The organism is Actinoplanes sp. ATCC 53533, assembly GCF_003947245.1.
Window position 1 is genome coordinate 55,126 of the sequence record NZ_QHHV01000083.1, and the last position, 57,671, is coordinate 112,796.

A 57,671-nucleotide genomic window follows, 5' to 3' on the forward strand; every position below is an offset into this window, starting at 1 on the left:
TGGTAGGTGAAGCCGGCGCAGCGGTATTCGTAGTGGCTGTCCGACGGGAAGCAGGCGCAGGCGCCCGCCCGTGCCTTGGGCAGGAAGAGCCCGAGCATCCGGTCGCTGACCGAGTGCAACGCTTGGCGCATATGACGCTCCTTCGCTTGCCGTGTCCGGGGTGATCCCCGGCGGGCCAGACGCTATGCGGGGGCGCCATAGCGGCCCCACAGCGTCGCCATAGCCGAGGTCCGGCGCGTTGACGCGTCGTGCCGCGCCGGGCACGCTGGCCGCACGACGTCACCCGGCGCCGTGGCGAAGGAGCGTTCGCGTGTCGCATCTGGAGCTGTTCAGCCGTTGCCTCATCGGCCTGGTGTTCGTCATCTCGGCCGTGGAGAAGGCCGGCGGCCGGGCCCGGTTCCGGGAGTTCCGGAGCTCGCTGAGCGGTATGCGGGTGCTGCCGGCCGGGCTGGTCGGCCCGGTCGCCGGCCTCGTCGTGGCGGGCGAGGTCACCGTGCCGCTGCTGCTGCTCGCGCCCTGGCCGTCGGAGGCCGCGCCGTTCGCCGGCTTCACGGTGGCGACGCTGCTGCTCGGCGGCTTCACCACCGCCATCGCGGCGGTCCTGCGCCGCGGCACGCCGGCCGCCTGCCGCTGTTTCGGCGGCGCGGACGCTCCGTTCGGCCGCCGGCACGTGGCACGCAACCTGGCGCTGGCCGCCGTCGCCGCCGCCGGTGCGATCGCGACGGTCGCCGATCAGCCGGTGACCTGGCGAGCCGTCGTCGCCGTGCCGGCCGCCGTGCTGTGCGCCGTCATCGTCGCCCGGCTCGATGATCTCGTCGCGCTCTTCACCCCGGCACCGGCGGCGCGACGCTGACCCGGGCGGCTGCTCACACGCCGGCCAGATACCTGTCGTTGAGCCGGGCGAGCGCCGCATCCCGCACCTCCTGCGGATCGGTGCGCAGCCCTTCCTCCAGGGCGTACTCGCGGAGCAGGTCGTGCAACGCGTACCGGCCACCGCGACGGGCTTCGAGCAGGTGGACGGCGGCGAGGGCCTCCAGGGCACCGGCCGCCGCCGCCGGGTCGGCGTCCAGTAGCGGCGCGGCCGACTCGGCGGTGACGTCGCCGGGCACCAGGCCGAGGAGCCGGAAGAGGCGGCGCTGCGGGGCCGGCAGCAGCCGGTAGGACGTGGCGAATGCCGTGCGCACCGAGGCCGCCGGGTCGTCGTCGGCATCGAGTGCGGCCAGTGCTCCGCGCGCGGCGAGCGCCGGAGCGTAGCCGGCGAGATCCGCCCCCGGCTGGTCGGCGCACTTCGCCAGCGCGATGCGCAGCGCCAGCGGCAGGCAACCGCATGACTCGGCGAGCGCCGACAGCGTCGCGTCGTCGGTCCACCGTGGCGATGCCGACCGGAGCAACGCCACCGCCGCCTCCCGCGAGAGCGGTGGCACCGTCAACCGGGCGGCGTGGTTGAGCGCGACGAGCCCGGTGAGCCGGTCCCGGCTGGTCACCAGCGTGGCGCAGGCGCCGCCCGCCGGCAGCAGCGGCCGCACCTGCTCGGCCGTGCGGGCATTGTCCAGGATCAGCAGGACGCGGCGCCCGGCCAGGAGCGCCCGGTACGCCGCGATCGCGTCGTCGAGGCCGGCCGGGATCAGGGCGGCCGCCATTCCCAGCAGCCGCAGGCAGAACGTCAACGCGGGAAGGGCCGCCGTCGGCGGGCCGGCCGACCAGCCGCGCAGGTCCACATAGAGCTGTCCGTCCGGGAACCGGGCGGCTACCCGGTGCGCCCAGTGCACGGCCAGGGCGGTCTTGCCGGCGCCTGCCATCCCGGCGAGCACGAGCACGGGCCCGACCGTGGCCGGGCGGTTGGCGAGCGCGCCGTCCATCCGGCTGAGCAGGTCGTGCCGGCCGACGAGGTCGGGCACGTCGGCGGGGAGCGTCCGGGGCCCGGCGATGACGGGTGCCGGCGTCGCAGCCGGCTTCGGCCGGGTCGCCACCGCGCCGTTCCCGGTGCCGGGCCGGGCGCGCAGCCCCGGGTCGTCGACGAGGATCCGCTGGTGCAGCCGCTGCAGCTCCGGCCCCGGATCCACGCCCAGGTCGTCGACGAGCCTCAGCCGGAACCGACGGAACACCGCGAGCGCCTCCGAGGAGCGGCCCGTGCGATACAGCGCCCGCATGAGCTGTGCCTGCAGCCGCTCGCGCAGCGGATGGACCTCGCTCAGCCGCAGCAGGTCGGCGACCAGATCCGCGGCCTCGCCGCCGCGCAGCAGCGCCTCGACCCGATCCTCGGTGACCGTCAGGCGCAGCTCCTGCAGCCGGATCGCGGCCGGGCGCAGCGGCGCGGGCAGGTCGGTACCGGCGACGAGGTCACCCCGCCAGAGCCCGAGCGCCCGGCCCAGCCGCGCGGCGGCCACCGCCGGCTCGCCGGCGGCCAGCGCGAGCTGGCCGTCCACGGCCAGCCGCTCGAACTCCTCGGCGTCCAGCTCGCCGGGCTCGACGTGCAACAGATACCCATCCGGTACGGTGGACAGCCGCGCGGTGGCCCGCGGATCGTGGAGCCGCCGGCGCAGCTGGGTGACGTAGGCGTGCAGGTTGGCGCGTGCCGAGCGGGGCGGAGCGTCCTCCCACAAGTGCTCGATGAGCAGCGATGTGGACAGTGGCGTGTTCGCGTTGAGCAGGAGCGCACCGAGCAGCACGCGATGCTTGCGGGGCCGGGGCGTGAACGTTCCGTTCTCCGCCAGGACGTTCAGCGCTCCGAGAATTCGCCACCGCACTTGGCCTCCCCGTGCCAGACCGGATGCGTGAAACCTGCCTTACGGACGGTCATTGTCACCGAGCTGGTCAACCGGCTCGCGCCGTCGGGAGTTTGAGTGACGTCCTTGAATGCCTGGAAGCGCTCCCGTACCATGCCGGACACGGGTTGTTAACGTTCACTTTTTGGTCGGCCGGCCGCGGCCAGGACGTTCCGGGAGGTCCGATGTCGTCTCTACCTGTCAGCCGGCGTCGCCTGCTTCAGGCCGCTGGTGCCGGCGCGTTGGCCTCGGCCGGTGCCGGCTTGTTCGCCGCGCGCCCGGCCGCGGCGGCGGTCATCCCCCCGGTGCGCCCGGACATCGGCGTCTCGGCATATCCGTTCACCCTCGGCCAGGTGCGGCTCACCGCCGGCAGATTCCTGGACAACCAGAACCGGACGCTCGCGTACCTGCGATTCGTCGACGTCGACCGGTTGCTCTACAACTTCCGCGCCAACCACCGGCTGTCGACCAACGGGGCCGCGGCGACCGGCGGATGGGACGCGCCGTCGTTCCCCTTCCGCACCCACATGCAGGGACACTTCCTGACCGCCTGGGCGCAGGCATATGCCGTGCTCGGCGACACCACGTGCCGGGACAAGGCGAACTACATGGTGGCCGAGCTGGCCAAGTGCCAGGCCAACAACGGTGCCGCCGGGTTCGGCGCCGGATATCTCTCCGGCTTCGGGGAATCCGACTTCACCGCGCTGGAGGCGCGCACCCTGACGAACGGCAACGTGCCCTACTACTGCATCCACAAGACCCTGGCCGGGCTGCTGGACGCGTGGCGCTACATCGGCAACGACCAGGCGCGCACCGTGCTGCTGGCGCTGGCCGGGTGGGTCGACACGCGCACGGCGCGGCTGACCTCCAGCCAGATGCAGGCGATGCTGGGCACCGAGTTCGGCGGCATGAACGAGGTGCTGGCCGACATCTACCAGCAGACCGGTGACCAGCGCTGGCTGACCGCCGCGCAGCGGTTCGACCACGCCGCGGTGTTCAACCCGCTGGCGTCCAACTCCGACCAGCTCAACGGCCTGCACGCGAACACCCAGGTGCCGAAGTGGATCGGCGCCGCCCGGGAGTACAAGGCGACCGGCACGACCCGCTATCGCGACATCGCGACCAACGCGTGGGCCATCGCGACCGGAGCACACACGTACGCCATCGGCGGCAACAGCCAGGCGGAGCACTTCCGCGCGCCGAACGCCATCGCCGGCTACCTCAGCAACGACACCTGCGAGCACTGCAACTCCTACAACATGCTCAAACTCACCCGGGAGCTGTGGCTGCTCGACCCGAGCCGGGCGGCCTATTTCGACTTCTACGAGAAGGCCCTGCTCAACCACCTCATCGGGGCGCAGAACCCGGCGGACGGCCACGGCCACGTCACCTACTTCACCCCGCTGAACCCCGGCGGCCGGCGCGGCGTCGGGCCGGCCTGGGGCGGCGGCACCTGGAGCACCGACTACAACAGCTTCTGGTGCTGCCAGGGCACCGGCGTGGAGACCAGCACCAAGCTGATGGACTCCGTCTACTTCTACAACGCCACCACGCTGACCGTGAACCTGTTCGTGCCGTCGGTGCTGAACTGGTCGCAGCGCGGCATCACAGTCACCCAGACCACGACGTACCCGGTCAGCGACACCACCACGCTGACCCTGTCCGGCACGATGAGCGGGTCGTGGAGCATCCGGGTCCGGATCCCCGGCTGGACGCAGAACCCGGTCATCAGCGTCAACGGCACCGTCCAGAACGTCACCAGCACGCCGGGCAGCTACGCCACCATCACCCGGGCCTGGGCGGCCGGGGACACCGTCGTGGTGAAGCTGCCGATGCGGGTCGTCATGCAGGCCGCGAACGACAACGCGAACGTGCAGGCGATCACCTACGGCCCGGCGGTGTTGTGCGGCAACTACGGCAACACCAGCCTGTCCGCGCTGCCCGCGCTGACGGTGTCGTCGATCGCCCGCACCGGCACCGGCAGCCTCGCCTTCACCGCCACGGCCAACGGTGCCACGGTGAACATCGGCCCGTTCCACGACGCGCAGGGCTTCAACTACACCGTCTACTGGAACGCGAGCGGCACCGTCACCGAAACGTACAAGCTCGTCAACGTCGCCTCCGGCATGGTCCTGGGTATCAAGGACATGTCCACCGCCGACGGCGGGCTGGCGTTGCAGTGGGGCGACACCGGCACGGCCGACCACAACTGGGTCATGGTCACCGACGGCGATGCCGTCAGGTTCCGCAACGCCAACAGCGGCAAGGTGCTCGGCGTCGAGAACATGTCCACCGCGGACGGTGCCCGCGTCCTGCAGTGGGCCGACAACGGCACCGCGGACCACCGCTGGGTTCTGGTCGCCAACGGCGACGGCACCTACCGGCTGCGCAACGCCAACAGCGGCAAGGTCCTCGGCATCCAGAACAACTCCACCGCGCAGGGCGCCCAGGCCGTCCAGGATGCCGACAACGGCGGCGCCGACAACAAGTGGCGGCTCGTCAAGAACAGCTGAGGTGCCGTCTCAGCGGCGGGGGCGGACGGAGCCGCGCACCACCAGGTGCGTGCCGAGGATGACGTGCGGAGGGCTGCCGCCGCGCGTCTCGTGCTCCAGCGCGAGCCGCACGGCCGTGCGCCCGACCTCCTCGTGCGGCAGGTGCACGGTGGTCAGGTTGAGGTCGAGCGAGGGTGGCAGGTCGTCGAAGCCGACCATCGACACGTCGTCGGGCACCCGCAGACCCCGCTCGGCCAGCGCCCGGTAGGCGCCGCCGGCGATGAGGTCGTTGCCGCAGAAGACGGCGGTGAAGTCCGGCGGGCCGGCGGCCAGCCGCTCCGTCATCATCCGGTGGCCCTCGTGCCACTCCAGCCTGCCGTCGACCTCCAGCGCCGGATCGTGCCGCATCCGGTACGCGGTCAGCGCCTGCCGGTAACCGGCCAGCCGGCCCTCGGCGGTGGTGTAGCCGGGGCGACTGCCCAGGAACAGGATCCGCTCGTGCCCGGCGGACAGCAGATGGCTGGTGGCCGCGAACGCGCCACCGGTGTGGTCGTACTCCACCACGACCGCGGGCACGTCCGGGCCGAGCGGCGGGCGCCCGCACAGCACCAGCCGGGAGCCGATCGCGGCCAGGGACCGCGCGTACCGGCTCATCCGCTCCCGGTACTTGTCGTCGGCCACCACGTTGCCGACCAGGATGACCGCCTCGGCGTGCTGCTCCCGCATGAACTTCACCATGGCGAACTCGCGCTCGGGATCGCCGCCGGTGGTCCCGATCAGGCACAGCCGGCCCTCGGCGGCGGCCTGGGCCTCGACGCCCTGTGCCACGTGGGCGTAGTGCGGCGAGATCACCGAGTTGAGCACGATGGCGACGCTCTTGTTCGGCGTCCCGGCCAGCGCTCGGGCGTGGGCGTTGGCCACGTAGTCCAGGTCCTTGACCGCGCGCAGCACGCGGGCGCGGGTGGCCGGCGCGGCCGGGTAACTGCCGGTCAGGATCCGGGAGACCGTCGCCACGGACACGCCGGCCTGGGCGGCCACCTCACGGATCGTGGACCGCCGGCCCCCGGCGGCTTCGCTCGGTCGCCGAACCATCGCACACCCTCGTAACGTTTCCGGAAACGGTTACAGAATCCTCGGCTCCGCCCTGTGCGGTGTCAAGCCGGCGGCCAGTGGACCGGCGCACCGGCCACCGGATAGCGCGCGTAGGCCGGCTCGGCGCCGAGCACCACCTCGACCCGCTCCCCGTCCGGGAATCTCACGCCGACCGTGTCCCCGTCGACCGTCGCCATGACCGACTCCCGCAGCGCGCCGGGAACGACGCGATCGCCGGTGAGCGCGATCAGCGAGACATAGACGGCGCTTCCGCCGGGATGCCCGGGCGCTGTCAGGTACGGCGTAGCGGAGCACACGCCGTACGCGTTGGCATCGACCGCGCCGGCCACCGCGGCGGCACCGAAGCCGTGCAGGGTGACCACGACGCTGGCCAGCCCGTCCGGCCGGCTCGCCCGGGCCCAGCCGGGTCCGATGTGCACGGCCGGTGGACGGTCGCCGGCCAGCGCGTACCCGCCCTCGCGCACCCCGTGGCCCGGCGGCGCGGTCACCCGGTGCACGCGCACCTCCCACGGCCCGCGCACCACCGACGCCGTCTCCACCCGCACCGGGCCGCCGGGCAGTTCGTCCTCGTACGCCGAGGCCGCGAACCGGTCGTACGCGGCGATCGGCTCGATGCGGCGGCGGCGCGAGATCGTGCCGTCCGGCGCCACCACGGCGAGGTGGCCGTCGACCGCCCGCACCCGTGCTTCCTCGCCGGATTCCGGGGCGGCGTGGGAGGCGTACCCGAAGCGGGTGTAGTGCGGGTCCTCCAGCCCGTCGGCGGCGAGGTGCCGGGCCCGGTCGCTGCCGTGGTTGACCACCCGCACGATCCCGTCGTGCCGGGTGGCGTGCAGCAGCCAGCCGGGGCCGGGCATGGCGACGACCCGGTCGCCCTCGTCGATCGGCGCGGTGGCCTCCCGCACCGTCCACGTGGGATGGTCGGCGGGCAGCAGCAGGCCGAGGAACGCCTTGCTGGCCCAGTACGGCGAGGCCGGCCCGGAGTAGGGCTGGGTGCACGGCAGGAACCGCTCGTACCAGCCGAGGCCGAGCAACCCGCGCTCGTCCGGCACGCCGCGCTCGGCGAAGTGCCGCAGGACGCCGCTGGCTATCCGGCGGGTGCGGCCGGCCGGCAGCGGGCTGGCGTCCATCAGCTCCCCGAGCCACAGCGGGGCGACGCCGGCGAACCGGTAGCACAGCGACCGGCCCTGGTGCACCGGCGCGCCGTCCCGGGCGAACATGTGCTGGTACTGGGTCAGGAAGGCGCGCAGCCGTTCCCGGTAGCGGTCGGCCCGGTCGCGGTCGCCGGACATCCGGGCCCACATCATCGGGTACAGGTGCATCGCCCAGCCGGCGTAGTAGTCGAAGCACCGCCCGTCGCCGTCGGTGTACCAGCCGTCGCCGACGTACCACTGCTCGATCCGCTCCAGCCCGCCGGCGATCCCGGCCGGGTCGTGCGGTGCGCCGACGTTGGCCAGGAACTGCTGGATCACCACCGGGAACAGCACCCAGTTGCTCTGCCACGTCCGCTTGCCGGTGAAGCCGGCCAGCCAGCCCACGACCCGCTCCCGCACCCGGGGGTCGAGCCGGTCGAACAGCCACGGGCGGGTCTCGTGCAGCGCCAGCGCGATCGAGGCCGCCTCCACGATCTGCTGGGAGCAGTCGGCCGGCGCCGGCCACGCGTACCGGTGGCCGGGATCGGTGCCGTGGGCGAGCCCGTCGGCGTACCGCTCGATGAGGGCCGCGGGCACGTCGCCGCCGGCGCCGGCGATGCGGAACGCGGCGAGCAGGAAGGTGCGGGCGTACCCCTCCAGGCCGTCGCTCTCCAGGCCGGCGCCGCCGGGCCGGCCGGGCAGGCGGACCTGGGCGAAGCCGGGCGCGGCGAAGGGCACCACCGCGTCCAGCAGGTGGTCGGCGGCGGACTCCCAATGCGCCCGGGTCCATCCGGTGTGGGGCGAGAGCCACGCGTCGAGCGGGGGCCCGGAAGTTAAAACGTTTGTCATCGATGAATCCGAGCATAGGGCCCGGCCCTGGGCCGATCAACACGAAGGCCCTGATCGCCATGATCAGGGCCTTCGGTGCCGGGCGGCCGGTCAGTCCGCGATCGTGATGCTGAAGGTGTCGATGTTGGCGTTGTCGCTCTGCTCGGCGCCCCGGCTGCTGAGCTCCACCAGCGTCGTGCCGGTGCCGAGCGGGCCGGCCGCCGTCTCGGCGGGCGCCGTGAGGATCCACTCGAAGGTGCGCTCGTGGCCCTCGGCGAGCTGACCACCCTCGAGGCCGCAGCTGACGCCGCTGCCGCCCGGCGGGACGGGCAGCTCGTCGCCGAGCCCGACGCAGACGGCGCTCGGCTCGATGCCCGGCCATCCGTCGACGCCGGCCGGAACCGCGACCGCGGTCCCCAGCCCGCGGTGCGCGGCGTCGCCGTTGTTGCGGACGGTGACCCGCACGGGGCCCGCGAAGGTGCCGTCCGGCTGGCGGGTGAGCGTCACGTCCGAGGCGGTCACGGCGAGGGCGCCGACCGTGTCCTGCACGTACGGCTGCGGCGTGCGCAACGAGCCGGAGGTGGCACGGAACAGCGCCGGGAACTCGGCGGTGACGTCACCGACCTGCACGCTGCCGGGCAGCGGCGCGATCCGCGCGAACGACTGGGGCGCGGCCGGCGACCGGAAGTGGACCCTGACGACCGCGGTAGCGCCCGGGGCGATGGCGTCGTCGAGGCCACAGCCGTAGCTCAGGCGAGCGTCGGCCCCGACGTCGATGCCGCAGCCCGAGGTGCCCTCGATGGTCTCCAGGGTGTCGGCGATCGGCTCGGTGATGGTGACGCCGCCGCTGAAGGGCTCGCTGCCCGTGTTGCGGACGGTGATGCGGACGACGCCGGCGTGGCCGGCCTCGGCGGGCTCCAGGATCAGCCTGGTGACCTGGACCGTCACGGCGTCGGCGGGAGCGGCGTGGGCCGCGACGCCGCCGCCGAGCAGGACGGAGCTTGCCGCGAGCGCGATGGCGCCCGCGCGCAGGAGGATGCGCATGGTGGTTTTCTCCCCGTGGATTGACTCCCGTGCGATTACCCGGACGACCCTAGCGAAGATCGGATGCCGCCACTGTCCCGAAGTCCACAAGGGGCGGTGGCGGGGGCCCGGCCGCTACCTCTCGAAGGCGCCGAGGTCCGGTGCCGACCCGGTGTAGGGCAGGCCGACGTTGGTGCCCTTGTCGACCAGGGTGCTGGTCGCGGCGGGGCGCAGGTGGGGCAGCGCGGGCAGGCTGCCGTCGGCCTGGCGCGCGGCGTCCCAGCCGGCCGTCGACACGCTCTGGAACTGGGCGTCGTTCAGGGTCAGGCCCAGGTTCCAGGAGTTGTTCGAGGCGGTCGTGCCGGTCAGGTTCGAGGTCGCGGTGCCGGTGTAGGCGACGTTGTTGCGCAGGTTGCCCCGGCCGACGGCGGCACCGGCGGAGTCGATGCCGAGCATGTTGAAGTTGGGGTGGTTGCCGTAGCCGGTGTTGTTGAAGTAGTCGTTGGCCACCGGGTGGTGGTTGGAGTAGAAGCCCGCGGCCCGGTTTCCGAAGGCGACCGAGAGGCGGACCGTGTGCTTCACCGCGCCGGCGTCGTAGTCGCCGCCGAAGCCGCCCACCTTGTAGCCGTTGCCGTTGCCGGAGGCCGTCGTCGTGCCCGGCACGTATCCGTTGCGCCAGGCCCACGAGCTCTCGATGGTCACGGGGGAGTAGGTGGAGATGAGGTCGAAGCCATCATCGGCGTTCCACCACGCGCGGCAACCCCGGAACACGTTCGCGGGCCGCCCGGCCGCCGTGTAGTGCGCACCGAAACCGTCGGCGTTCTCACCGGGTCCGTCCGAACTGCGCAGGTCGTAGTTGTCGTGCGAGTCCGTGTTGAGGACCAGGTTGCCGCCCCCGCCGTTGATGAACAGGCCGGTGCCCATGTGGTGGTGGGTGTTGAGCTGCTCGAAGGTGTTGTTGCTGCCGGAGATCCAGAGGCCCCAGGACTCGGCGTTCAGGCTGTTGTTCTGCGGCACGCCCCGGACCTCGAGGCCCTTGAGGTGCAGGTAGCTGCCGGTGACGTCGAATCCCTTGATCCGGCAGTTGTCGGTCATCCGGGCGAAGTCGAAGACCGGCTTCTCACCCGGGTATGCCCAGTAGCGGATCGGGCTGCCGGAGGCACCGCTCTTGTTCAGGGTGATCGCGTCGACCCGGCCCGTCTGGCTCGGGCAGGCGGTGGTCGCGCGGGTGTAGGCGTAGGTGCCGCCCCGGAAATAGACGGTGTCACCGGCCTGGGCCACGGCCTGCGCGCGGGCGATCGATGCCCAGGGGGCGGCCTGGGTGCCCGCCGCGCTGTCGCTGCCGGTCGGCGCGACGTAATAGACCGCCGCCGCGGCGGCCGGATCAGCGACGATCGCGACGGGGGCGACCGTGACGGCCGCGATCAGCAGCGCGCGCCTGACTGTCGTGGCGGTTCCCATCACAGGAATCCGTCCATGGCCGCCGTGGGCCGCCGCGTGCTGTCGTCCCAGGCCGAGCTGTTGTAATTGTTGAACGACGGGTAGCCCTCGGGCTCCCAGAAGAAGGTGCCCAGCCCGCCGAAGCCCTTGATCCCGGTGATGAACGCCCGCAGCGAGTCGCGGACCTGGGTGGGCTTGCCCACCGGGCCGCCGTACTCCACCTGCATGATCGGCTTGCCGTAGCTGCTCTGGATGGTCTGCATGTTGGCCAGCACGGTGGGCACGTTGCCGCCCTGGGCGTACGAGGACAGCCCGGTGATGTCCCACTTCCCGCCGTTGTCCCGGTAGGCGTTGAGGAAGTTCTGGACGCTGGCGAGGTTCTGCGGCTGGGCCACGTGCACCAGCACCGGGGTGTTCGGGAAGACCTGCTTGGACATCTCGTACGCGGCGCTCAGCAGCCCGGCCATCTGGGCCGGCCGGCTGATGCTGCCGGTCGGCTTGCAGATGCCCGAGTTGGTCTCGTTGCCGATCTTCACCCAGGCCGGCGTCACTCCGTAGTACTTGATGACGTTGCAGGAGTGGTAGACGTAGTCGTACATGGCCTGGCGCATCTGGCTGTAGGACATGCCGGCCCAGGCGGCCGGCGGGTTCTGCACGCCGACCGAGTTCCAGGTGTCGCCGAAGTGGAAGCCGATGAGGACCTGCATGCCGGCGTTCTTGGCGCGCTGCGCCAGCTGGGCGGTCTCCTCGATGCTGCAGTGGCCGTTGGCCGGGTCGCTGGACGGGTTGACCCAGGTGCGCAGGCTGACCGCGGTGATGCCGTACGCCTTGAGGATCGTGAACAGATCCTGCCGCACCCCGGCGCTGTTGTTCCAGTAGAAGCCGCGCGCCTCCAGCTGGGGCAGCCAGCTGACATCCGCGCCCTTGACGAAGGCCGCGGCCTGCGCCGGGCTCGCGGTGGCGCCGAGGCCCAGGGCGAGGGCGCCGGCGCTGGTCGCCGTGCCGAGCAGCAGACTGCGTCGGCGCAGCTGAACGGGTCTGGTCGGGACGCTGTCGGTCATCGTGGCTCCTCCGGTCCGAAGGCGGAATGACATCGATCATCATCAATTTATCCGCCCGGACACGAGCCGTCAATAAAACGTTTACATTCACGACATGATTCTTGGGCCCGGTGACCCCGGTGCCTGATGGGATCCGAGCCATGTAACCGTTTACACGGGTCCGGTCAACCCTTCATGCCCGAGGTGGCGACGCTGCGCACGAAATACCGCTGGGCGAACAGGAAGATCAGCATGACCGGCACGACGTAGAGGGCCGCCGCCGCGGCCTGCACGGTCGGGATGTAGTCCCCGTGCGGATTGCGGTAGGACTGGGTGATGGCCACCGAGAGCGTGGTGTGGTCGATGTCCAGCAGCAGCGCAGGCGCGAGGTAGTCGCCCCACATCCAGGTGAACGAGAGCAGCAGCGAGGTGAGCAGCACCGGCACCGACAGCGGCAGGAAGACGCGCAGGAAGATGCGCCCGTACCCGCAGCCGTCGATGATGGCGGCGTCCTCCAGGTCCTTGGGTATCGCGGCGAAGAACTGCCGGAACAGGAACACCAGGTAGGGCGAGGCGGCCAGGCCCCACAGCACCCAGGGCCAGTAGGTGTTCACCAGGCCCAGCCGGGAGTAGAGCACGTAGGTCGGGATCAGGGTGAGGATGCTGGGCAGCATCATCGTGGACAGCAGAATCACGAACAGGGGACGCTTGCCGGGCCCCTTCAGCCGGGCGAAGCCGAAGCCGACCGCGGCGCTGGAGAAGGTGACCAGCACGGCGTAGGTGGCGGACAGGAACAGCGAGTTCCCGGTGTACGCCAGAAAGTTGATCTGGGTGACCGCCTCGGTGAAGTTGCTCCACCGCGGCGCCTCGGGCAGGAAGGTGATCGGGATCGCGACCCACTCGGACTGCGTCTTGAGCGCGGCGAGCACCAGCCAGAGCAACGGTTCGGCGAAGAGCACGGCCAGCAGCATGAGCAGCACGTAGGTGCGGCCCGCGGCCGCCCGGTCAGTCGCTTTCACGATCCACCTCGTAGTAGACCCAGAACCGGCTGGAGCGCTGCATCAGCAGGGTGATGACCAGGATGATCACGAAGAACACCCACAGCATCGCCGATCCGTAGCCGAACCGCTGGTTGGCGAAGTACTCCTGGTACACCTGCACCATGTACAGGTGGGTGCTGGGCGGCACGTTGCCCACCGCGCCGATGCTGTTGGTCTCCGCCAGCAGCAGCGGCTGCACCAGCACCTGCAACGACATGATCACGCCGGTGACCGCCTGGAAGAGGATCACCGGCGAGCTCGAAGGTCGACACCCCCTCGACGACTAGGAGCACCTCATGCGCTCGGCCGCGCAGGCGCCGTCCGTCCCGCTCGCCGTCCGTCAGCGCCTGTGGCCGGCGCCGTCGCGGGAGCCGCGGCTGGGCAATGACGAGGACCAGCGGCCGGGACTGTCGCTCACCAGCCGGTTCCTGCGCCGGGACGGGCAGCCCTGGATCCCGGTCTCCGGGGAGCTGCACTACAGCCGGGTGCCCCGGGACCGGTGGGAGGAGCGGCTGCGGCTCATGCGCTCGGGCGGCATCACCGTGGTCTCCAGCTACGTGCCCTGGATCCACCACGTCGCCCACCGGGGCGCGCCGATCTTCGACGGCAACCGCGACCTCGCCGCGTTCGTGGACCTGTGCCGCGCCACCGGCCTGGAGGTCGTGCTCCGCATCGGGCCCTGGGTCCACGCCGAGATCCGCAACGGCGGCTTCCCCGACTGGGTGCAGCGGGCGCCGGTCGCCCACCGCAGCGACGATCCCGGCTATCTGGCGCTCGTCCGCGAATGGTTCGGTCAGCTCGGCGTGGCGGTGGCCGGGCGGTGCACGCCGGCCACCGTGCTGGCGATTCAGCTGGAGAACGAGCTCTACGACCAGCCGGATCACCTGGTCACCCTCAAGCGCCTGGCCCGTGCCGCGGGGCTGTCCGCGGCACTGTGGACGGCCACGGCCTGGGGCGGCGCCAAGCTTCCGGCGGCGGAGGTCATGCCGCTGTACGGCGGCTACGGCGACGGCTTCTGGACCGACGCAGGCGCGTCCTGGGACCCGTCCTTCCGGCAGCACTTCTTCTTCTCACACCGCTGGGACGATCCCGGCATCGGCGCGGACCTGCGCACCGGCGACATCGGCCCGGCGCGCGAGCCGCGGACATATCCGCCCGCCACGTGCGAGCTGGGCGGTGGCATGGCCACCGCGTATCACCGCCGGCCGCTGCCGTCGGCCCTCGACATCGCGGCCGTCGCCCACTGCAAGATCGGCAACGGCTCGGTCTGGCAGGGCTACTACATGTACGCCGGTGGCACGAACCCGCCCAGCGAGCACGGCACCCAGGAATCCCACGCCACCGGCTATCCGAACGACATGCCACCGCTCGGCTATGACTTCCACGCTCCCATCGGCGAAGCCGGCACCCTCGCGGCGAGCCACGCCGAGCTGCGGCGTCAGCATGCGTTCCTCGCCGCGTTCGGCCCGCAACTGGCCCAGGCGCCCAGCAGCCTGCCGGAGGTGCTGCCGGAGAATGTGGACGACACCACCACGCTGCGGTGGGCGCTGCGCGGCGGGTTCCTCTTCCTGGCCTGGCACCAGCCGTATGTCGCGCTGCCGACCTACCGGGGCGCCCGGTTCCAGGTGACTAGGGAAGCAGAGCAAGTTCTGCTTCCCTCCCGGCCGGTCGACATCCCGCCCGGGACGCTGGCCCGGTGGCCGGTCGCGCTGGACGTGCGGGGCGTACGCGTCGACTGGGCCACCGCGTCCGTGCTCACCGTCCTGCCGGGCGAGATCCCGACGCTGGTGCTCTGCGCCGAGCCGGGCATCCCGGTGGAGCTCGCTGTCCCCACCGAGGGCGGCCCGGGCCGAGCCGTGCACACCGTCGAACCCGCCCGGGAGCCGGTGCGGCTGCGCCGCGGTGCACGCACGCTCGACGTCCTCGTGCTGTCCGCCACGGACGCCGGCATCGCATGGGTCGATGAGACCGGCGGCGAGGCCGGTCGCCGGCTGATGCTGTCCGGGGCCGACCTCGGCTGGGGTGCGGACGGCCGGGTCGTCGCGAGGACCACCGGCCCCGCACCCGACGTCCTGGTCTACGACCCGGCGCGGCGGGCGTTCCGACCGCTGCCGCTGCACGGCGAGGCTCGCGACCTCGCCGCGGAGGTGCCCACAACGCCGCAGCGGCCGGCGGGCAGCGCGGTTCCCGCCGGCTACGGCCGGCGGGAGTCCCGCCAGTCCGCGCCCTCGGCCGCCGTCTTCGACTCGCTGGCCGCCGTCTATCGGCTGCGCCTGCCCGCGTGGGCGGGCCGGCCCGAGCTGGACGCGCTGCTCCGCATCGAGTGGGCCGGAGACGTGGCGCAGGTGCGGGTCGACGGCCGTCCGGTCACCGACCGCTTCTGGGACGGCTCGACCTGGCTGGTCAGCCTCCGGGACGCCGGCTGCACCCCCGCCTCGGAGGTCACGCTGCACATCCTGCCCCTGCCGGCGGATTCGCCCGTCCACCTGCCCGCGGACGCGGCCGAGCGCGCCGCCGCGAGCCCGGGGCAGCTGCTCGCCGTCGACCACGTCCGGGTCGAGGCGCGGCACACCTGGCGCGAGGCCACTCCCGCGCCCCGGGCCAGCCCGGAGGAGGCCGAGCTGGCCCCGGTGCGCGGCGTCATCGACGTCGACCTGCCCGGGCCGCGGATCAGCCGGCACGTCTACGGCCACTTCGCCGAGCACCTCGGCCGCTGCGTCTACGGTGGATTCTTCGTCGGTGCGGACTCCGCCATCCCGAACGAGGGCGGCATCCGGCTCGACGTCGTGCGGGCGCTGCGGGATCTCGGGATACCGAACCTGCGCTGGCCCGGCGGCTGCTTCGCCGACGAATACCACTGGCGCGACGGGATCGGCCCCCGCGAGCACCGGCCGCGGATGGTCAACAGCCACTGGGGCGACGTCGTCGAGGACAACAGCTTCGGCACCCACGAGTTCATGGCCCTGTGCGACCTGCTCGGCGCCGAGCCCTACATCGCGATCAACGTCGGCAGCGGCAGCGTCCGCGAGGCCGGCGAGTGGGCCGAATACCTCACCCGCGCCGACGACAGCCCGATGGCCGCGCTGCGCCGGGCGAACGGCCGCGACGAGCCTTGGCGGGTGCGGTTCTGGGGCCTGGGCAACGAACCGTGGGGCTGTGGCGGCGGGATGCGCGCTGAGGCGTACGCCGACCTCGCGCGCGTCTTCGGGACCTACAGCCGCGACCACGGCGGCAACCACCTCTACCGGATCGCGGCCGGCGCCAACAGCGACGACTACCGCTGGACCGAGGTGCTGATGAAGGCGCTGGGCCGCACGCTCAGCTCCACCACCGCCGGAGGACACGGCGCCGGCACCTTTCAGGCGATCTCCCTGCACCACTACACGGTTTCCGGCTCCTGGGAGCACAAGGGCAGCGCCACCCGGTTCGACCGCGAGGAGTACTACTGGACGATGGCCAAGGCGGCCCGCATCGAGGAGGTCCTCGCCGGGCACGCCCGGATCATGGACGTGTACGACCCGGACAAGACCGTCGGCCTGGTCCTGGACGAGTGGGGCACCTGGCACGACGTCGAGCCGGGCACCCATCCGGGCTTCCTGTTCCAGCAGAACACCCTGCGCGACGCGCTCGTCGCGAGCCTGCATCTCGACGCCTTCCACCGGCACGCCGACCGCCTCGTCATGGCCAACATCGCGCAGACCGTCAACGTCCTGCAGGCCATGCTGCTGACCGACGGCGAGGCGCTCGTCCTGACCCCCAGCTACCACGTCTTCGCCATGAACAAGGACCACCAGGACGCCGACTCGCTGGCCGTCCGGCTGCCGGCGCCGCCACCCGTACGCCGGGTCGCGGGCACCGACCTGGCGACCTTCCACGCCACCGCCAGCCGCCGGGACGGCCAGGTGCTGATCTCGCTGACCAACCTCGACGCCGACCGGGGCCTCGCCGTCGAGCTCGACCTGCGCGGCGCACACCTCGGCACCCCCACGGCGACCGTGCTCACCGCCGAGTCGCTCACCGCGCACAACACCCCGCAGGACCCGCGAGCCGTACGCCCCCGGGCGCTCGACGAGGCGCGGATCGAGGGCGGACTGCTGCGCGTCCAGCTCCCGCCGCACGCCTTTGCCACCGTCCAGCTCCCAGTGCTCAAATGACCCGGCAACCCGGCCCGGCGCGGCGGGGGGCCGCCGGCCCGGAGCACGCCGGGGCAGGCGGTACGATCAGGCACCAAAGTGGCCCGGACCGGACGATGATCATGCCCACCCCGAGAGTCACGATCGCGCAGGTCGCCGCGGAGGCCGGCGTGTCGGCCATGACCGTCTCCAACGTCATCAACGCGCGCCCCGGCGCGTCGGAGCCGACCCGCCAGCGCGTCCTCGATGTGGTGGAGCGGCTCGGCTACACCCCGCCCAGCGCCCGCAACGGCAAGCGCGGCGGCACCGGCCTCATCGGCGTTCTCACCCTGGATCTGACCGGCGACTACAGCCTCGAAATCGTCCGTGGCATCGCCGAGGAGATCGCCGACGACGAACGTGAGCTGCTGTTGAACGCCTCCCTCGACGCCATCCGGGAGCGCGACCGGATCGCGTTCTTCGCCAACGGTCTCGTCGACGGGCTGCTGCTCATCGCCCCCGTCCTCGAGCCGGAGACGGTGCGGGAAGTCCGGGCGGGCGAGCTCCCGGTCGTGGTCATCGATCCGCGGCGCCTCGACCTGGACCTGCCCAGGGTGACGGTCGACAACTACGACGGCGTACGGGCCGGCACCGACCACCTCCTCGAGGCCGGCCACCGGCGCATCGCCTACATCCGCGGCGAGGAAGACCACGAGAGCACCGAGCTGCGCTACCGGGGTTACGCCGACGCCATCCGGCTGGCCGGCTTCCAGCCGGACCCCGCCCTGGTGGCGTCGTCCAACTTCAACCACCAGGGCGGCGTACACGCGGCCAGGCAGCTGCTGACGACGCAGCGTCCCACCGCCATCGTCTGCGGCGCGGATCCGATAGCCTTCGGCGCCCTCGACGCCGCCCGGACGCTCGGGCTCCGCGTGCCCGAGGACGTCTCGATCGTCGGCTTCGACGACCTGCCGCAGGCGGCACACAGCACCCCGCCGCTGACCACCGTGCGGCAACCGCTGCACGACATGGGCCGGGCGGGCACCCGGGCGCTGCTGTCCCTCATCGCGCGCCAGCCCTTGGCGACCGACGACATCCGCCTGACCACGAAGCTCATCGTCCGGGCGACGACGGCAGCTCTCGGTGGGCCTGAGCCCCGCTGACCTCGGGTGTGCTGAGCTCCTTCGGCCAGGTGGTCGTCGAGGACATGGGTGACAATGCCGGGGTGGACCCGGCGCCTGAGGCGAGCGTGCAGGGTGCGCGGCCGTGGCCGGAACGGCGCCGCCGTGCCGTGATCGTCGGCGCCGTCGTCGCATACGCGCTGCTTGCGGCCGTGTGCCGGCCCCTGACCGGTCCCGCTCTCGGCGCCGTTCTCCTCGCGGGGACACCGCTGTGCTGGCTCGGTGTGCGCCGCCGGCCCCGCCGCGCGCGGTCGGCCGGCGCACGCTCGGCGGCGGTGTGGCTGGGCTTGGCCGGGCTGGCCGCGGCCTTCGAGCTCGGCCTCTGGCTGGGTCCGGACGATTCCGCGTACCCGACGCTGAGCACGCTCGCCGATCCGGTGCTGAGCACCTACCCCGGCCGGGTGCTCGGCTATCTGGTGTGGGTCGGCTCCGGCGTGTGGCTGGTGAGCCGATGACACCGCGCGCGGTCATCATCGCCGGCTTCGCCGCGATCCTGGCCCTGGCGATCACCGTCGACCGGTACGCCCGGCGAGCGGGATCGGGCGTGCGGCCATTCTCTACAACGCTGGCCGCGGCCCTGCGCTCGCGTGGCGGGCGCGTCGTCGTCTTCGGTGCCTGGCTCTGGCTCGGCTGGCACTTCCTGGCCCGGTAGCGGCCGGCCACCGGAAACGAGAGGGAAGGACGGGGCAGCGCTCAACCGCGATCGCGCTCCCGCCCACCGGTGATCGCCGACAACGGATCAATGACACGCGATGTCCCGGCTGAACGATTCGGGCTGCCGTGGGGTATTCCCAGATGGCATCGCACAACCCGAGAGAGAGGATCACATCGATGAACCCACGCTGGAGCCACCGCGCCGGAGCGGGTCTCGCCGCGGCGGCCGGCGCCACGGCGCTGGTCATGCTGGTCGCCTCACCGGCGACGGCCAGCCCCTTGTTCTGTGGCGCGGGGCGCGGCCTCACCGCGCAGAACGCCATCCAGGGCGCGTTCGACGACGCGCGGAACTCGGCGCAGTCCGAGGGCTACTACGGCGCATGCACGCTGTCCGGGGAGCCGCAGATCTTCGAAGTCTTCAACGACCCCTACTTCGGGCACATCTTCCGCGCCCAGGTCAACGTCTCCTGCGAGAGATAGGCCACCGCATCCGCGTCAGGGCCCGTCTGGTCGAAGGCTTGATCGCCGCCGATCAGGCGGGCGCCGACCGGTCGGATAGGACGGAATGTGTCCTCTTCGCCTCCTAGGCTGCCGTCATGACCAACCGTTCCACGGCCGTGCCGCGGCTGTCCTGGTCCGACGTGTGTGGCCGGCGCCTTGACCGGCACGGGCTGTCCGCCCCGGTAGGCGACGGCAAACCCGCTGATGCCGTCGCCGCCATGTGCGGCGCGCATGCTCAGGTGCTGTCCGCCGCCGAGGTGTCGATCGGGCTGCGCGTCCCCGGTGCCACCCGGGCCGATGTCGCCGATGCGCTGTGGCGCGAGCGGAGTCTGGTCAAGACGTTCGGGCCGCGCGGCACCGTGCACCTGCTGGCGACCCGTGAGCTGCCGTTGTGGACCAGCGCGCTCGGCGCGATCCCACCGTCCGCGACCGTCATGCCCGGCGACGTGCGGCTGACCCCCGACCAGACCGACGAGGTCGTCGCCGCGATCGCGGCGGCGCTGGCCGGCGCGGAACTGACCATCGACGAGCTCGGCGCCGAGGTGGCCGCCCGCACCGGCCCCTGGGCCGCCGACCCGGTGATGCCGGCCTTCGGGGGCATGTGGCCGCGCTGGCGGCAGGCCCTGCACCTGGCCGCGCACCGCGGGGCGCTGTGTTTCGGCCCGAACCGCGGGCGGAAGGTCACGTACACCAGCCCACGGCGGTGGCTACCCGAATTCCAGCCGGTCCCCGCCCCCGACGCCCTCGCCGGCCTGGTCCGGCGATATCTGCACGCGTACGGCCCGGCCACACCCCGGCAGTTCGCGCAATGGCTGTCCGCGCCTCGCCGCTGGGCGACCGAATTGTTCGAGTCCCTCGCCGGCGAACTGGAACAGGTCGAGGTCGCCGGCAGCCCCGCTTGGGTCCGTGCCGGCGACACGGCGCCGCCGCCCGCGCCGCCGCACGGGGTGCGGTTGTTGCCATACTTCGACGCTTACACCGTCGGCTGCCACCCGCGTGAGCGGGTCTTTCCCGGACCCGCCGCGCAACGCGCGCTCGCCGGCGGCCAGGCCGGCAACTTCCCGGTGGTGCTCATCGACGGCACCGTGGCCGGCGTCTGGCACGGTCGCCGCTCCGGGCGCGGGCTGAGCGTCACGGTCGAGATGCTCACCCCGCTCACCGGCGCCGGGCGCCGCGAGCTCGCCGACCGGGTCGACCGGATCGGCGAGATCCTGGAGTGCGAACCCCGGCTGACCATCGGCACGGTGACCGTGGGCGGCCACGCGTAGCCGGTTTGGCGGGTCTGGTCACGATGGGCAGATGGCCGACATCTCACCGCCCCGTCCGGAGCCGGTCGACGGCCTTCGGCTCCGGCCGCCCCGGCACCGGCTGGACCGGCGCTTCATCGCCTGGCGGACCCTGCAGGCCCTGCTCTGGGCGGTCGGCGTGCTGGGCACGCTGGGTGCCATCCACGGGTACGCGGAGAGCACCCGCCCGTGGCTCGGCCCGGTCCTGCTCGTCGCCGGCCCGATCTACGCGGTCAACATCGCCGTCATGCCGACCTGGCGATACCTCGTGCACCGCTGGGAGGCCACCGACGACGCGGTGTACGCGCTCGGCGGCTGGCTGACCCGGAAGTGGCAGATCGTGCCGATCTCCCGGATCCAGAGCATCGACACCGAGATCGGGCTGATCCAGCGGTGCCTGGGGCTCGCCACCATCACGGTCACGACCGCGTCGTCGGAAGGCAAGGTCATGATCGAGGGCCTGGACGTGCGGATCGCCGAGGCGACCGTGGACCGGCTGCGCGAGGTGGCCGCGGCGACCGGGGGCGATGCCACGTGACCGCGCGAGCTCCCGCCGAGGAGCCCTGGCGGCGCCTCAGCGTCCGCGTCGTCTACCTCGACCTGATCCGGGTGGCGCTCTCGCTGGCCACCGGCTATCTCGGCACCGTACTTCGCGACGACCCGGTGTGGCCGTTGATCGCCGGCTCCTGCGCCGGGCTCCTCGGCGCCCTCATCGATCTCATCCGCTGGCGGACGACCCGCTACCGGATCACCCCGCAGCGGGTGGAGATGCGCAGCGGCTGGCTGGCCCGCAAGCACCGGATCGTCGCCCGGGACCGGATCCGCGGCGTCGACAGCTCGGCACGGGTGCTGCCCCGGCTGCTGGGCCTCCGTACCGTCCACATCGGCTCCGGCGAGTCCGAGTCGTCCTTCAAGCTCGACGGCCTGGACCACCAGCACGCCGTCCGGCTCCAGCAGGAGCTCATGCCGGGCGCGCTGCCGAGCGCGGTGCCAGGCGCGCTGCCGGGCGTGACGCCGGGCCCGCTGCCGGGCGTGACGACGGATCTCAGGCCGGAGCAGGCGCCGGGCGCGACGCCGGAGCCCGGGGCGCGGGATCCGGAGACGGTCATCGCCCGCCTGCGCCGGGACTGGGTGCCGCTGAACGTCGTCACGGTCTGGTCGGTGTTCGCCGTCGCCAGCCCGCTCTTCGGCGCGTACTGGCTCCTGCGCCCGGTCGGCGTCGACCTGGTCGACCTCGGGCGCGGGTTGTCGGGCTGGGAGTCGCGCGGGCTGGGCTGGAACGTCGCTCTCGCCCTGGTGATCGCGTACCCGATCGGAATCGCGGTCACGACCGGCGCGTTCCTGCTGGGATACTGGAACTTCGAGCTGGTCCGCAAGGGCACACCGCCGGACACGGCCCTGGTGACGCGCCGGGGCCTGCTGAACACGCAGACCGTGCAGCGCACCGACGAGCGGCTGCGCGGGATCGCGTTCGAGGAGCCGCTGGCGTGGCGCTGGCTGCGGCTCACCGAAACCAAGGTGATCGCGACCGGGCTGCGCCAGGTCGGCGAGTCCGCGACCAGCGGCGTCCTGCCCCGGATCCGGCTGGGCGAGGCCCGCGACCTCGCCGCGAAAATCCTGCCTGACGGCAGCCGGCCATTGGAGACGGCGCTGCACCGGCATCCGCGGGGTGCGCTCGTACGGCGGCTCGGCTGGGCGGTGTACGGCCCGGCGCTCGCGTCCGGGGCGCTGCTGCTGTTCGGCCTCGCCGGCGCGCTCCCGGACTGGGTGTGGCCGCTTCCGCTGACTCTGGTGCCGCTGACACTGCCGGCCGCCGTGGTGGCGTACCGGTCACTGGGTCACGGACTCGCCGGGCGGTACCTCGTCGTCCGCCGTGGCGTGCTGCGCCGCCGCACCGTGGCGTTGCAGCGGCGCGCGGTGATCGGCTGGACCTTCGAGCAGTCGATTCTCCAGCGCTGGGGCGGCCGGATGACGGTCGGCGTCGCGACGGCCGCGGGCGGCCGCTACTACACGGCGCCGGACATGAGCGTCGAGCAGGCCCTGGCCTTCGTCGCCGGGGCGACGCCGGAACTCGCACGCCCCTTGGCCACGCCCGGCTCAGGAACGGCTCCGTGAAGGCGCGGCGGGGTCCGCACTGGGTTGAGCGGTGGTCACGGTTGCCCTCGATCCGGGTGCGGCGCTGCCCGGCCCGCGGCGAGCAGGTCGATCGCGAGGCCCAGCGAGCTGGTGAGCATCCGGGTGCGCCCGTCGTTGCAGGCCACCAGGGCCGCTGTGGACCGGTCCGCGGAGACCGCGGCGGTGGCCACCCACCGGGCGTTGGATCCTTGCTGGGCGTAGGCGACGCGATCACGGAGCGGCCCGTCCCCGGGTGTCCACCATCCCATCGCCTGCTCGGTCTTCGGTCCCGCTGGGCGGGTGGTCAGCCGGTCCAGCGACTGCGTGCTCAGCAGCCGGTCCGGCGTGTCCAGGAAGGTGCGAATGAATGCCGACCAGTCGTGCAGGCTCAGGTGCAGGCGGCCGGCCGGTGTCAGGACGGTGGCGTTGTCGGGCGGGTGGCTGAGCGACGTGCCGGCGGGGTCGACGGCGGGGCCGCGGCCCAGACCGAGGCCCAGGGCGGACCAGCGGGCGCGGTGACCCCAGGGCTGCCGCGGCCCGGGCGGCCCGAACCCGGCGCTGGTGATCCTCAGCGGCCGGAGCAGCTCGGCGGCGAGCACCTCCTCGAAGGGCTCCCCGGCGATCCGCTCCAGCGCCGCACCGGCGATGGCGTAGCCGAGGTTGGAGTAGCGGAACCGGCCCGGGCTCGCCGGCGCGCGGGCCAGCGTCTCCTCGGCCAGGCGGGCCCGCTGGACCGGTGGCGGCGTGGGATCGGCCAGTGCGGCCCGCAGCTCGGCCGGGGTGGGGTTGGCCGGCATCCCGGCCGTGTGGGTGAGCACCTCGGCGAGGGAGACCTCCCGCCAGCCCGGGTGGGCGGACGCGGTGTCGAGCAGCTCCGACACCGGGGTGGACCACCGCAACCGGTCACGCTCCACGAACCGGGCCACCGCCGTGGCCGTCATCGCCTTCATGCACGATCCGATGTGCCACCGGTCGGTGACCTCGACCGGGACGCCGCCGCCGCGGACCCGTTCGCCGCGCACCACGACGAGCGGCTCTCCCACCGCGGGCACCAGCGCCACCCCGATGCCCGGCGCGCGGGTCCGGCGGTGGTATTCCCGCACCAGGTCGGTGATCGCGGATCGGGACGTCAGGGTCACTGTTCCTCCCAGGACACGGACGGGCGAAGATCCATCACGGCGGACAGGACCGCGAGGAGCGGGATGACGTGCTGGTGGCGCACGGCGTAGGTGCCGCGCTCCGGCTGGTGGATGACGCCGGCGGCCAACAGCTCCTTGAGGTGGTGGAACAGCTGCCCGGACGAGGGCTGGTCCAGCCGCTTGGCCAGCTCCGCGGTGGTGCGGCCGTGCCGCAGCAGCTCGACGGCGATCCGCACCCGGGTCGGGTTGGCCAGCGCGGCCAGCACGGTGGCGCTGTGCTCGGGCGGTGCGGAGCGGATCTCCGCCCAGTCGCGCTCGACCTGCCACGCCAGCGTCTGACCGTCCCAACCGCCGACCCCCGCGTACACCAGGGTTTCCGCTTTGCCGTCGCCCTCCAGGCGATGCACCAGCTGCTCGACCACCTGCGTGTCGGCCGGCGGCCGGGCCCGCGCGGAGGCCGCGGCCTCCAGCGCGGCGACCCGCTCGGCGAGGTCGGTGAGCGCTCGGGCGGTCTCGGCATCCATGCCGGTACGGTACTCCAATACTCCAGAATTCTAAAGTCGTCTGTACCCATACCCCCCAAGGGTATGGTAGGTTCTCCGGCATGGACGAACGGGCGTTCCTGGTCGTCGGCTACGACAGCGCCGAGCTGCTCGATATCGCCTGCGTGACCTCCGCGCTGCAGATCGCCAACCGGATCGGCGCCGATCCTCCTTACCGGACGGTCCTCGCCACCCCCGGCAAGCGCGACATCACCTGCGACTCCGGGCTGCGGCTGTGCGCCGGCGCGAGCCTGGAGCGGTTCAACGAGCCGCTGGACACGCTGCTGGTCTCCGGCGGCCTGGGCCACGAGGCGGCGGCGGCGAGCCCGCTGCTGGTCGGCCACGTGCGCCGGCTGGCCACGCTCGCGCGCCGGGTGGCGTCGGTCTGCACCGGGTCGACGGTGCTCGCGGAGGCCGGTCTGCTGGCCAACCGCCGCGCCACCACGCACTGGCGGTTCGCCGCGCGGCTGGCGCACCGCTACCCCGATGTGCTGGTCGACCCCTGCCCGATCTACATCCGCGACGGTGACATCGCGACCTCCGGCGGCGTCACCAGCGCCCTCGATCTGACCCTGTCCTTCATCGAGGAGGATCACGGTGTGGCGCTCGCCCGCGGCGTCGCGCTGGGCACGGTCGCCTATCTGCAGCGGCCCGGCGGTCAGGCCCAGATGAGCATGTTCCTGGGCCCCGGCACCACCGAGGACCTGCTGGTGCGGCGCATCACCGGCCACATCGTGAGCCACCCCGACCACGACCTGAGCGTGGCGACGCTGGCCCGGCGGGCCGGCGTCAGCGAACGGCACCTGTCGCGTCTGTTCCTCGTGGCCGTCCGCGAGACTCCCGCGCAGTACGTGCGGCGGGTCCGCACCGAGGCGGCGGCGCAGCTGCTCGTGTCGACGCGGTTGCCCCTCACCGCGGTGACGCGACGGTGCGGCTTCGGCTCCACGGAGTCGCTCCGGCAGGCCTTCCTCGATCGCTACGACACGCCACCGTCGCGATATCGGCGCGAGCGCGCGACGAAGCCGCCCGCCGTGCCGTCCTGACCGGCCTCAGGCGGTGGTGTGCCGCACCCACGGCACCAGGCGGCTCTCCAGCAGCACCAGCGCGTAGAAGAGCGCGATGCTCATCAGCGCCAGCAGGGCGATCGCGGCGAACGCCAGGGCCGTGTCCGCGCCCGCGTTCTGGATCACGAAGCCGAGCCCGGCGGTCGCCCCGAACCACTCGCCCACCAGGGCACCGATCACGGCCAGCGGCATCGCGGTCTTCAGGCCCACCATGATCTGCGGGCCCCTTCGCGGCCGCCTCGACACCGGGCCGGCCGACGATGAACTGGGTGGCCGCGTCGATGCTCCCGGCGGTCAGCCCCTGAGCCATCTGCTGGGCCGGCATGGTGACCCAGCGGATGCCGGCCGGGTCGGTGCCGGTGAGCTTCGCCCACGGCTCGAAGAGCACCCGCACGACGCCGCCGGGAAGGTAGGCGATGGTTGTGCCGGCTGGTGCCCACCGGAGCGTGCCATTGACCTTCGTCGCTGGCTCTCACTACGCTCCCTTTACGCTTTTCGTGGCATTCTCTGGAAAGTTTCGAGGATTCATGGCCGACGTCTTCGCCAACCCGGTGCTCTCCGGGTTCCATCCCGATCCGAGCGTCTGCCGGGTCGGCGCGGACTACTACCTGGCCTGTTCCAGCTTCGAATACTTCCCCGGCGTACCGATCCTCCACAGCCGGGATCTGGTGCATTGGACCCAGCTCGGCAACGCTCTCGACCGGCCGGCCCAGCTGCGCCTGCCGCCGGGCACCGTCTCGTCGGGCGGAATCTACGCGCCCACGCTGCGCCACCACGACGGCCGCTTCTGGCTGATCACCACGAACGTGCAGGGTGACGGCAATCTGCTGGTGACGGCTACGGACCCGGCCGGACCCTGGTCCGACCCGATCCGGTTGCCCGGCGTGGCCGGCATCGATCCGGACCTGGCCTGGGACGAGGACGGCAACTGCTGGTGCACGTACGCCGGCGTGGGACAGGTGCGGATCGATCCGCACACCGGGGAGTCGTTCGGCGAGCCGCGCCGGATCTGGTCGGGCACGCCGGGCGCCAAGGCCCCGGAAGCGCCCCACCTGTACCGGATCGGCGAGTACTGGTACCTGCTCATCGCCGAGGGCGGCACGGAGCGGGGCCACGGCGTCTCCATCGCCCGTGGCCGCACGCCCGCGGGCCCGTTCGAGCCGTGCCCGGCGAACCCGATCCTCACCCACCGCGGCACCGAGCACCCGATCCAGAACACCGGGCACGCCGACCTGGTGCGGGCGCCCGACGACTCCTGGTGGATGGTGCTGCTCGGGGTGCGGCCGCGCGGCGGCACGCCGGGCTGGCACGTGCTCGGCCGGGAGACGTTTCTCGCGCCGGTGAGCTGGGTCGACGGCTGGCCGGTCGTCGGCGGGTTGTCGACCGCGCCGCCCGTGCCGGCCTGGCCGTTGCTGCCGGGCCGGGCCGACCCCGTTCGCGACGATTTCGATCTCAGCGAGCTGCACCCGCGCTGGATCTCGCTGCGGCAGCGCCCCGCGGATCTCTGCACGACCAAGGAGCGGACCGGCTGGCTGACCCTGCACGGCGGCGGCGGGTCGCTCGACGATCTCGACGTGACCTTCGTCGGCCGCCGCCAGCAGCACCTGTCCTGCCGGGTGCGCGCGCTGGTCGATCCGGCGGCGGGCCGCGGCGGCCTCGCCGTACGCCTGGACGAGCACCACCACTACGAGATCGAGGTGGCGGCCGGCGAGGCGCTGCTGATCAGCCGCATCGGGCCGCTGCGATCCGTCGTCGCGCGGCGGCCGGTGCCCACCGGAGCCGTGGTGCTCCGGATCGAGGTGACCGCGACGGAGTCGGTGCGCGATGCTCGCAGCGGTCCCGACACGCTGTCCTTCGGGGTCGAGGAGCCGGACGGCACCATGGCGACGCTCGGCGCGCTCGACGGCCGGTATCTGTCCACCGAGGTCGCCGGCGGTTTCACCGGTCGCGTCATCGGCATGTACGCCGCTGCGGGCACCGTCCACTTCGACTGGTTCGACTACGAGCCCGCCGACGCCGGCCCGAACGGCGGCTCCGATGAGTGACGGATCTCAAGGTCGGGCGCCGGACGGCGGCCACCGCGGCGGCGACCCGTCCAGGCCGGTGACCATCGCCTACATCGCCGAGTCGGCCGGCGTCTCGGTGCCCACCGTGTCGAAGGTGATCAACGGGCGGTCGGGCGTCTCGGCGGACACCCGGGCCCGCGTCGAGGATCTGGTCAACCGGCACAAGTACCGCAAGCCGGTCGCGGCGCACCGCAGCAACGTGGTGGAGCTCGTGTTCCGGGAGCTGGAGAGCCTGTGGGCCGTGGAGATCATTCGCGGCGTCGAGCGGGTGGCCCGCCGGCACCGGGCGGGCGTGCTGGTGTCCAACTTCGGCCTGCACGACTCGACCGTGCCTACGGCGTGGGACGACACGGTCGCCCGGCGGCCACACTGCGTGCTGTCCGTGGCACAGCTCTCCGCGGCCGAGCGTGCGGAGCTCACGGCGAAGGGGATCCCGTTCGTCGTGTTCGACCCCACCGGCGAGCTGCCGGACGACGTCCCGTTCGTCGGCGCCACGAACTGGAGCGGTGGCCGCGCGGCGACCCGTCATCTCCTCGGGCTCGGCCATCGCCGGATCGCGATGATCAGCGGTCCGGATCACGTGCTGTGCTGCCGGGCCCGGCAGGACGGCTATCGGTCGGCGATGGAGGCGGCGGGCCTGTCCGCCGGACCCGAGCTGCTGGTGCATGCCGACCTGACCAGGGAGGACGGCTGCGCGGCGGCGGCCCGCCTGCTGGCCCGCCCGGAGCGCCCGACGGCGATCTTCGCGTCCAACGACCTGCAGGCGCTCGGGGTCTACCAGGCCGCGCGGAAGGCCGGGCTGCGCATTCCGGAGGACCTGAGCGTGGTGGGCTTCGACGACCTGCCGGTGGTGGCGTGGGTGGAGCCGCCGCTGACCACCGTGCACCAGCCGCTCACCGAGATGGCCGTGGCGGCCACCGAGCTGGCGATGTCCCTGGGCCGCGGCGAGCAGGCGCCGCAGATCGGCCTGGAGATCGCCACGACGCTGACCGTCCGGAACAGCACGGCGCCACCCAGCGGGTGACGCCGTGCCCCGGTCAGCTCCTCAGCTGGCGCTGCCCGTTACCGAGGTGCCGTTCTTGGTGATGACGTAGGTGATCTGGGTGCCGCTCCAGAAGTGGAAGGTCAGGGTGACCCGGCCGTCGTTGACCTCGTTGAAGAACTCGGGTTTCAACGTGATCGTGCCGGCGGTGTAGTCGGGCTGGAAGTGGGTCCAGAACTCCTTGTAGGAAGTCCAGTTGGCCGGGCCGGCGGGGGTGCCGTCGGCGTACCTGGCCTCCATGGTGGCGAGCTGGTCGCCGCGGAACTGGGTGGGGATGGCGAGCGCGCTCGTGGTGCCGGTCGCGTTCCCCTGGGTCGGCGGGTCGAAGGAGATGATGCTGATCGACCACGGCAGGCCCGCCGAGAAGCGTGCCTCGATGGTGGCGTTGACGCCGTAGGCCCGGTTGCCGGCCAGCCGGGTCACGGCCGCCGCGGTCAGGGTGAGCGTGCTGCCGGACACCGTGTAGTCGGTGCCGTTGACGAGATCGGTGTTGCCCTGCCGCAGACCCTGAAAGGACGTGCCGTTGAGGTTGAGGGTGAGCGTCTTGCTGGTGATGGCGCCGCTGCGGGGCACGTACACCTGATCCGAGGACGCGGTGGCCGAGCGGGTCGTCCAGCCCGTCTTCATCATGGCGAAGACACCCGGGTCTCGCCAGCGCAGCTCGTCGCGGTTCAGGAACTGGCCGGCGTCCCACACCATGGTGGTGAGGTTCCGGGTCCGGGCGTGGTAGCCGACGGCCTCGATGAACTTCAGGAACTCGCCGCGCTCGATGACGCCGGGCCGGTTGTGGTCCCAGTTGAGCAGGGCCCATTCCCCGATGATGACCGGGATCCCGCGGGCGACGAAGGTGTCGCGGACCCGGTCGAAGGTCCCGGTCAGGTCCTGTTCCACAGCGGCGTTGTAGCGGGTGCCGCCGGCGATGTTGACGCTGAACGGCCACCATCCGTAGAAGTGGACGGTCGCGGCGAGGTTGGGATCGCGCAACTGGTCGAACGTCGCCGTCAGCGCGTCCAGCCGGGCCTGCTCCCCGCTGGTGTGCAGGGTCGGCAGCACCAGCAGCCGGGTGGCGTTGTTCCCGCCCGACCGGCGGACCAGCCGGACGAAGTCGGCGTTGAGCTCCTGCACCAGCTGGTCGCCCTGCGCGTCGCCGGAGGTGCCGGTGAACTGCGGCTCGTTGATGCTCTCGAACACCAGCCGCGCCGAGTGGTCGCGGAACGCGGCGGCGAGCTGGGTCCACAACGCGTCATACCTCGCGAGCACGCCCGCGCGGTCCCCGGGATAGGTGTTGATCCACTGCCAGGAGTCGTGATGGAGGTTGATCATCACGTAGAGGCCCTCGGCCAGGGACCAGTCGACGACCTGGCGGATGCGGTTGAGCCAGGCCGGGTCGATGGCGTAGTCCGGCGCCGGGCCGTGGTGGTTGCTCCACGTCACCGGGATCCGGATGCTGTTGTAGCCCTGCGACCGCACGTGGTGCAGCAGGGTCTGGGTGGTGAGGGGGTTGCCCCACGCGGTCTCGTCCGGGATGGCGTCGAACGTGTTGCCCAGGTTCCAGCCGGGCTGCATCGCCGCCACGGTCGCCATCGCGGTGCCGGACTGCGGCGGTGTCGACGGCGACGCCGAGGCCGAGGCCGAGGGTGACGTGCTCGCCGACTGGCCGGGGGACGGCGACGCCGTACCGTCGACGTTGCCGGTGCAGGTGACGCCGTTGAGCGCGAAGGAGGCCGGTGTCGCGTTGCTGCCCGACCAGGACCCGTTGAAGCCGAAGGAGACCGACGCGCTGGTCGCGATGGCCGCGTTGTAGCCGGCGTTCGTCGCGGTGGCCCGGTCGCCGGCGGAGGTGACCGTCGCGTTCCACGCCTGGGTGACCCGCTGGCCGGACGGGAACGTCCACGCCAGACTCCAGCCGTTGATCGGCTCGCCGAGGTTGGTCACGGTCACGCCGGCGGTGAAGCCGCCCTGCCACTGCGCCGACACCGCGTACGCCACCCGGCAACCCGCCGCCGCTTGCGCGCTGACAGCCGCCATTGCCCAGGCCACCAGCAGTGCGGCCACGCCGCCGGCGACCAGACCCACCCGGAGGCGGGTTCTTCGTGAGCGCTGCGGATCCATCAGCATTCCTCCTTGCCGGAGTCGGGATCCCGGCCCGGTGGGCCGGACCGGGATCGCGGAGTCAGGTCGTTGCCGCGCAACTGAGGGCCGGGGGGACGTTCGTGGCGAGCCACTGCCCGAGTACGCCGAAGGTGGTGCTGGCGCCGGCGGCCAGGCTGCCGTTGTAGGTGATGTTCCGGGCGGTCACCGTGGACCCGTCCGAGGGATGCTGCCCGCTGCCCCACGCGAGACGTCGCACGCTCTGCCGGCCCGGCAAGCCTGCGACACCCGTGCGAAAGTTTCTCGTCCGGACGCTACGCCTTTCCTGCATAGGCGTCAATGAATGTCTCCTGCCAGCGGGCATGGTGATCCCAGCTGCGCTGCTCGCGTTGCCCAATCATCGGGACGATTCCGTGGACCATCGACTCCAGCGGCCAGAAACTTTCTTAGATTCGCTGCTGGATCGGCAGGCGAGGATGACCACGTCCCCCGGACCAGGTACTGGATAGTTCCTCAGTGCGCCGTTCGGGGATCGATCGGGGTGAGTGTCGGCCCGGCGTCCTCCAGGATGCCGGCCAGGCGCAGGCAGAGCGCTTCGTGATACCGCCCGGCGATGATCTGTACGCCCTGTGGCAGGCCACCCGCGGTGGTGCCGACGGGCACGGATACGGCGGGCAGTCCGAGCAGGTTGGCGGTGACGACCAGGCGGTGGGCGTGCCAGAGTTCGTCGGTGTTGTCCGGCCCGGCCAGGTCGAAGGGCACCCGCGGGACCGGCTGCGTCGAGACGGGCCCGAGCACGGCGTGGGTGTGCGCGGTGAACTGGGACCAGGCCGAGGCGATGGTGTGCCGGCGGGCGAGTGCCTCGAGGTAGCCGTCGAGGTCGAGCCGGCGGGCGTGGCGGAAGCAGCTGGACGCTGAGCCGCTCGCGGTCACCCACACGATGGACATGCCCGCTGTCGTTCGCTATCCCGGCTATCGTTCGCAGGCGTGGAAGGTGCAGCGCCGGGTAGTCCATGCCGACCGTGAGCGCGGGCACGCGTGGGGGTCTGCCCGCCGAGTTGACCAGCTTCGTCGGCCGTCGGCTGGAGCGGGGAGAGCTCAAGGGACTGCTGGGTGCGTCCCGGCTGGTGACGCTGACCGGCGTGGGTGGGGTGGGCAAGACCCGGCTGGCGTCGCGGGTGGCGGCCGAGGCGCGGCGGGCGTTCGGCGGCGGGGTGTGGTTCGTGGATCTCACCCAGCTGGAGGATCCCGGCCTGCTCGCGCGGGAGTTCCAGGACCCCGACGCGCTGGCCTATCTGGTCCTGGCGGCGCTGGGGGTGGGCCAGCGTGCCGGGTCGGCGGTGCGGCAGTTGGCCGACCATCTCGCCGACCGGCAGGCATTGCTGATCCTGGACAACTGCGAGCACCTGCTGCCGGCGTGCGCGGTGCTGGTGGACGCGACGCTGCGCGCCTGCCCGCGGCTGCGGGTGCTGACCACCAGCCGTGAGCCGCTCGCGATCGCCGGCGAAGTGATCTATCCGGTGCCGCCGTTGCCCACTCCCGGTCCGGATCGGCGGCCGGAGGTTGCCTCGCTCGCCGGGTCGGAGTCGGTGGTGCTGTTCGTGGCGCGGGCGAAGGCCGTTTCGCCGGAGTTCGCGCTGACCGGCGAGCACGTGGACGCGGTGGTGGAGCTGTGCCGCCGGCTGGACGGACTGCCGTTGGGGATCGAGCTGGCCGCCGCCCGGGTCCGCGTCTTGTCCCCGCAGCAGATCCTGGACCGGATGGACGACCGGTTCGCGCTGCTGTCCCGCGGCAGCCGGGCCGCTCCGGCCCGCCAGCGGTCGCTGCGCGCCTGCGTGGAGTGGTCGTTCGACCTGAGCAGCAAGCCGGAGCGGCTGCTGTGGGCCAGGTTGTCGGTGTTCGTCGGCACCTTCGAACTGGACGCGGTCGAAGGCGTCTGCACCGGCGAGCGCCTGCCCGCCGCCGACCTGATGGAGGTGCTCACCGGCCTGATCGACAAGTCCATCGTCGACCGCGTCGACAGCCGCGACGGCGGAGACACCCAGGCCCGATACCGGATGCTGGAAGTGATCCGCGACTACGGCCGGGAGCAGCTGATCGAGTCCGGCGAGCAGGTGGCGCTGCGCGAACGGCACCGCGACTGGTACCAGGGGCTGGCGGCGCGCGCGGCCACCGAGCGGATCAGCCGGCGCCAGACGTACTGGATCGCCCGCTTCACCCGGGAACACCCCAACGTCCGGGTGGCGGTGGAGTCCTACCTGGGCGAGCCCGGTCACGGCGACAGCGCGCTGCGCCTCGTGACGGGTCTGCCCTGGGCGTACTGGTGGTCCGGGGGATTGTGCGGCGAGGGCCTGGGCTGGCTGAAGCGGGCGCTGGCGCGGACGACCGAACCCACCGTGCTGCGGGTCCGGGCTCTGCTGCTGGCTGGCTTTCTCGCGGGCTGGCTCGACGACGCCCGTGGCACGATGTCCTGGCTGGCCGAGGGGGAGCGCCTCGCCGAGCGGCTGCGGGACGCCCCGGGACTGGCCCTGGCCGCCTTCGTCCACGGCTCGGCCGTGCTGCGACAGTGCGACGATCTGAGCGGTGTGGTCGAATCCGCCGAACGGGGCCTGGCCATCGTGTCCGCCTTGCCGGAGCGCGAACGGCAGCAGGAGCTGACCCTGCGGATGCAGCTGCTCCTCCAGCTCGGGCCGGCCGCCGCGCTCACCGGCCAGTACGACCGGGCCCGGCGCTGCTTCGAGGAGGCCCTGGAGATCGCCGACGCGGCGGAGGCCAGCCTCAACCGTACGTGGGCGCTGTGGGGGCTGGGGCTGGTCGCCTGGCGGGAGGGTCACGCCCCGGCGGCCGACCACCACGTTCGGGAATGCCTTCGGTCGGCGCGGGCGACGGGAGTGCCGGACCCGTACGTCGCCGCGCTGGGCCTCGCGGTGCTGGCCTGGATCGCGGCCGGGCAACGGCAACACCGGCGCGCCGCCACCCTGCTTGGCGCCGTGGACCGGATCCAGAGCGATCTCGGCAGGTCCGTCACGAGGGACCGGTGGCTGATCGCCGACCACAACGAGTGCGAGGAGCGGGTCCGCACGGCCCTCGGCGATGCCGCGTGCACCGACGACTTCCGGCACGGCCGGGCCCTCCCGCTCGACGACGCGCTCGGCTACGCCCTGGACGGGCGGCGGCCCACCAGCACGCCACCCGGCGGCGGCGCGGCGCCGCTGACGCGCCGGGAACGTGAGGTCGCCGGTCTGATCGTTCGGGGCCTGTCCAACCGGGAGATCGCCACCAGCCTGGTCATCGCGCAACGCACCGCCGAGAGCCACGTCGAGCACATCCTGACCAAGCTCGGCTTCACCAACCGGGCCCAGATCGCCGCGTGGACGGCGGAACAACACCCGGCGAGCCCGCCGGGCTGATCGTCACTGCGAGACGCCGAGGAGCACGCCGTGCAAGACCTACCAGTAGGTGCCCGCTCGGGGGACTACCGCAAGGTCCTGGCCGCCGGCAGCATCGGAACCCTCATCGAGGTCTACGACCTGCTGATCTACGGCTACCTCGCGACGATCCTGGCCCAGCAGTTCTTCCCGTCGGCCGACCCGACCGCGGGGCTGCTGGCCACCTTCGCGATCCTCGCCATGGGCTCCGTCGTGCGCCCGATCGGCGCCGTCATCTTCGGTCACGTCGGCGACCGGTTCGGCCGGCGGCCGGCCCTGGCCTCCTCGTTGCTGCTGATGACCGCCGCGACGGTCGGGTTCGGCCTGCTGCCCAGCTACGCCATGGTGGGTCTGCTCGCGCCGGTGCTGCTGGTGCTGTGCCGGTTGGTGCAGGGACTCTCGGCCAGCGCCGAGCTTCCGGGAGCCATGCTGCTCATGCTGGAACACGCACCCGCCAACCGGCGTGGCCTGACCGCGTCGATCAACAACCTGGCCGTGATCCTCGCGACCGCGTGCGCGGCGCTGGTCAGCCTGGTCCTGGCCGGCCTGCTGTCGCCGGGTCAGCTGGCCGGCTGGGGCTGGCGGGTGGCATTCCTGATCGCCGCGCCGATCGGCCTGGTCGGCCTCTACGTGCGCACCCGGCTGCTGGACAGCCCGGCCTTCGTCGCCCTGGGCGAGTCGGCGCGCCAGGGGCGCGTCCCGCTCGCCCGGGCGCTGGGTACGGCGAAGCGCGGCATGCTCCTGCTCGTGGTCTGGTTCGGCGCCCAGAACGTCGGCGGGTACACCCTGTCGGTCGCCATGCCGGCCTACCTGACCCGAGAGGTGGGGCTGTCGCCGGCCGACGCGTACGCGGCCAACCTCGTCGGGGTCGTCACCTCGGTGGCGTTCGCGCTGCTGGGCGGATACCTCATCGACAGGCTGCCACTGCGCGGCACGGCGATCGCCGTCATGGCGGGAGTCGCGATCACCGCCGTGCCCGGATTTCTGATCATCACCTCGTTCCGCACCCTCGGCGCGGCCGTGCTCGGCCAGGTCCTCTGTTCGATCTTCCTGGGCCCCGCCTACTCCCTCGGCGCGGTCCTGGCCATGAGGCTGTTTCCCACAGGCGTCCGTTTCACAGCCTTCGCCCTGCCGCTCAGCATCGCCGTCGCCCTGTTCGGCAGCACCGCCCCGCTCGTGTCGACCTGGCTCAGCGCCACCACCCACAACCCTCTCGCGCCCGGCTTCTACCTGCTCGCCGTCGCGACCGCCGCTACCGTGGCGGCGGCACTCGGCCTGCGCCGCCGGGACGCGACCGCCGAGACGCCCCGCTGAGGACGCGCGATCGTGCCGCCCGAGGTGCCGGTCAGGTGATGTCGGCGTGGTGCACCGTCCAGGCGCGGGCCTGCTCGGTGAGGGTGATGCCGAGGCCGGGGCGGTTCGACAGGTGCATGCGGCCGTCGCGGATCTCCAGGCGTTCCGCGAAGAGCGGGTGCAGCCAGTCGAAGTTCTCTTACCGGAGCCGGACGGGGCAAGGACGTTTCCGTGTGAACTGGGGCCGCACCGTCTTCACACCCCGATCTCCAGGCGACGCTCGGCGTCGCGGGCGTCGTCCCCGCATCGCCGCTGTCGCCGTCGTTGCCGCATCGCCGCTATTGCCGCATCGCCGCTGTCGCCGCGCGTTGCCGCGTCGTCACGATCGGTGCTGGCTGCCCGGCGGCAGGGTCTTTTCTCGGGCCTTTGCTCTGCTTCCCCATTGGAAACACCCACCGGTCGATCCCGGCATCGACCGAAAGCGGAACGCGGTCGCCGCGCTCCGGCGGTAGGCGATCCGGGTGGGCCGCCGCGGGCATCCGCATCCCCTCCGGCGTTTCCGATAGGGAAGCAGAGCAAAGGTCGCTGAAACTACTGCTGCCGCCCGGCCGCGACGCGACTGCGCCGGAGAACAAACGCCCGAGCGATACGATTCCCACCCGCTCTTGCCACCCGGGCACGGCAGAGTTCGCCGTGATCCGCTACGAATCCGAGCCGCCCGCAGGCGTGGGACAGGACAGGTCGCACGAATGTGGCAGGGGCGGGGCTGAGCCTTGGTGGGCGACGGTCCATTCCGTACCCGTGCGCATCACCGTCGACAACGGGCGGGTGGCGTCCGCGGCGCTCCGGCAAGGCGGACACGATGGTCAGGTCACCAGCCCGGCGGCCCTGGTCTTCTCCACCAGGGCCGCCGGATCGGCTTCAAGAAGGACCGCTCAGCGGCCAGCCGCGAAGGCGTAGGACCCGGAGCCGACCTCGTACACGGCAGCTCCGTTCTCCATGCGCAGGAAGCGGACACCGGTCGCGCGGCTTGCCGGCCGGCCGCTCTCCGTGACGGCCCACCGCGAGGCGGCGGGCACGTGCACCTCGGCCACGGTGTTGACCGGTACGGTGACGTTGAGCTTGAGCCCGCCGGCCGTGCTCCACGTCGACGACAGCAGGCCGTAGACGGTTTCGAGGCGGCCGGAGCCGGTCGTCAGGCCGCCGCCGATCGCGGGTGCGATCCGGGAGCGCTGGTAGCCCGGCTTGACTGCGGTCAGCCCGCCGACGTGCTGGAACATCCAGTCCCCGACGGCGCCGTAGGCGTAGTGGTTGAAGGAGTTCATGTCGACCGGGCCGAAGCTGCCGTCCGGCATGATCGAGTTCCACCGCTCCCACATCGTGGTGGCGCCGTTGACCACCTCGTAGCCCCAGGACGGGTAGTCCTTGTGCAGCAGCATCTTGTAGGCCAGGTCGTCGCGGCCGACGGCGCTCAGGGCGGGCAGCAGCAGCGGGGTGCCGATGAAGCCCGTCCGCAGGTGATGGTCGGTCAGCGCCAGCTTGGCCACGAACTTCTCGCCGACCTTCGCGACCAGCGCCGGATCGGAGACCAGGCCCATGCCCAGGGCCAGGGCGTACCCGGTCTGGGAGTTGCCCAGGACCGTTCCGTCCGCCGCCACGTACGCGCTTGTGAAGGCCCGCCGGATGTCGGCCGAGAGGCTCCGGTAGCCGGTGGCCGCCGCCGTGTCCCCGAGGGCCTCCGCCATCTCGCCCATCATGCGGGCGTCCTCGGCGAAGTAGGCCGTGCCGAGCACGCCCTGCACGGTGGGGTCGTCCAGGTGCAGCCAGTCGTTGGTGAAGAAGGTGGTCCGGCCCGGTTCGAGGAGGTCCGGCCCGGCGCTGGTGCGGACGAAGTCGAAGAACTTCCGCATCGCGGCGTAGTTCTCGCGCAGGATGGCCTTGTCGCCGTACGCGCGCCACCCGGCGTACGGCACGGTGATCAGCACGTCGGACCAGCCGACACCGCTGTCGCCGAACTGGCCCCGGGGGGTGGGCACGACCGCCGGCAGGTCCCCGTTGGCGTACTGGGAGTTGCGCACGTCCGCCAGCCAGTGCGAGAGGAACGCGCGGGTGTCGACCAGGTAGTTCGCCGTCGGGGCGAACAGGCTGATGTCGCCCGTCCAGCCCAGCCGTTCGTCCCGGGCCGGGGTGTCGGTGGGAATCGAGAGGAAGTTTCCGCGCTGGCTCCACGAGATGTTGCTGAGCAGCTGGTTGAGCATGGCGTCCGAGGTGCGCAGGGTGCCGGTGGCGGCGAGGTCGGAGCCCCACACCACGCCCTTGACGTCGGCGAGCGCCGGGGGAGTGGCGAGTCCCGTGATCTCGATGTAGCGGAACCCGTGCTGGGTGAACGTCGGCTCGTAGGTGACCGTCTCGGACCGGGCGAAGACGTAGCGGTCGGTGACCTTGGCACTGCGGAAGTTGTCGGTGTACAGGGTGCCGTTCTTGTTGAGGACCTCGGCGTAGCGGATCTTCACGGTCTGCCCGGGGCTGCCGGTCAGGGTCAGCCGGGACCCGCCGACCATGTTCTGGCCGAGGTCGTAGACGTAGGCGCCGGCGGTCGGCTGGGTCATCGTGCGGGCCGGGAGCACGGTGGTCGCGCGCACGGGTTCGTCGCTCTGGGGGACCAGCAGGGCGGTCTTCGACGGTACGGACGCCGCGGCGGGCCAGTTCGCGGCCGCGAGCTCGTCCGGCACCAGGCGCGCGTCGTAGGTCTCGCCGTCCTGCAGGTCGGCCCGGACGAACGGGCCGTCCCCGGCCTGCCACGACTCGTCGGTGCCGAGCCACTGGACCGAGCCGTCGGTGTAACGGATGCGGATCTGGGCGACCAGCGCGGGGGCGTCGCCGTACTGCTGGGACCAGCCGAGGCCGACCTTGCCGGACCACCAGCCGCCGGCGAGGGCGGCGCCGATGACGTTGCCGCCGCGCCGGAGCAGCTTCGTCACGTCGTAGGTCTGGGACTGGATGCGCTGGTGGTAGTTGGTCCATCCCGGGGCGAGCAGTTGGTCGCCGACCGGCCGGCCGTTGAGCGTCAGCTGGTAGACACCGAGCGCGGAGGCGTAGACCCGGGCCTCCGCGACCTTCTTGCGCGCCGACGTACCGAACTGCTTGCGCAGCAGCGGCAGCGACCGCGTCGCGGGGTCGCACAGCACGTCGGAGGATCCCGCCACGACGAGGGCCGAGCCGGTCAGCTCGCCGCCGGCGCAGGGGTTCCGCCCGGCGGCGAAGTCGGTGTCGAGCAGCACCGTCCCGTCGGGCCGGGTCACGACGGCGTCGTAGACCGTCCCCTGTTCCTTCGCGTAGTCGTGGGTGCGGAAGCCGAGGTAGCCCTTGGCGAAGGTGGCGTCGGCGCGGGTGTCGACCAGCACGCCGTCGAGCGTCGTGCTGATGGTGCTGCCCGCCATCTCGAAGCGGATCTTGTGTCGTCCGGTGCGGAGCCCGGCGTTGGTGAAGCCGAAGCCGGCGAGGCTCACCTCGCCCAGCAGCGCGTAGTCGCCGTTGACCCGCTTGTGGGGGCGCAGGGCCGGTTCGGCGCCGGTGACGTTGAGCTGCCACATGTAGCCGTTGTTCACGTCGCGGGCGCGCAGGAACGTGCCGAAGGCCGCGTTGTCGAGCGCGAAGTCGACCTCGGTGGCGTAGTCGGTCCACTTCTCGATCTCGTCCACCGGCGCCGGCCGCGTGATCCATCGGGCACCGCGCCAGTCGGCGGCCGTCAGCAGGCCGGTCTCGAAGAACGCGTCGGCGCTCCAGCGGCTCACCGCACCGGTGCCGCTCCACGCGCGGACGCTCCAGTAGTACCGGGTGGCCGGCTTCAGCGCCCGGCCCCCGTACTCGACATCGACCTGGCGGTCCGACCTGACCTTGCGGGAATGCCACACATCGGCGGCGCCCGGCCGGCGCCCGACGCGGATCTCATAGGCGCTCTGCCGCGCTCCCCGCTGGGCGGAGGCCAGCTGCCATCCGAACGACGGAGTCTCGCCGCCGATGCCGAGCGGATCGACGCGACTGTTGGTGGTCAGGCCGGCCACCCGGAGAGCGGATGCCGATCCGGCAGCGGCCGCGGCGGCGGGGAGGATCAGCGCGCCGGCCGCGAGCACCAGCGCGGTGAGCAGGCAGGCAAGACCCCGGAGGGTACGGGCGAGTCGGGCGTGGTCATTCACCATGATCTCTTAACATTAGTTAGAATGAAGCGCTTCAACGCGGGAACCAGACCTTGACTCATCGATGGGGCGCTGGTCAACGGCTGAGGCGGAATCTGGGACGCCGGCACTCGCGATTTGTCCTGCGCTAGCCTTGATCACCAACTATGTGGACGGGGGCCGGCAGCGCAGTGGCAGCGACCCGCCCGCGACCGAACGGGCACGCGGGCCCGAGCATGCAGGACGTCGCGGATGCCGCCGGCGTCTCCCTCGGCACCGTCTCGAACGTCCTGAACCACCCCGGCAAGGTGCGCCCGGCGACCACGCGCCGGGTCCGGGAGGCGATCGAACGGCTGCGTTTCGTGCGCAACGACGCGGCGCGGTCGCTGGCCTCGGGGTCAAACAACAGCATCGGGTTCGTGCTGGTCGACCTGGAGAACTCGCTGTTCATCGACATGGCGAACGGCGCGCAGGAGGCGGCCCGCGCGGCCGGCTACCGCCTGCTCCTGGCGAGCGCGCAGCTGGACGTGGCCCAGCAGGATCAGTATCTCGATCTGTTCGACCAGGCCCGGGTCACCGGCGTGCTGCTCGCGCCGATGGAGGACGTCACGGACGCGGTCGCCAGGATGCGGGCCCACCGGCGCCAGATCGTGCTGCTGAACTACGCCCCGGCGGCGGGAACGTGCTGCACGGTCCTGGTGGACAACGAGCGCGCCGGGTATCTGGCCGCCCGGCATCTGATCGAGCTGGGACGGGTCCGGCTGGCGTTCGTCGCCGCGCGCGAGGACTTCCAGCCCGTGCGGGACCGGCGGCAGGGCGTCCGGGCGGCGGTCGCGGAGGCCGGCTCCGGGGTCGGCCTGGAGGAGCTCGACAGCGGCGACCTGCAGACGGGCTACGGCCGCCAGGTCGGTGCGCTGCTCGCCCGGCGGGCGCGCGGCGACCTGCCGGACGGGGTCATCGCCGTCACCGATCAGCTCGCCAACGGCATCATCGAGGAGCTGCACACCGTCGCCGGCATCCGGGTGCCCGCCGAGGTGGCGATCGTGGGCTGCGAGAACGACCGCGCCGCCGGCAGTGGCCCGATGCCGTTGACCGCGGTGGACGCGCCCGGGCGGAGCATGGGCCGGGAGGCCATCCGGTTGCTGCTCGACGAGGTGTCCTCAGGGGAGGACCACCGCCACACCACGGTCGTGCTGGAGCCCGAGCTGATCGTCCGGGCGAGCACCGCCGGCCCGGACAGCGCGGCCCGGCAGCGCTGATCCCGCCGGACCGGGGCCGCTCCGGTTCGGGTCAGTCCGCCGGAAGCACGGTGGTGTGGGCCGGCGGCGCTGATCCCGCCGGCCCAGGGCCGCTCCCGTTCGGGTCAGTCCGCCGGAGGCGCGGTGGTGCGCCGGGTGACCAGGCTGGGGGAGAGCTTGATCTGCGCCGCCGGCCGTTCCCGGTCGGCGATCCGGTCCAGCAGCAGCCGGGCGGCGTTGGCGCCGATCTGCCGTCCGGCCTGGTCGACGGTGGTGAGCGAGATGGGCCCGAACGCGGCGAAGGTGGTGTTGTCGTATCCGGCGACGGAGATGTCGCCGGGTGCGGACAGGCCGGCCTCGGTCATGGCGTCGAGCACGCCCATGGCCACGATGTCCGCGCCGGCGAAGATCGCGGTGGGCCGCCGGCGGCGGTCCAGCAGCAGCCGGGCGCCGAGATAGCCGCCCTCCTGGGTGTAGGTGGTGGACGCGACGTCGATCTCGGCGCCGAGGCCGTGTGCGCGCATGGCGTGGCGGTAGCCGTCGGCGCGCAGGGCGTTGGGCATCTCGGTGAGCCGTACCGGATCGGTCTCGAGGTGGTCGATGTGGGCGATGCGGCGGTGCCCGAGGCCGGCGAGGTGGGCGACGACGAGGCCGGCGCCGGTGAAGTCGTCGTCGGTGACCGTGTCGTAGCGGGGCGAGTGACCGTGCCGGCCGATGACCACCGTCGGCACCGTTCTCGCTATGCCGTTCAGGTGCGTACGTGACGACAGCGGCGCGATGAGGATGAGGCCGTCCATGCTGTGATCGATCATGGCGTCGGTGACCCGTGCCTCCGCCGCCTCGTCGTTGCAGCACGGTGCCATCATCATCTGGTAGTCGGTGCCGCCCAGCTGGTCCGTCACCCCGTCCAGGACGTCGGCGAAGAACGGGTTGCGGATGTCGGGCAGCATCACGCCTATGGTGTAGGTCTGGCCGCGCATGCCCCGGGCCGCCGCGGAGGGGCGGTAGCCGAGCTCGTCGATGGCCGCCCGGACCCGCGCCTGCATCTGCGGGCTGGCGCCGTAGGCGTGGCGCAGCACCTTGGAGACGGCGGTGGTCGACACGCCCGCGTGCCGGGCCACGTCGACGATGGTCACCCGGCGCGCCGGTGCGGCTTGTTCTGGCATCCGAGCTCCTTGGCGTGGGAAACGATGCCCAGTGTAGGGATCATGAGCCTCCAGGTGTAGACCCTCTTTGGAAACGGCCTGATCAGCTGGCCCTTGGACGAGTGTCGGTGCGCCTCTGAACGTTGTTCAGCACCGGCTCGTATGGTCGGCGAAACATCCTGGAAAACGTTACCCACGTCACGTCGGCTGGCTCTCCTGCCGGCCGCTGATCAGGCGACGGAGCAGGCCGTGCCGTTGAGGGTGAACGAGGCGGGCTTGGCGGCGTTGCCCGTGTGGGTGGCCTGGAATCCGGCACCGACCGATCCGCCGGGCGCGATGGTCGCGTTGTGGCCGACGTTCCTGGCCGTCACCTGGCCGGAGGTGGGGGAGTAGGTGGCGTTCCATCCGGAGGTGATGGTCTGGCCGGCGGGCAGGGTGAAGGCCAGTGCCCAGCCGTTGACCGCGCCGGCGCCGGTGTTCGCGATGGTCAGGTTCTCGGTGAGGCCGGTGCCCCACGCGCTGACGGTGACGGTGACGCGGCAGGCGGCGCCGCCGGGCGGCGGGCTGGAGACGGGCGGGCTGGACGGTGGGTTGCTGCTCGGGCCGGAGGTGGGCCCGCCGCCGCCGGTGAGGCCGAAGAAGGTGACGGCGGCCGCGGCCATGCCGCTGGACGGCAGGCTGTGCCCGGCGCCCTGGATGCTGTAGGCCTCCACCTGGACGGTGCCGGCGGTGTCGGCGTAGCGGCGGCGGTTCCAGTTGGTCTGCGGGGTGTCGCTGGAGGTGGGTGTCTGGCTGAGCCCGAACACGTTGGTCCACTGCTCGATCGACTCCTGCAGCAGCTGGTACGGCACGAGGGTGTCATTGGTGCCGTGCCACAGCTGCACCCGCGGGCGGGGGCCGGTGTAGCCGGGATATGCCTGGCGGACCGCGTCGCCCCACTGCTGCGGGGTGCGGTTCATGGCGCCGCCGGTGCACTGGCCGCCGGGCGGGTAGTCGGCCGCGTTGGCGAAGCAGTTGAAGGGCACGCCCATGAAGGCCGCGCCGGCCTTGAACAGGTCGGGGTAGACGGCGAGCATGTGCTGGGTCATCATGCCGCCGGAGGAACTGCCCGTGGCGTACACCCGGTTCTGGTCGCCGCCGTACTGCTGCCCGGCGTAGCCGACCATCGACGCGATCGAGACCGGGTCGCTGCCGCCGCCGCGCCGCTTGGCGGCCTCCGACCAGGTGTCGAAGCACTTGCCGAAGCCGGCCTCCTGCTGCGCGGACGGGTAGATGACGATGAACCCGTACCGGTCGGCGAGGGCGGCGAACTCGCTGCTCGCATAGAAGCCGGGGCCCGAGCCGCCGCAGCCGTGCATGGCCACCACGATCGCCGGGGCGGCCGGTCGGTTGTCCGGCACGTAGATGTGCATGCGCATCCCGCCGGGGTTGCTGCCGAAGCTGGTGACCTCGGTCAGCGACGCCGCGTACGCGGGTCTGGTCGCCGGAACGGCCAGGCCGGCCACCGCCAGCGAGGTGGCCAGGCAGAGCAGTAGCTTTCGTCTGATCTTCATGGGTCTGACTCCTTTGAGTCCCACCAACATCGTGCGACACATGGTGTTCCCTCGGACCGATAACTGTCAATCGAAGTTGATCGATGAAATCGGGCCGTGCGATGATCGGTGCCCGCCCACATACCGCCGGAGCGTCGCGTGACGAGTCCCTTCGACATCGAGGAGATATTTCCCGACGACGCGGCCGGTCCGGTGCGTCTTCCCCGTCGGCAGACCGGCAGCTCGCCGCAGGGCCTGGCGGTGACGCTGCTGGCCGACTACACCCTGCGCACCCGCGCCTGGCTGCCGTCCGCGGCGATCGCCGCGCTGCTCGGCGAGTCCGGCGTGAGCCACGCGGGCGCCCGGGCCGCCATCAGCCGGCTGGCCCGCCGCGGGGTGCTGGAGGGCAGCCGGCAGGGACGGCAGAGCCGGTACCGGCTGACCGAGGCCGCCGCCGTCAGCCTGTCGGTGGGCGGGAGATGGGTCGTCGCGTCGATGACCGAGGCGGAGGACTGGGACGGCCACTGGACGCTGGTGGCGTTCTCCCTGCCGCAGGAGCGCAGCGTGCAGCGGCGGGCGCTGCGTGATCAGCTCCGGTGGCTGGGATACGCGCCGCTGTACGACGGACTCTGGGTCTCGCCGCACCGTCTCACGCACAAGGCCAAGGACCAGCTCGCTCAGCTCACCCTGGGCACGGTGACCGTGTTCCGGGCCCGGCAGATCGAGCTGGACGCGCTGGCCGGCCGCGATCCCCTGGACGCCTGGGACACCGGGGCCATCGCCGGACAGTACGAATCGTTCGTCCGGCGCTGGGACCCCCTGCTGCCCCGGATCCGTTCCGGGGAGTTGCGCGGAGCCGAGGCGGTGCGCGCCCGGACCGAGGTCATGGACACCTACCGCCGCTTCCCGCTCATCGACCCGCGGCTGCCGGTCCGGCTGCTGCCGGCCGGCTGGCTCCGGGATCCGGCCGCGAAGGTGTTCGCCGACGTCTACGACGGCCTGGCCGAGGCCGCCCAGGGCCACGTGCGGGCCGTCGCGGCCCGCTTCGCCGACACGCCACCCTCCGGCGTCCAGGCCCATACCGTCGCCGATCTTGTCAACGGCGTGCGAGCGGCATCCTGCAGCGGCGGGCACCTCGCGTAGCTGCCCGGGTGGTCACTCCGGGACGGTGCGCTTGACCTCGAGATTCCGGAAGTGCGGACCGTCGGTGCAGAGCGCGGCCAGCTGCCGGGCGAACGCGTCGGTGTCCGGGCGCTCGCTGCTCTCCATGGCCACTTCGTAGGACGGGAATTCCACGATCGTCATGAACCGGCCCGGGCGATCCCGATCTTGCGTGATCGTGAGCCGGAATCCGGGCGGCGGATCACCCATCTCCGCGATGCGAGCCTCGCCGAGAGCCCACATCTCGTCGGGCCGGTCGGTCTCGTACTCGATGATCTGGATGAAGCTCATGCCGCCTCCCAGCCTGCGCCGATGGACGGAAACTACCAGCTCAGCGGTGGTCCGGCCGGCCTCCGGCGGCCGATCTACCCCATCGGATGACGGACCCGTCACCGCGCCGGGCGGGCCGGGCCCACCGCGTCGGGAGCACGTATCGTCGGATCCGGCCCCACCCCGACGTCTGAAGGGCGACGCGGGTCGGAGGATCGGCCGCGGCGCGGCGCGAGATTTCTCCGGGCCGTGTCGATCCGCGGGCCGCTCGTTCGACGTGGGGGTGCGAGGGCCGAGAGGCGGCCCCGCCGGATGAGGAGAACGCGATGCCGAAGTACATGCTGATCATGCGGGGCACCGACGAGTCGAACGCCGCCATGATGGCCTCGATCGAGGACGGGATCGCCAGGACCCGCCTCTTCATCGAGGAGATGATGAAGGCCGGTGTGCTCCTCGCGGCCGAAGGGCTGGACGATCCGGGCCGGGGCGTCGTGGTCGACTTCAGCGGCGAGGCACCGGTGGTCACGGACGGGCCGTACGGGGAAACCAAGGAACTGTTCGGGGGCTACTTCCTGCTCGACGTCGCCTCGAAACCGGAGGCGGTCGAGTGGGCCAAGCGGGTCCCGGCGGTCACCGGGTCCAAGATCGAGGTACGCCGGGTGGCCGGGGAGGACGAGGTCCCGCAGGTCAGCGGCCAGATCTGATGGGCACCGCCGACGTCGAGGCCGTCTGGCGGATCGAGTCGGCGCGGATCGTCGCCGCGCTGACCCGGTTCACCGGCGATTTCGGGCTGGCCGAGGACGCGGCCCAGGAGGCGGTGGCTGAGGCGCTGGTGTCGTGGCCGCTTGCCGCGCCGGACAATCCGGCCGGCTGGCTGATGGCCACGGCCCGGCGGCGGGCGATCGACGCGATCCGCCGCCGGACCGCCCTGCGGGACCGGTACGCCCTGCTGGCGGCCGGCCCGGCGGTCGACTCGGCGGTTGACGACGACATCGACCCCGACCGGATCGACGACGACGTCCTGGCGCTGATGTTCGTCAGCTGCCACCCGGTGCTCTCCCGCGAGGCCCGGGTGGCGCTGACCCTGCGCGTGGTCGGCGGCCTGTCCAGCGAGGAAATCGCCCGCGCGTTCCTGGTGGCGGTGCCGACCGTGCAGGCCCGCATCACCCGGGGCAAGAAGACGATCGCGGCGGCCGGGGTGCCGTTCGAGCTGCCGGCGGCCGGCGAGCGCCGGGAACGGCTGGGCGGCGTGCTCAGCGTCCTCTACGTGATCTTCACCGAGGGGTCGACGGCCACCTCTGGCGACCGGCTGCTGCGCCCCGACGTCGCGTACGAGGCGATCCGGCTGGCCCGCACGCTGGCCGCGCTGCAGCCGGACGAGCCGGAGGTGCACGGCCTGCTGGCGTTGTGCGAGCTGACGGCCGCGCGCTTCCCGGCCCGGACCGGCCCGGACGGTTCGCCGGTCCTGCTGGAGGATCAGGACCGGCGGCTGTGGGACCGCTCGGCGATCCGCCGCGGGCTGGCCGCGCTGGTCAAGGCATCGGCTCGCGGCCTCGGCCCCTACGGCCTGCAGGCCGCGATCGCCGCCGCCCACGCGGCGGCACCCTCGGTCGAGGAGACCGACTGGGACCGGATCGTGGTGCTCTACGAGGCGCTCGGCCGGGTCGCGCCCTCGCCGGTGGTCGAGCTCAACCGGGCCGTCGCCGTGGCCATGGCCACGGGCCCGGCGCAGGCCCTGGCCATCGTGGACGAGCTGATCGCCTTGGACCGGCTCCCCGGTTCGCACCTGGTGCCGACCGTACGCGGGGAGCTGCTGGCCCGCCTCGGCCGGCGCCCGGAGGCGCGCGCCGAGCTGGAGCTGGCCGCCCGGCTCTGCGCCAACCAGCGCGAACGCTCGGTGCTGCTGCGCAAGGCGGCCGCGCTGGGCTGAGGTTCTCCAGCTCGGCGTCGCCTCAGGCGAAGGTCGCCGCGTCGATGACGAACCGGTACCGCACGTCGGAGTTGACGACCCGGTCGTACGCCTCATTGATCTTGTCCGCGGGGATGGTCTCGATCTCCGCTCCGATGCCGTGCTCGGCGCAGAAGTCCAGCATCTCCTGGGTCTCCCGGATGCCGCCGATGGGCGAGCCCGCGTACGAGCGGCGCTTCACGAGCAGCGAGAAGACGTTGAGCGACAGCGGCTTCTCGGGGGCACCGACGTTGACCAGGGTGCCGTCGACGGCGAGCAGCGACAGGTACGCGTCGACGTCGACCGGTGCGCTGACCGTGTTGATGATGAGGTCGAACGAGCTGGCCAGGCTGGTGAACGTGTCGGGGTCGGCGGTCGCGAAGTAGGCGTCCGCGCCGAGGCGCAGGCCGTCCTCCTGCTTCTTCAGCGACTGCGACAGGACCGTGACCTCCGCACCCATGGCGTGGGCGATCTTGACGGCCACGTGTCCGAGGCCGCCGAGGCCGACGATCGCGACCTTCTTGCCGGGGCCGGCGTTCCAGTGGTGCAGCGGCGAGTAGGTGGTGATCCCCGCGCACAGCAGCGGCGCGGCCACGTCGAGCTCCAGCCCGTCGGGGATGCGGACGACGAACCGCTCGGTGACCACGATGCTCTGGGCGTAGCCGCCCTGGGTGGGCTGGCCGTCCTTGCCGATGCCCGCGTAGGTGCCGGTCATGCCCTGGACGCAGAACTGCTCCTCGCCCCGGGCGCAGTACTGGCATTCGCCGCACGAGTCGACCATGCAGCCGACCCCGACGCGGTCGCCGACGGTGAACATCGTCACCTCGGGGCCCACCTCGGCGACGATTCCCGCGATCTCGTGCCCGACGACGATCGGGTAGGTGGTGGGGCCCCACTCGCTGCGGGCGGTGTGGATGTCCGAGTGGCAGATGCCGGCGAACTTGATGTCGATCCGGACATCGCGCGGGCCGACGTCGCGACGCTCGATCGTCGCCGGCGCGAGCGGCTCGGTGGCCGACGGGGCGGCGTATGCCTTGACGGTGGTGCTCACGATGTCTCCTCGAGGTCAGATGAGTGTTCGGCCGAGATCCATGGAACCCCCGATGGCGGGGGTGAGGGAGGGTCTGGCGATGGGGGTACTGGTGGAACCTCCCAGCGCGACCCCGGCACGGCCTGGCGGCCGAGGCCGGCCGGGCCGTACCCGCTGCCGGGGTACCCCGATCTCCAGGCGCCGCGCGCCGTTGTCGCATCGCCCTGGTTCTATGGCACCGCACGAATTTGTCGCGTACTGGGGAGCCTTCGTGAACGAGATCAACGACACCGTCCAGCAGAGGGCCGTCGGCGACGCGGCGGAACGGCTTACCGGCCGGTGAACGTGCGCCCGGCCACCCCTCGAAGAGGGGACCACCTCCTGGGTGCCCGCGCCCCGGCCGCCGCGCGCCCGGGACCGCCGAGCGTGCCCTCGCCCGGGGCCCGCTGGCGGGAACCGCTCCAGGCGATCGCCGGCGGGCTGGTGTTCGCCGTGCTGCTCACCTGGCCGACACTGCGGGCACCACGGACCACCATTCCCGGAGACCTGGGAGATCCGACCCTGCAGGCGTGGCAGATGGCGTGGTCGGGACACGCGCTTCTCCGCGGCCCGGCGCAGCTGTGGCATTCCAATGCGTACTTCCCCGAGCGCTATACCTATGCCTACACCGACACGCTCCTCGGCTATGCGGCGACCGGCTTGTTCGGCTCCGGCATGGAAGCGGCGGTGCTCCGCTACAACATCGTTTACGTCCTGGTGCACGCCTTGGCGTTCGTCGGGGCGTACGCGCTGGTCCGGCAGGTGGGCGCCAACCGGGTCGCGGCCGTCGTGGCGGGCATCGCGTGGGCCTACGCGCCGTGGCGGTTGGCGCACAGCGGCCACCTGAACGTGCTGTCCACCGGCGGGATCGCTTTGTGCCTGGCGATGCTGGCGCGGGGGCACGGCTGGTCCCTGCGGTACGGCCGCCGCTGCGGCTCGGACCGTCCAGGCTGGGCCTTCGCCGGCTGGCTGGTCGCCGCCTGGCAGATCAGTCTGGGCTTCGCGATCGGCCTGCCGTTCGCATACTTCCTGCTCGCCGCGTGCGCGGTGGCGGCGGGGGCGTACGGCTGGTCGTGGTGGCGGCGCGGCGAGCGTCCCGCGTTCGGCCGCCGGTTACTGCTCGCCGACCTCGCCGGCGCCGCCGTGTTCGGCGCGACGACGGGGCTGATCGGCATGGTCTACTTCCGCGTCGTGGCCCTCAGCCCGCAGGCCCGCCGGGACGCGGGCTGGATCGAGACGTACTCGCCCCCGCTGTGGGGTTTCGTGACGGCGCCCGCGGACTCGTGGCTGTGGGGCCTGCAGTCCGCCCCGGCCCGGGACCGGCTGTCCTGGGCTCCGGAGATGGCGCTGCTGCCGGGCGTGACTCTGACCGTGCTCGCCATCGTCGGGCTGTTCTTCTCGGTCTTCGCGCGCCGGCAGCGGATCCTGCTCGGGCTCGGGGTCCTCGGGAGCGGAGCGCTCGGGCTGGGGGCGAACGTCGGCGCGGCCGGGCATCCCGGATACCTGACGCTGGCGGCCGTGCTGCCCGGCTGGGAAGCCCTGCGTGCGCCCGGACGGCTCATGGTGTGGACCAGCCTGCTGCTGGCGATCCTCGCGGCCGGGGCGATCACCATGATCGCGGACCGCCTCGCCGGCCGCCCGCCGCCGGGCGGCGCGACGATCGACGAGGCGACGCCGGAACGTTCCCGGACGAGCGCCCGGTCGGGGTTCAGAGCGGTGTCCGCCGTCCTGCTGTTCCCGCTCATCCTGGTGGTGCTCGAGGGCGTCAACCGCACACCCCATCCTGTGGTGCCGCCGGCTCCGGCCGCGCTGGCGCAGGCGGCGGAACCGTTGCTGGTCCTGCCGAGCGACGGCCTGCTCGAACTGAACATCATGCTGTGGTCCACCGACGGCTTTCCCCGGATCGCCAACGGTCTCACCCACTTCGAGCCGGCCAGTCAGAAGCGGATCCGAACCGTCACCGCGGCGTTTCCCGACCCCGCCAGCGTGGCCTTCCTCCGGCAGATCGGCATCAGGTCCGTCGTGGTGCTGCCGGACCGGCTGGCCGGCACGCCCTGGGAAGGAGTCGCGTCCCGGCCGGTGGCCGGTCTGGGCATCACCCGCGAGGACATCGCCGGCGCCCTGGTCTACCGGCTCGGCTGACCGGTAGCGATCGCGGGAGGTTCGCCGCCAATCGATCAGGACCGGCCGATCGGGTCGGCGGATCGGGATCCCCTTCGGCATCGAGCTGTGCCTGTTCTTCGCCGGCGACGGCCGGTACGCACCCGCCTCCTGGATGCTCGCCGCGGGGTTCGGGGTCCTGGTCGCCGTCGCCGCGCTCACCGCCATTCCCGCGATGGCCGCCGCGCGGCGCCCGGTCGCGGACACCTTGCAGCCCGCGCCGGCCTGAGGGGTCCTTGCGGCGCGGCTACACACGCGTATAGTGGGCTATCGAGTCGAGTAGTCCACCGTACGTGTGTATAAGGGGGTGGGTGCGTGGGGCACTCCAGGGATCCGGCGTTCGAGGACCTGACGGCTCGGGCGCGGATCAGGGACGCCGCGATCCGCCTGTTCGCCGAGCGCGGCGTCGACGGCACGACGGTCCGCGACATCGCCCAGGCGGCCGGCGTGTCGCCGGGCCTGCTCCGGCACCACTTCGGGTCCAAGGAGGCGCTGCGCGAGGCGTGCGACGTCTACGTGCTGGACCGGATCGTGCAGATCAAGGAAGAGCTCGTCCTCGAGGGCAAGATGGCCAGCCAGGGCTTCCTGCCGTCGGTCCATCCGACCCTCCTGCTGTACAACCGGTACGTCACCCGGGCCCTGCTCGACGGCTCGCCGAGAGCCGCGGCGATGTTCGACGACCTGGTGATCCGGACCGAGGAGTGGGTCAGCAAGAACTCCCCGGAGGTCACCGAGGACTACCGGGCGTATGCGGCGGTGCTCGTCGGCATGCAGTCCGGGATGCTCGCGATGCACGACCACGTCTCCCGCGCGCTGGGCGTCGACATCTTCACCACCGACGGAAACCTGCGCATGGCCGAAGCGCTGACCGACTTCTACTCCCACCCCTTGCTCGATCCCGAGTTCGTCGCGAAGGCCCGCGGGGCGATGGCCGCCATGCGGGCAACCCATCCGCCTACCGCCGCGGGGGCCGACCCCGGGGCCGAAGGAGCATCATCATGACCGAGGCGATCCGCGTTGACGCACTGGTCAAGACGTTCGGCCGCACCCGCGCGCTGGACGGGCTCAATCTCGCCGTGCGGACCGGGGAGGTGCACGGCTTCCTCGGCCCCAACGGCGCGGGGAAGTCCACCACCATCCGGATCCTGCTCGGGCTGCTGCGCGCCGACGCCGGCGCCGTCCAGCTGCTCGGCGGCGACCCGTGGCGCGACGCCGCGGAGCTGCACCGCCGCCTGGCGTACGTGCCCGGCGACGTCACCCTGTGGCCCAACCTGTCGGGTGGCGAGGTCATCGATCTGCTCGGCCGGCTCCGCGGCGGCCTCGACACCCGGCGCCGCGCCGAGTTGCTGGAGCGTTTCGACCTCGACCCGAGCAAGAAGGGCCGGACCTACTCCAAGGGCAACCGGCAGAAGGTCGCGCTCGTCGCCGCGCTCGCCTCCGACGTCGACCTGCTGCTGCTCGACGAGCCCACCTCCGGCCTCGACCCGCTGATGGAGGAGGTCTTCCGCCAGGTGATCCGCGAGGAGCAGCAGCGCGACGGCCGCACCGTCCTGCTGTCCAGCCACATCCTCGCCGAGGTCGAGGCGCTCTGCGACCGCGTCACCATCATCCGCGACGGGCGGGCGGTCGAGACCGGCACGCTCGCGAGCATGCGGCACCTGACCCGCACCTCGATCCAGGTCGACCTCGCCGGGCCGGCGGCCGGCCTGGACGCCCTGCCCGGCGTGCACGACCTGCGGACCCACAACGGCACCGTGCGCTTCGACGTGGACACCGCCGAGCTCGACGGCGTGCTGCGGCAGCTCACCGCGGTGGGCGTCCGGAGCCTGACCAGCCAGCCGCCGACCCTGGAAGAGCTGTTCCTGCGCCACTACGACCGGGCGCCGGCGAACGGCAAGCAGCAGGCGGAGGTGGCCCGGTGAAATCGCTGACCGGCACGCGCGCCCTGGCGCGGCTGGCGCTGCGGCTCGACCGCGTCCGGCTGACCGTGTGGGTGCTCGGGCTCGCGGTGATGCCGATGGGGACCGCGGCCAACTACTTCAAGCTCTACCCGACCGAGGCGGATCTGCGCGCGGTGAGCGGTGTGCTCGCCAACCCGTCGCTCGTCGCATTGAGCGGCCCGCTGTTCGACGTGTCGATCGGCGGGCTCACCGCGTGGAAGATCGGCGTGACCGAGTTCCTCCTGGTCGGGCTGATGAGCCTGCTGACGGTCGTGCGGCACACCCGGACCGAGGAAGAGGCCGGCCGGCTGGAGCTCGTCGGTGCCACGGTGATCGGCCGGCACGCGCCGCTCACCGCCGCCCTGCTGGTCACCGCGCTGGCGAACCTGGCCATCGCGGTGCTGGCCGCGCTCGGGCTGATGGCGACCGGGCTGCCAGCCGCCGGCTCGGGGGCGTTCGGCCTCGCGACCGGCCTGGTCGGGATGCTGTTCGCCGCGGTCGCGGCGGTGGCCGTCCAGCTCACCCGGAGCGCCCGCGCGGCCACCGGCATCGCCGGTGCCGTCCTCGGCGGCACCTACCTGCTGCGCGCCGTCGGCGACACCGGGCCGACCTGGCTGAGCTGGCTGTCGCCGACCGGCTGGGCGCTGCACATGCGCCCGTACGGCGGCGAAAGGTGGTGGGTGGCCGCGCTGTTCGTCGTGGTCGCGGCCGTCTTCGCGACAGCCGGGTACGCGCTCGCGGGTCGCCGGGACGTGGGCGCCGGACTGCTCCCGGAGCGGCCCGGGCCCGTCGCGGCGTCCCCCGGCCTGCGCAGCCCGCTCGCGCTGGCCTGGCGGCTGCACCGCGGCCTGCTCCTCGGCTGGACCGTCGCGCTGGCGCTGACCGGGGCCGTGATGGGTGGCGCCGCCGCCGGCATCGGGGGCCTGGAGTCGCCGAATCAGCAGCTCACCGACATCCTGACCCGGATGGGCGGGCGCACCGGCCTGACCGATGCGTTCCTCGCCGCGGTCTTCGGCATCACCGGGATGGTCGCCGCCGCCTACACGGTGCAGGCGACGCTGCGGCTGCGTCAGGAGGAGAGCAGTGGGCGGGTCGAGATGCTGCTGGCCACGCGCGTCGGCCGGCTGCGCTGGGCGCTGAGCCACCTGGCGTTCGCGCTGCTGGGCACGGCGCTGCTGCTGACGGTGGCGGGCCTCGCCGGCGGTGTCGCGTACGGCGCGCAGGTGCACGACGTCGGCGGGCAGGTCGGGCGGCTGCTCGGCGCCGCGCTGGCGCAGCTGCCGGCCGCCTGGGTGCTGGCCGGCCTCGGCACCGCCCTGCTCGGCCTCGCGCCGAGGCTCAGCTCGCTGGCCTGGGCCGCGCTCATCGGGTCGGTCCTGCTCGTCGAGCTCGGCGCGTTGTTCGGGCTGAACCAGTGGATCGTCGACCTCACCCCGTTCGCGCACGTGCCGAAGCTGCCGGGTTCGGCGTTCACCGTGGCGCCGATGCTGTGGCTCACCGTCGTCGCCGTCGCCCTGGGCGCGGCCGGGCTCGCGGGGTTGCGCCGAAGGGACATGCCGGTGGCGTGAACCCCGACCGGATGCAGGGCCGTGCGGGACGATGCGCGCGGCCCTGCCCGCCGGCCCGGCCGCGGAGTCAGCGCGTCGCGGACGCGACGCTGTCGGATATCCGCCCACCGGCCGGGGAGCCCGCGTGGTTGACGGCATCCTGCCGGCGTGGCCGGTCCTGGCTGCCCCCTGAGGGGTCCTCACCCGGGGAAACCCCGATCGATGCGCCGCCGGCACCCTGGTGGCGCATCGGTCCGCGTCCGGCGGAATACCGGAGGCGATCTATGGCGCGGGAGGGTCACGCTGAGGCGAGTGACATCCCGCGAGACCGGAGTTGATCCACATGCGAAGCCAAATTCTCGCCGCCCGCGCCGCCGCCCTGTTCGCCAGCGACCTGCCCGCCGGTTCCCGGCCCAGCGATGCCGTCGTCGACGCCGCCATCGTCCGCGCCGTCCAGGCGTGCGGCACGCGCGGCTGCGTGGCGAGGATGGCCACCGCCTATGGCGACTATCCGGAGACCGCCGCCCCGCGCATGCGCTGGGCGCGGGATGTGGTGGAGACCGTCTACGGAGCGCGGCGCCCACAGCGCGGCTGTGAGCTAGTCGCCGCCTGACCCGGTGGCGGCGTCAAGGCCGCGCTGGTGGGCGACGATGCCGGGCAGCTGGGCGTAGATCGCGTCGATCAGGTCGCAGACGCGCTCGGCGATCGGCCGGCCGAGCTCGGTCAGGGCGTAGTCCACCCGCGGCGGGATCGCGGAATGCTGCGTCCGCGAGACGAGACCGTCCGCCTCCAACCGTTGCAGGGTCTGCGACAGCATCCGATCGGAGATCCCGGACACCGCGCGCCGCACCTCGGCGAACCGCAGCGGGCCGCCGACCAGGCAAGCCAGCGTCAGGCCACCCCACCGGCCGGTGGCGTGCTCGAGCACCTCCCGCGAGGTGCAGTCGGGGTCGAAGACGCTCATCTCGCCGACGCTCTCGACCGCTCCGCTCATGACGCCATGCTAGACGGCCGATAGCACTTACCAATAATAAGTGCCAGGTCGGTGCCTCCGTGGCAACGCCCGGGCCGGTGGCCGGCCCGGGCGTTCCTTGCCGGATCGTCGTTCCTTGCCGGATCGTCGATCAGAGTGACTCGGCCGCGCTCTCCGGCTGCACCTCGGCGGGTGCCGAGCCGGCCGGGCCGTCCTTCTCGGGGCAGTCCCGCTCCGCGGCCGATCCGTCCGCGTCCGTTCCGGTGGTGACGGTTCGGCTGCTGTCGTCGGTGGTGACGGCGGGCGTGAAGCGGCTGGTGTCGCCACCGCCCTCGGCGTAGGCGGCTCCGCCCAGGGCCACCGCCGTGGCGGCGGCGGCCCCGGCCAGGGCCAGACCGGTGATGGTCCTGATGCGCATATTCTCCTGCCTCTCGGTTGCTCGGTGGGCGCCGGGATGCGTCGTGGGCGCCCGCTTGTGACCAAGGGGATCAGGCGGGACCGAAAATCGGCCGAAGCTCCGGAGGGCAGCGCGCGAATGGATCAGCTCGCGGAACTCGTCCCGGTGGTGGATTTCCGAGAGCTGCCGGCCGTCGCGGTCGAGAAATGCCTGGACACAGGCGTCGAAGAAGCGTTCACTGCGTCCCTCGCCGCCTTTCGCCAAGCTCATCAGAGGGCGCTGAAACGGCGCTGATACAGCGCGGTCGAATTGCCGATAGTCCAACTGGGAACGGCGTGTCCGGTCGGCGACTGAGCACCCGATTGCCGGATAACCGGCCAGTAGATTCGCTCCGGGCAGGATAGGGGGCCGGCCGAATGCAGGTGAGACTTCTCGGGTCCGTCGACGTTTTGGCGGAGGGAGCGGCGCGGCCGGTGCGTGGCCTGCGGCGCAAGGCGGTGCTGGCCGTGCTGGCGCTGCACCACGGCCAGGTGGTGAGCACCGACCGGCTGCTGGAGATCGTCTGGGGTGATCATCCGCCGCCCACCGTGCTCAACACGCTGCAGAGCAACATCTCCCACCTGCGTCAGGTGCTGGGCCGCCGGGAGGCCATCGCGTCCCGCCCGCCGGGCTACGTGCTGGAGCTGGAGCCGTACGCCACGGACGCCGCGCTGGCGGAGCACCTGGTCGAGCAGGCCACCCGGACGGCCGACCCCGCCGACCGGATCCGCCACCTGCGCGAGGCCCTGGAGCTGTGGCGCGGCCCGTCGCTGGTGGACGTGGCCGAGCTGGACTGGCTCGGCGACGAGGCCGCCCGGCTGGACCAGCTGCGGCTGCGGGCCGCCCGGGGGCTGGCCGAGAGCCGGATCGCGCTCGGCGAGCACGTCGAGGCGCTGCCCGACCTGGAGCAGCTGACCCGGGAGCACCCGTTCGACGAGCCGTTGCACGGTCACCTGATCCTCGCCCTCTACCGGGCCGGGCGGCAGGCCGAGTCGCTGGCCGCGTACCGCCGGCTCCGCGACGCGCTCGACCGGGAGCTGGGCATCGAGCCCGGCCAGGCGCTCCGGGCGCTGGAGACAGCGATCCTGCGGCAGGATCCCGAGCTGGCGATCGCCCCGGGGGCGGCGACGGTCCCGGAGCCCACCGGGGAGCCTGCCGACGCGCCGGCCCGGCCCGAGGTGGTGCCGGCGCCCGCCGCCGGTTCGGTGCAGTTCGGCGGGCCGGCCGTGATCGGTCGCCGGGAGGAACTCGCCGCGCTGCTCGACCTGGTCCGCGGCGTGCCGCTCGGTGCGGGCGGGGCGGTGTTCCTGCTCGGTGAGGCCGGGATCGGCAAGACCCGGCTGGCCGCCGAGGTCGCCCGGGCGGCGGCCGACGCCGGCCTGTTGGTGCTGCGCGGCCGGGCCGCCGCGCCGGCCGTGCAGTTCCGGCCGCTGAGCGAGGCGCTGTTGGCGCTGCTCCGCCGCTCCGGCCCGCCGGACGTGCCGGAGCTGCGGCCCTACCTGCCGGCGCTGTCCCGGCTGGTGCCCGAGTGGCGCCGGGAGCACGGCCCACAGAACGATGAGTCGCTGGTGGTGCTCGCTGAGGCGGTGCTGCGCCTGATCGCCCACCTGAGCGGTGCGGCCGGCGTCCTGCTGGTGCTGGAGGACCTGCACGATGCGGACGCGGACACCCTGGCCGTCGTCGACTACCTGATCGACAACGCCGGGCAGGAGCGGCTGCTGGTGCTGGCGACCCTGCGCCCCGACCCGTGCGATGCGCTGAAGGTGGCCCGCGGCGCCCAGCACCGCCGGTCGGCCGGCGTGCTGGAGCTGCGCCGGCTGGACGACGGCGAGGTCCGCGAGCTCGCCGCGGGCTGCCTCGGCGCCTCCGCCGACGGCATACCCGAGCCGGTGCACGAACGGCTCCGCACCGCGTCCGACGGGATTCCGTTGCACGTCGAGGAGCTGCTGGCCGGGATGGTCGGCGACGGGGTGCTGGCCCGCCCCGGCGGGCGGTGGACGGTCACCGGCGGGCTGCCGTCCGGTCCGCCGACCACCCTGGCCGCGACGCTGGCCGGCCGGGCCGACCGGCTCGGCCCGCGCACCCGGGAGCTGTTGCGGGCCGCGACCCTGTTCGGCCGGCGTTTCCCGGCCGACGCGGCCGGGCTGGTGGCCGAGCTGGACCAGGAGGAGCTGCTCGCCGGCCTGCGCGAGGCGATCGAGGCCCAGCTGCTGGTGGCCGACGACACCACCGGGAGCTACGCCTTCCGGCACGCGCTGACCGCCGAGGCGTTGCGGGACCGGATGCTGCCGATCGAGCGGGTCGTGCTCTCCCGCCGGGCGGCCGAGGCGGTGGAGGCGTCCGCGGCGGCCGACGGGGAGCTGCTCGCGGGCGAGCTGTGGCTGGCCGCCGGCGACCGGCACCGGGCCGCCGACCGGTTCGCGGCGGCGGCCGGGCGGGCCGCCGCGCAGGGCGCGATCGCCACCCAGATCACCCTGCTGGAGCGCTCCCTGTCGCTGGTCGAGCCGTCGATCGAGGTGGTCGAGGCACTGATCGACGCGTACGCGGTCGCGGGCCGGGTGGATGACGCGTACGCGCTCGGCGCCCGTACCCGTGGCTACGCCGACCCGGTCCGCCGGGCCGCGCTGCACCTGCACCTGGCCCGGGTGGCGGCCGCGGCCGGGCACTGGAGCCGGGGGCTGCGCGAGGTGTC

The 57,671-nt window shown here is 72.5% G+C and carries 48 protein-coding genes (2 of these 48 only partly in view); 26 read left to right on the top strand and 22 right to left on the bottom strand.

What is annotated here, in order from left to right:
• Window positions 1-131, bottom strand: the 5' portion of a protein-coding gene (locus DMB66_RS26415; RefSeq protein WP_125806810.1) for a hypothetical protein. It extends 73 nt beyond the left edge of the window; only the first 131 of its 204 coding nucleotides appear in the window; its start codon is at window positions 129-131; its stop codon lies off the left edge, out of view.
• Between the two features lie 179 nt (window positions 132-310).
• Here DMB66_RS26415 and DMB66_RS26420 point away from each other — a divergent pair, with 179 nt between their 5' ends.
• Entirely contained in the window at window positions 311-853 is a 543-nt protein-coding gene (locus DMB66_RS26420; protein WP_125806811.1) for a MauE/DoxX family redox-associated membrane protein, read from the top strand.
• A gap of 13 nt (window positions 854-866) precedes the next feature.
• Here the strand turns inward: DMB66_RS26420 and DMB66_RS26425 are convergent, their stop codons facing one another.
• Window positions 867-2,747, bottom strand: a complete 1,881-nt coding sequence (locus DMB66_RS26425; protein ID WP_125806812.1) for an AfsR/SARP family transcriptional regulator — start codon at window positions 2,745-2,747, stop codon at window positions 867-869.
• Between the two features lie 203 nt (window positions 2,748-2,950).
• Here DMB66_RS26425 and DMB66_RS26430 point away from each other — a divergent pair, with 203 nt between their 5' ends.
• Complete coding sequence (locus DMB66_RS26430) at window positions 2,951-5,278, top strand: beta-L-arabinofuranosidase domain-containing protein (RefSeq protein WP_125806813.1); 2,328 nt, start codon at window positions 2,951-2,953, stop codon at window positions 5,276-5,278.
• 9 nt (window positions 5,279-5,287) lie between these two features.
• On the opposite strand, the gene DMB66_RS26435 is transcribed toward DMB66_RS26430, so the two are convergent.
• From DMB66_RS26435 to DMB66_RS26465, 7 genes are all read right to left on the bottom strand, one after another.
• A complete protein-coding gene (locus DMB66_RS26435) occupies window positions 5,288-6,295 on the bottom strand; it encodes a LacI family DNA-binding transcriptional regulator (RefSeq protein WP_233624849.1) in 1,008 nt (335 codons plus the stop codon).
• Window positions 6,296-6,411: 116 nt separating this feature from the next.
• Window positions 6,412-8,349, bottom strand: a complete 1,938-nt coding sequence (locus tag DMB66_RS26440) for a DUF2264 domain-containing protein (RefSeq protein ID WP_125806815.1) — start codon at window positions 8,347-8,349, stop codon at window positions 6,412-6,414.
• Window positions 8,350-8,439: 90 nt separating this feature from the next.
• A complete protein-coding gene (locus tag DMB66_RS26445; RefSeq protein WP_125806816.1) occupies window positions 8,440-9,372 on the bottom strand; it encodes a hypothetical protein in 933 nt (310 codons plus the stop codon).
• A gap of 114 nt (window positions 9,373-9,486) precedes the next feature.
• Window positions 9,487-10,812, bottom strand: coding sequence for a right-handed parallel beta-helix repeat-containing protein (locus DMB66_RS26450; protein WP_125806817.1), 1,326 nt, complete (start codon window positions 10,810-10,812; stop codon window positions 9,487-9,489).
• Entirely contained in the window at window positions 10,812-11,852 is a 1,041-nt protein-coding gene (locus DMB66_RS26455; RefSeq protein ID WP_125806818.1) for a glycosyl hydrolase 53 family protein, read from the bottom strand. The genes DMB66_RS26450 and DMB66_RS26455 overlap by 1 nt, the downstream gene beginning before the upstream one ends.
• Before the next feature lie 164 nt (window positions 11,853-12,016).
• A complete protein-coding gene (locus DMB66_RS26460; protein WP_199752635.1) occupies window positions 12,017-12,850 on the bottom strand; it encodes a carbohydrate ABC transporter permease in 834 nt (277 codons plus the stop codon).
• A complete protein-coding gene (locus DMB66_RS26465; protein WP_125806819.1) occupies window positions 12,837-13,121 on the bottom strand; it encodes a sugar ABC transporter permease in 285 nt (94 codons plus the stop codon). The genes DMB66_RS26460 and DMB66_RS26465 overlap by 14 nt, the downstream gene beginning before the upstream one ends.
• Before the next feature lie 46 nt (window positions 13,122-13,167).
• Here DMB66_RS26465 and DMB66_RS64045 point away from each other — a divergent pair, with 46 nt between their 5' ends.
• The 8 genes from DMB66_RS64045 (at window position 13,168) to DMB66_RS26510 (ending at window position 22,720) form a co-directional block, all read left to right on the top strand.
• Window positions 13,168-17,025, top strand: coding sequence for an alpha-L-arabinofuranosidase C-terminal domain-containing protein (locus DMB66_RS64045; RefSeq protein WP_233624850.1), 3,858 nt, complete (start codon window positions 13,168-13,170; stop codon window positions 17,023-17,025).
• 101 nt (window positions 17,026-17,126) lie between these two features.
• A complete protein-coding gene (locus tag DMB66_RS26480; protein ID WP_125806820.1) occupies window positions 17,127-18,146 on the top strand; it encodes a LacI family DNA-binding transcriptional regulator in 1,020 nt (339 codons plus the stop codon).
• A gap of 8 nt (window positions 18,147-18,154) precedes the next feature.
• A complete protein-coding gene (locus DMB66_RS26485) occupies window positions 18,155-18,619 on the top strand; it encodes a hypothetical protein (RefSeq protein WP_125806821.1) in 465 nt (154 codons plus the stop codon).
• The gene (locus DMB66_RS26490) at window positions 18,616-18,816 is read left to right on the top strand and encodes a DUF6186 family protein (RefSeq protein WP_125806822.1); all 201 of its coding nucleotides are present in this window, start codon (window positions 18,616-18,618) and stop codon (window positions 18,814-18,816) included. The genes DMB66_RS26485 and DMB66_RS26490 overlap by 4 nt, the downstream gene beginning before the upstream one ends.
• Before the next feature lie 179 nt (window positions 18,817-18,995).
• Window positions 18,996-19,298, top strand: a complete 303-nt coding sequence (locus DMB66_RS26495) for a hypothetical protein (RefSeq protein WP_125806823.1) — start codon at window positions 18,996-18,998, stop codon at window positions 19,296-19,298.
• Window positions 19,299-19,414: 116 nt separating this feature from the next.
• Window positions 19,415-20,587, top strand: a complete 1,173-nt coding sequence (locus DMB66_RS26500) for a winged helix DNA-binding domain-containing protein (protein ID WP_125806824.1) — start codon at window positions 19,415-19,417, stop codon at window positions 20,585-20,587.
• Window positions 20,588-20,618: 31 nt separating this feature from the next.
• A complete protein-coding gene (locus tag DMB66_RS26505) occupies window positions 20,619-21,143 on the top strand; it encodes a PH domain-containing protein (RefSeq protein WP_125806825.1) in 525 nt (174 codons plus the stop codon).
• Window positions 21,140-22,720 (top strand): PH domain-containing protein, encoded by a 1,581-nt coding sequence (locus DMB66_RS26510; RefSeq protein WP_125806826.1) that lies wholly within the window; start codon window positions 21,140-21,142, stop codon window positions 22,718-22,720. The genes DMB66_RS26505 and DMB66_RS26510 overlap by 4 nt, the downstream gene beginning before the upstream one ends.
• Window positions 22,721-22,755: 35 nt before the next feature.
• Here DMB66_RS26510 and DMB66_RS26515 read toward each other — a convergent pair whose 3' ends face one another.
• Window positions 22,756-23,859, bottom strand: a complete 1,104-nt coding sequence (locus DMB66_RS26515; RefSeq protein ID WP_158647366.1) for a serine hydrolase — start codon at window positions 23,857-23,859, stop codon at window positions 22,756-22,758.
• Window positions 23,856-24,383: a helix-turn-helix transcriptional regulator gene (locus DMB66_RS26520; protein WP_125806828.1), complete on the bottom strand. Its 528-nt coding sequence runs from the start codon at window positions 24,381-24,383 to the stop codon at window positions 23,856-23,858. Before DMB66_RS26520 ends, DMB66_RS26515 begins: the two co-directional genes overlap by 4 nt.
• Window positions 24,384-24,463: 80 nt before the next feature.
• Here DMB66_RS26520 and DMB66_RS26525 point away from each other — a divergent pair, with 80 nt between their 5' ends.
• A complete protein-coding gene (locus tag DMB66_RS26525; RefSeq protein WP_125806829.1) occupies window positions 24,464-25,444 on the top strand; it encodes a GlxA family transcriptional regulator in 981 nt (326 codons plus the stop codon).
• Between the two features lie 6 nt (window positions 25,445-25,450).
• Here DMB66_RS26525 and DMB66_RS26530 read toward each other — a convergent pair whose 3' ends face one another.
• A complete protein-coding gene (locus DMB66_RS26530; protein ID WP_125806830.1) occupies window positions 25,451-25,678 on the bottom strand; it encodes a hypothetical protein in 228 nt (75 codons plus the stop codon).
• 314 nt (window positions 25,679-25,992) lie between these two features.
• Between DMB66_RS26530 and DMB66_RS26535 the strand changes: the two genes are divergently transcribed.
• Both DMB66_RS26535 and DMB66_RS26540 read left to right on the top strand, forming a co-directional pair.
• Window positions 25,993-27,510, top strand: a complete 1,518-nt coding sequence (locus tag DMB66_RS26535; RefSeq protein WP_125806831.1) for a glycoside hydrolase family 43 protein — start codon at window positions 25,993-25,995, stop codon at window positions 27,508-27,510.
• Window positions 27,503-28,555 carry a LacI family DNA-binding transcriptional regulator gene (locus DMB66_RS26540; RefSeq protein ID WP_125806832.1) on the top strand — a complete coding sequence of 351 codons (1,053 nt, stop codon included), beginning with the start codon at window positions 27,503-27,505 and terminating at the stop codon, window positions 28,553-28,555. The genes DMB66_RS26535 and DMB66_RS26540 overlap by 8 nt, the downstream gene beginning before the upstream one ends.
• A 21-nt stretch (window positions 28,556-28,576) precedes the next feature.
• Here DMB66_RS26540 and DMB66_RS26545 read toward each other — a convergent pair whose 3' ends face one another.
• The 3 genes from DMB66_RS26545 to DMB66_RS26555 form a co-directional block, all read right to left on the bottom strand.
• Entirely contained in the window at window positions 28,577-30,685 is a 2,109-nt protein-coding gene (locus DMB66_RS26545) for a cellulase family glycosylhydrolase (RefSeq protein ID WP_125806833.1), read from the bottom strand.
• 61 nt (window positions 30,686-30,746) lie between these two features.
• Entirely contained in the window at window positions 30,747-30,923 is a 177-nt protein-coding gene (locus tag DMB66_RS62740) for a cellulose binding domain-containing protein (RefSeq protein ID WP_199752636.1), read from the bottom strand.
• Between the two features lie 254 nt (window positions 30,924-31,177).
• Window positions 31,178-31,612 carry an amidase family protein gene (locus DMB66_RS26555; protein WP_125806835.1) on the bottom strand — a complete coding sequence of 145 codons (435 nt, stop codon included), beginning with the start codon at window positions 31,610-31,612 and terminating at the stop codon, window positions 31,178-31,180.
• 74 nt (window positions 31,613-31,686) lie between these two features.
• Here DMB66_RS26555 and DMB66_RS26560 point away from each other — a divergent pair, with 74 nt between their 5' ends.
• Window positions 31,687-34,074: a LuxR C-terminal-related transcriptional regulator gene (locus DMB66_RS26560; RefSeq protein WP_125806836.1), complete on the top strand. Its 2,388-nt coding sequence runs from the start codon at window positions 31,687-31,689 to the stop codon at window positions 34,072-34,074.
• A 30-nt stretch (window positions 34,075-34,104) separates the two neighbouring features.
• Entirely contained in the window at window positions 34,105-35,406 is a 1,302-nt protein-coding gene (locus DMB66_RS26565) for an MFS transporter (protein ID WP_158647367.1), read from the top strand.
• Between the two features lie 914 nt (window positions 35,407-36,320).
• Here the strand turns inward: DMB66_RS26565 and DMB66_RS26575 are convergent.
• Window positions 36,321-39,584 (bottom strand): alpha-L-rhamnosidase, encoded by a 3,264-nt coding sequence (locus DMB66_RS26575; protein ID WP_125806838.1) that lies wholly within the window; start codon window positions 39,582-39,584, stop codon window positions 36,321-36,323.
• Window positions 39,585-39,796: 212 nt separating this feature from the next.
• Between DMB66_RS26575 and DMB66_RS26580 the strand changes: the two genes are divergently transcribed.
• Window positions 39,797-40,819, top strand: a complete 1,023-nt coding sequence (locus DMB66_RS26580; RefSeq protein ID WP_125806839.1) for a LacI family DNA-binding transcriptional regulator — start codon at window positions 39,797-39,799, stop codon at window positions 40,817-40,819.
• A gap of 104 nt (window positions 40,820-40,923) precedes the next feature.
• Here DMB66_RS26580 and DMB66_RS26585 read toward each other — a convergent pair whose 3' ends face one another.
• Together DMB66_RS26585 and DMB66_RS26590 are read right to left on the bottom strand one after the other, a co-directional pair.
• Entirely contained in the window at window positions 40,924-41,964 is a 1,041-nt protein-coding gene (locus DMB66_RS26585) for a LacI family DNA-binding transcriptional regulator (protein WP_125806840.1), read from the bottom strand.
• A gap of 209 nt (window positions 41,965-42,173) precedes the next feature.
• Window positions 42,174-43,496, bottom strand: a complete 1,323-nt coding sequence (locus DMB66_RS26590; RefSeq protein ID WP_125806841.1) for a PHB depolymerase family esterase — start codon at window positions 43,494-43,496, stop codon at window positions 42,174-42,176.
• A gap of 138 nt (window positions 43,497-43,634) precedes the next feature.
• Here DMB66_RS26590 and DMB66_RS26595 point away from each other — a divergent pair, with 138 nt between their 5' ends.
• Complete coding sequence (locus tag DMB66_RS26595) at window positions 43,635-44,618, top strand: PaaX family transcriptional regulator C-terminal domain-containing protein (RefSeq protein WP_125806842.1); 984 nt, start codon at window positions 43,635-43,637, stop codon at window positions 44,616-44,618.
• Between the two features lie 12 nt (window positions 44,619-44,630).
• Here DMB66_RS26595 and DMB66_RS26600 read toward each other — a convergent pair whose 3' ends face one another.
• Window positions 44,631-44,927, bottom strand: coding sequence for a hypothetical protein (locus DMB66_RS26600; protein WP_125806843.1), 297 nt, complete (start codon window positions 44,925-44,927; stop codon window positions 44,631-44,633).
• Between the two features lie 305 nt (window positions 44,928-45,232).
• On the opposite strand from DMB66_RS26600, the gene DMB66_RS26605 reads away from it, so the two are divergent.
• Both DMB66_RS26605 and DMB66_RS26610 read left to right on the top strand, forming a co-directional pair.
• Window positions 45,233-45,610, top strand: coding sequence for a YciI family protein (locus DMB66_RS26605; protein WP_125806844.1), 378 nt, complete (start codon window positions 45,233-45,235; stop codon window positions 45,608-45,610).
• Window positions 45,610-46,836, top strand: a complete 1,227-nt coding sequence (locus DMB66_RS26610) for an RNA polymerase sigma factor (protein WP_125806845.1) — start codon at window positions 45,610-45,612, stop codon at window positions 46,834-46,836. The genes DMB66_RS26605 and DMB66_RS26610 overlap by 1 nt, the downstream gene beginning before the upstream one ends.
• 22 nt (window positions 46,837-46,858) lie before the next feature.
• On the opposite strand, the gene DMB66_RS26615 is transcribed toward DMB66_RS26610, so the two are convergent.
• The gene (locus DMB66_RS26615; RefSeq protein WP_125806846.1) at window positions 46,859-47,905 is read right to left on the bottom strand and encodes an NAD(P)-dependent alcohol dehydrogenase; all 1,047 of its coding nucleotides are present in this window, start codon (window positions 47,903-47,905) and stop codon (window positions 46,859-46,861) included.
• Between the two features lie 360 nt (window positions 47,906-48,265).
• Here DMB66_RS26615 and DMB66_RS26620 point away from each other — a divergent pair, with 360 nt between their 5' ends.
• From DMB66_RS26620 to DMB66_RS26645, 5 genes are all read left to right on the top strand, one after another.
• Complete coding sequence (locus DMB66_RS26620) at window positions 48,266-50,065, top strand: hypothetical protein (RefSeq protein ID WP_370319246.1); 1,800 nt, start codon at window positions 48,266-48,268, stop codon at window positions 50,063-50,065.
• 333 nt (window positions 50,066-50,398) lie between these two features.
• On the top strand, window positions 50,399-51,085 hold the full coding sequence (locus DMB66_RS65595; protein WP_125806848.1) for a TetR/AcrR family transcriptional regulator: 687 nt from the start codon (window positions 50,399-50,401) through the stop codon (window positions 51,083-51,085).
• Entirely contained in the window at window positions 51,082-52,005 is a 924-nt protein-coding gene (locus DMB66_RS26635) for an ABC transporter ATP-binding protein (protein WP_125806849.1), read from the top strand. Before DMB66_RS65595 ends, DMB66_RS26635 begins: the two co-directional genes overlap by 4 nt.
• On the top strand, window positions 52,002-53,591 hold the full coding sequence (locus tag DMB66_RS26640; protein WP_125806850.1) for an ABC transporter permease: 1,590 nt from the start codon (window positions 52,002-52,004) through the stop codon (window positions 53,589-53,591). Before DMB66_RS26635 ends, DMB66_RS26640 begins: the two co-directional genes overlap by 4 nt.
• 322 nt (window positions 53,592-53,913) lie before the next feature.
• On the top strand, window positions 53,914-54,183 hold the full coding sequence (locus tag DMB66_RS26645; protein ID WP_125806851.1) for a hypothetical protein: 270 nt from the start codon (window positions 53,914-53,916) through the stop codon (window positions 54,181-54,183).
• Here the strand turns inward: DMB66_RS26645 and DMB66_RS26650 are convergent.
• Window positions 54,169-54,564, bottom strand: a complete 396-nt coding sequence (locus DMB66_RS26650) for a helix-turn-helix domain-containing protein (RefSeq protein ID WP_125806852.1) — start codon at window positions 54,562-54,564, stop codon at window positions 54,169-54,171. The two genes, DMB66_RS26645 and DMB66_RS26650, sit on opposite strands and share 15 nt — an antisense overlap.
• Before the next feature lie 130 nt (window positions 54,565-54,694).
• Entirely contained in the window at window positions 54,695-54,961 is a 267-nt protein-coding gene (locus DMB66_RS65600) for a hypothetical protein (protein ID WP_125806853.1), read from the bottom strand.
• A 117-nt stretch (window positions 54,962-55,078) separates the two neighbouring features.
• Here DMB66_RS65600 and DMB66_RS61390 point away from each other — a divergent pair, with 117 nt between their 5' ends.
• Window positions 55,079-55,234, top strand: coding sequence for a hypothetical protein (locus DMB66_RS61390; RefSeq protein ID WP_158647368.1), 156 nt, complete (start codon window positions 55,079-55,081; stop codon window positions 55,232-55,234).
• 179 nt (window positions 55,235-55,413) lie between these two features.
• Window positions 55,414-57,671, top strand: the 5' portion of a protein-coding gene (locus DMB66_RS61395; protein WP_158647369.1) for an AfsR/SARP family transcriptional regulator. Its footprint extends 1,123 nt past the window's final position; only the first 2,258 of its 3,381 coding nucleotides appear in the window; it begins with the start codon at window positions 55,414-55,416; the stop codon falls past the right edge of the window.

Coding starts and splice junctions, on each gene's coding strand:
- DMB66_RS26450 (WP_125806817.1), bottom strand. CDS start 10,812: ATGGGAACCGCCACGACAGTCAGGCGCGCGCTGCTGATCGCGGCCGTC.
- DMB66_RS26645 (WP_125806851.1), top strand. CDS start 53,914: ATGCGAAGCCAAATTCTCGCCGCCCGCGCCGCCGCCCTGTTCGCCAGC.
- DMB66_RS26530 (WP_125806830.1), bottom strand. CDS start 25,678: ATGGTGGGCCTGAAGACCGCGATGCCGCTGGCCGTGATCGGTGCCCTG.
- DMB66_RS26505 (WP_125806825.1), top strand. CDS start 20,619: ATGGCCGACATCTCACCGCCCCGTCCGGAGCCGGTCGACGGCCTTCGG.
- DMB66_RS26610 (WP_125806845.1), top strand. CDS start 45,610: ATGGGCACCGCCGACGTCGAGGCCGTCTGGCGGATCGAGTCGGCGCGG.
- DMB66_RS26540 (WP_125806832.1), top strand. CDS start 27,503: ATGAGTGACGGATCTCAAGGTCGGGCGCCGGACGGCGGCCACCGCGGC.
- DMB66_RS26500 (WP_125806824.1), top strand. CDS start 19,415: ATGACCAACCGTTCCACGGCCGTGCCGCGGCTGTCCTGGTCCGACGTG.
- DMB66_RS26585 (WP_125806840.1), bottom strand. CDS start 41,964: ATGCCAGAACAAGCCGCACCGGCGCGCCGGGTGACCATCGTCGACGTG.
- DMB66_RS26635 (WP_125806849.1), top strand. CDS start 51,082: ATGACCGAGGCGATCCGCGTTGACGCACTGGTCAAGACGTTCGGCCGC.
- DMB66_RS26575 (WP_125806838.1), bottom strand. CDS start 39,584: ATGGTGAATGACCACGCCCGACTCGCCCGTACCCTCCGGGGTCTTGCC.
- DMB66_RS26590 (WP_125806841.1), bottom strand. CDS start 43,496: ATGAAGATCAGACGAAAGCTACTGCTCTGCCTGGCCACCTCGCTGGCG.
- DMB66_RS26525 (WP_125806829.1), top strand. CDS start 24,464: ATGGACGAACGGGCGTTCCTGGTCGTCGGCTACGACAGCGCCGAGCTG.
- DMB66_RS26650 (WP_125806852.1), bottom strand. CDS start 54,564: ATGAGCGGAGCGGTCGAGAGCGTCGGCGAGATGAGCGTCTTCGACCCC.
- DMB66_RS26430 (WP_125806813.1), top strand. CDS start 2,951: ATGTCGTCTCTACCTGTCAGCCGGCGTCGCCTGCTTCAGGCCGCTGGT.
- DMB66_RS61390 (WP_158647368.1), top strand. CDS start 55,079: ATGGATCAGCTCGCGGAACTCGTCCCGGTGGTGGATTTCCGAGAGCTG.
- DMB66_RS64045 (WP_233624850.1), top strand. CDS start 13,168: ATGCGCTCGGCCGCGCAGGCGCCGTCCGTCCCGCTCGCCGTCCGTCAG.
- DMB66_RS26495 (WP_125806823.1), top strand. CDS start 18,996: ATGAACCCACGCTGGAGCCACCGCGCCGGAGCGGGTCTCGCCGCGGCG.
- DMB66_RS26455 (WP_125806818.1), bottom strand. CDS start 11,852: ATGACCGACAGCGTCCCGACCAGACCCGTTCAGCTGCGCCGACGCAGT.
- DMB66_RS26555 (WP_125806835.1), bottom strand. CDS start 31,612: ATGTCCATCGTGTGGGTGACCGCGAGCGGCTCAGCGTCCAGCTGCTTC.
- DMB66_RS65600 (WP_125806853.1), bottom strand. CDS start 54,961: ATGCGCATCAGGACCATCACCGGTCTGGCCCTGGCCGGGGCCGCCGCC.
- DMB66_RS26600 (WP_125806843.1), bottom strand. CDS start 44,927: ATGAGCTTCATCCAGATCATCGAGTACGAGACCGACCGGCCCGACGAG.
- DMB66_RS26605 (WP_125806844.1), top strand. CDS start 45,233: ATGCCGAAGTACATGCTGATCATGCGGGGCACCGACGAGTCGAACGCC.
- DMB66_RS26440 (WP_125806815.1), bottom strand. CDS start 8,349: ATGACAAACGTTTTAACTTCCGGGCCCCCGCTCGACGCGTGGCTCTCG.
- DMB66_RS26480 (WP_125806820.1), top strand. CDS start 17,127: ATGCCCACCCCGAGAGTCACGATCGCGCAGGTCGCCGCGGAGGCCGGC.
- DMB66_RS26545 (WP_125806833.1), bottom strand. CDS start 30,685: ATGGATCCGCAGCGCTCACGAAGAACCCGCCTCCGGGTGGGTCTGGTC.
- DMB66_RS26490 (WP_125806822.1), top strand. CDS start 18,616: ATGACACCGCGCGCGGTCATCATCGCCGGCTTCGCCGCGATCCTGGCC.
- DMB66_RS26445 (WP_125806816.1), bottom strand. CDS start 9,372: ATGCGCATCCTCCTGCGCGCGGGCGCCATCGCGCTCGCGGCAAGCTCC.
- DMB66_RS26520 (WP_125806828.1), bottom strand. CDS start 24,383: ATGGATGCCGAGACCGCCCGAGCGCTCACCGACCTCGCCGAGCGGGTC.
- DMB66_RS26535 (WP_125806831.1), top strand. CDS start 25,993: ATGGCCGACGTCTTCGCCAACCCGGTGCTCTCCGGGTTCCATCCCGAT.
- DMB66_RS26580 (WP_125806839.1), top strand. CDS start 39,797: ATGCAGGACGTCGCGGATGCCGCCGGCGTCTCCCTCGGCACCGTCTCG.